This window comes from Trebonia kvetii (assembly GCF_007827045.1).
GTDB lineage: Bacteria > Actinomycetota > Actinomycetes > Streptosporangiales > Streptosporangiaceae > Trebonia > Trebonia kvetii.
The window spans coordinates 911,737-965,813 of the sequence record NZ_RPFW01000001.1 but is presented as its reverse complement, the minus strand read 5'-3'; the positions used below and the strand labels follow the sequence as shown (position 1 = coordinate 965,813).

The 54,077-nt window shown below is 70.7% G+C and carries 62 protein-coding genes and 1 pseudogene (2 of these 63 only partly in view); 32 read left to right on the top strand and 31 right to left on the bottom strand.

What is annotated here, in order from left to right; all coding sequences use genetic code 11:
- From EAS64_RS04315 to EAS64_RS47310, 4 genes and pseudogenes are all read right to left on the bottom strand, one after another.
- On the bottom strand, positions 1-278 hold the 5' end (the start) of the coding sequence (locus EAS64_RS04315) for a Rieske 2Fe-2S domain-containing protein (RefSeq protein WP_187365687.1). The gene continues 724 nt to the left of window position 1, outside the view; only the first 278 of its 1,002 coding nucleotides appear in the window; the start codon lies at positions 276-278; its stop codon lies beyond the left edge, outside the window.
- Positions 279-373: 95 nt separating this feature from the next.
- Entirely contained in the window at positions 374-529 is a 156-nt protein-coding gene (locus EAS64_RS43315) for a hypothetical protein (RefSeq protein ID WP_187365686.1), read from the bottom strand.
- Between the two features lie 80 nt (positions 530-609).
- Positions 610-1,023 carry a DUF3048 C-terminal domain-containing protein gene (locus tag EAS64_RS44500; RefSeq protein WP_281283216.1) on the bottom strand — a complete coding sequence of 138 codons (414 nt, stop codon included), beginning with the start codon at positions 1,021-1,023 and terminating at the stop codon, positions 610-612.
- Positions 1,024-1,151: 128 nt separating this feature from the next.
- Positions 1,152-1,427, bottom strand: a pseudogene (locus EAS64_RS47310) (DUF3048 N-terminal domain-containing protein); the annotation flags it as partial.
- On the opposite strand from EAS64_RS47310, the gene EAS64_RS45535 reads away from it, so the two are divergent.
- A complete protein-coding gene (locus tag EAS64_RS45535) occupies positions 1,342-1,656 on the top strand; it encodes a hypothetical protein (RefSeq protein ID WP_246115514.1) in 315 nt (104 codons plus the stop codon). The pseudogene EAS64_RS47310 and the gene EAS64_RS45535 sit on opposite strands and share 86 nt — an antisense overlap.
- 93 nt (positions 1,657-1,749) lie before the next feature.
- Here EAS64_RS45535 and EAS64_RS04305 read toward each other — a convergent pair whose 3' ends face one another.
- The 3 genes from EAS64_RS04305 to EAS64_RS44495 form a co-directional block, all read right to left on the bottom strand.
- Positions 1,750-2,352: a peptidoglycan-binding domain-containing protein gene (locus EAS64_RS04305; RefSeq protein ID WP_222848979.1), complete on the bottom strand. Its 603-nt coding sequence runs from the start codon at positions 2,350-2,352 to the stop codon at positions 1,750-1,752.
- A gap of 182 nt (positions 2,353-2,534) precedes the next feature.
- Positions 2,535-3,215 carry a polysaccharide deacetylase family protein gene (locus tag EAS64_RS04300; RefSeq protein ID WP_222848978.1) on the bottom strand — a complete coding sequence of 227 codons (681 nt, stop codon included), beginning with the start codon at positions 3,213-3,215 and terminating at the stop codon, positions 2,535-2,537.
- 7 nt (positions 3,216-3,222) lie between these two features.
- On the bottom strand, positions 3,223-3,414 hold the full coding sequence (locus tag EAS64_RS44495; protein ID WP_222848977.1) for a hypothetical protein: 192 nt from the start codon (positions 3,412-3,414) through the stop codon (positions 3,223-3,225).
- A gap of 247 nt (positions 3,415-3,661) precedes the next feature.
- On the opposite strand from EAS64_RS44495, the gene EAS64_RS04295 reads away from it, so the two are divergent.
- Positions 3,662-4,819 (top strand): S1C family serine protease, encoded by a 1,158-nt coding sequence (locus EAS64_RS04295; RefSeq protein ID WP_246115513.1) that lies wholly within the window; start codon positions 3,662-3,664, stop codon positions 4,817-4,819.
- A gap of 251 nt (positions 4,820-5,070) precedes the next feature.
- Here the strand turns inward: EAS64_RS04295 and EAS64_RS04290 are convergent, their stop codons facing one another.
- Complete coding sequence (locus EAS64_RS04290; protein WP_187365685.1) at positions 5,071-5,523, bottom strand: SRPBCC family protein; 453 nt, start codon at positions 5,521-5,523, stop codon at positions 5,071-5,073.
- A gap of 159 nt (positions 5,524-5,682) precedes the next feature.
- Positions 5,683-5,976, bottom strand: coding sequence for a hypothetical protein (locus tag EAS64_RS48055; protein ID WP_500691513.1), 294 nt, complete (start codon positions 5,974-5,976; stop codon positions 5,683-5,685).
- Positions 5,977-5,992: 16 nt separating this feature from the next.
- On the opposite strand from EAS64_RS48055, the gene EAS64_RS45525 reads away from it, so the two are divergent.
- The 4 genes from EAS64_RS45525 to EAS64_RS04270 all read left to right on the top strand — a co-directional run bounded on the left by EAS64_RS45525 (position 5,993) and on the right by EAS64_RS04270 (position 10,491).
- Entirely contained in the window at positions 5,993-6,232 is a 240-nt protein-coding gene (locus EAS64_RS45525) for a hypothetical protein (protein WP_246115590.1), read from the top strand.
- A 104-nt stretch (positions 6,233-6,336) separates the two neighbouring features.
- Positions 6,337-7,089 carry a hypothetical protein gene (locus tag EAS64_RS04280; protein WP_145851365.1) on the top strand — a complete coding sequence of 251 codons (753 nt, stop codon included), beginning with the start codon at positions 6,337-6,339 and terminating at the stop codon, positions 7,087-7,089.
- Between the two features lie 30 nt (positions 7,090-7,119).
- Positions 7,120-9,510, top strand: a complete 2,391-nt coding sequence (locus tag EAS64_RS04275) for an HAD-IC family P-type ATPase (RefSeq protein WP_145851364.1) — start codon at positions 7,120-7,122, stop codon at positions 9,508-9,510.
- A 381-nt stretch (positions 9,511-9,891) separates the two neighbouring features.
- On the top strand, positions 9,892-10,491 hold the full coding sequence (locus EAS64_RS04270) for an HdeD family acid-resistance protein (RefSeq protein ID WP_145851363.1): 600 nt from the start codon (positions 9,892-9,894) through the stop codon (positions 10,489-10,491).
- A gap of 665 nt (positions 10,492-11,156) precedes the next feature.
- On the opposite strand, the gene EAS64_RS04265 is transcribed toward EAS64_RS04270, so the two are convergent.
- A complete protein-coding gene (locus EAS64_RS04265; RefSeq protein ID WP_222848976.1) occupies positions 11,157-11,816 on the bottom strand; it encodes a TetR/AcrR family transcriptional regulator in 660 nt (219 codons plus the stop codon).
- 301 nt (positions 11,817-12,117) lie between these two features.
- On the opposite strand from EAS64_RS04265, the gene EAS64_RS04260 reads away from it, so the two are divergent.
- Genes EAS64_RS04260 through EAS64_RS04240 form a run of 5 tightly spaced genes read left to right on the top strand, consistent with a single transcriptional unit; the run spans position 12,118 to position 18,195 of the window.
- Positions 12,118-13,272 carry a VOC family protein gene (locus EAS64_RS04260; RefSeq protein ID WP_145851362.1) on the top strand — a complete coding sequence of 385 codons (1,155 nt, stop codon included), beginning with the start codon at positions 12,118-12,120 and terminating at the stop codon, positions 13,270-13,272.
- Positions 13,269-14,225 (top strand): fumarylacetoacetate hydrolase family protein, encoded by a 957-nt coding sequence (locus tag EAS64_RS04255; protein ID WP_145851361.1) that lies wholly within the window; start codon positions 13,269-13,271, stop codon positions 14,223-14,225. Before EAS64_RS04260 ends, EAS64_RS04255 begins: the two co-directional genes overlap by 4 nt.
- Entirely contained in the window at positions 14,222-16,129 is a 1,908-nt protein-coding gene (locus tag EAS64_RS04250; RefSeq protein WP_145851360.1) for an acyl-CoA synthetase, read from the top strand. The genes EAS64_RS04255 and EAS64_RS04250 overlap by 4 nt, the downstream gene beginning before the upstream one ends.
- On the top strand, positions 16,126-17,844 hold the full coding sequence (locus EAS64_RS04245) for a bifunctional 3-(3-hydroxy-phenyl)propionate/3-hydroxycinnamic acid hydroxylase (RefSeq protein WP_145851359.1): 1,719 nt from the start codon (positions 16,126-16,128) through the stop codon (positions 17,842-17,844). Before EAS64_RS04250 ends, EAS64_RS04245 begins: the two co-directional genes overlap by 4 nt.
- A 9-nt stretch (positions 17,845-17,853) precedes the next feature.
- On the top strand, positions 17,854-18,195 hold the full coding sequence (locus tag EAS64_RS04240) for a DoxX family protein (RefSeq protein ID WP_145851358.1): 342 nt from the start codon (positions 17,854-17,856) through the stop codon (positions 18,193-18,195).
- Positions 18,196-18,338: 143 nt separating this feature from the next.
- Here EAS64_RS04240 and EAS64_RS04235 read toward each other — a convergent pair whose 3' ends face one another.
- Positions 18,339-19,148, bottom strand: coding sequence for a hypothetical protein (locus EAS64_RS04235; RefSeq protein WP_145851357.1), 810 nt, complete (start codon positions 19,146-19,148; stop codon positions 18,339-18,341).
- 233 nt (positions 19,149-19,381) lie between these two features.
- On the opposite strand from EAS64_RS04235, the gene EAS64_RS04230 reads away from it, so the two are divergent.
- Complete coding sequence (locus EAS64_RS04230; RefSeq protein WP_145851356.1) at positions 19,382-19,795, top strand: hypothetical protein; 414 nt, start codon at positions 19,382-19,384, stop codon at positions 19,793-19,795.
- An 80-nt stretch (positions 19,796-19,875) separates the two neighbouring features.
- On the top strand, positions 19,876-22,587 hold the full coding sequence (gene mgtA / locus EAS64_RS04225; protein WP_222848975.1) for a magnesium-translocating P-type ATPase: 2,712 nt from the start codon (positions 19,876-19,878) through the stop codon (positions 22,585-22,587).
- 273 nt (positions 22,588-22,860) lie between these two features.
- Here the strand turns inward: mgtA and EAS64_RS04220 are convergent, their stop codons facing one another.
- Positions 22,861-24,675 carry an FAD-dependent monooxygenase gene (locus EAS64_RS04220; protein WP_145851355.1) on the bottom strand — a complete coding sequence of 605 codons (1,815 nt, stop codon included), beginning with the start codon at positions 24,673-24,675 and terminating at the stop codon, positions 22,861-22,863.
- 89 nt (positions 24,676-24,764) lie between these two features.
- Between EAS64_RS04220 and EAS64_RS04215 the strand changes: the two genes are divergently transcribed.
- On the top strand, positions 24,765-25,412 hold the full coding sequence (locus EAS64_RS04215; protein ID WP_145851354.1) for a TetR/AcrR family transcriptional regulator: 648 nt from the start codon (positions 24,765-24,767) through the stop codon (positions 25,410-25,412).
- Between the two features lie 27 nt (positions 25,413-25,439).
- Here EAS64_RS04215 and EAS64_RS04210 read toward each other — a convergent pair whose 3' ends face one another.
- Positions 25,440-26,498, bottom strand: a complete 1,059-nt coding sequence (locus tag EAS64_RS04210; protein WP_222848974.1) for an alkaline phosphatase family protein — start codon at positions 26,496-26,498, stop codon at positions 25,440-25,442.
- A gap of 318 nt (positions 26,499-26,816) precedes the next feature.
- On the bottom strand, positions 26,817-26,966 hold the full coding sequence (locus EAS64_RS43310; RefSeq protein ID WP_187365684.1) for a hypothetical protein: 150 nt from the start codon (positions 26,964-26,966) through the stop codon (positions 26,817-26,819).
- 44 nt (positions 26,967-27,010) lie between these two features.
- Here EAS64_RS43310 and EAS64_RS04205 point away from each other — a divergent pair, with 44 nt between their 5' ends.
- Positions 27,011-28,171: an AI-2E family transporter gene (locus tag EAS64_RS04205; protein WP_145851352.1), complete on the top strand. Its 1,161-nt coding sequence runs from the start codon at positions 27,011-27,013 to the stop codon at positions 28,169-28,171.
- A gap of 85 nt (positions 28,172-28,256) precedes the next feature.
- Here EAS64_RS04205 and EAS64_RS04200 read toward each other — a convergent pair whose 3' ends face one another.
- The 5 genes from EAS64_RS04200 to EAS64_RS04185 all read right to left on the bottom strand — a co-directional run bounded on the left by EAS64_RS04200 (position 28,257) and on the right by EAS64_RS04185 (position 33,316).
- The gene (locus EAS64_RS04200; RefSeq protein ID WP_145851351.1) at positions 28,257-30,659 is read right to left on the bottom strand and encodes a lysylphosphatidylglycerol synthase transmembrane domain-containing protein; all 2,403 of its coding nucleotides are present in this window, start codon (positions 30,657-30,659) and stop codon (positions 28,257-28,259) included.
- Between the two features lie 105 nt (positions 30,660-30,764).
- Entirely contained in the window at positions 30,765-31,118 is a 354-nt protein-coding gene (locus tag EAS64_RS04195; RefSeq protein WP_145851350.1) for a sll1863 family stress response protein, read from the bottom strand.
- 97 nt (positions 31,119-31,215) lie between these two features.
- Positions 31,216-32,070: a universal stress protein gene (locus EAS64_RS04190; RefSeq protein WP_145851349.1), complete on the bottom strand. Its 855-nt coding sequence runs from the start codon at positions 32,068-32,070 to the stop codon at positions 31,216-31,218.
- A gap of 131 nt (positions 32,071-32,201) precedes the next feature.
- A complete protein-coding gene (locus EAS64_RS43305; RefSeq protein ID WP_187365683.1) occupies positions 32,202-32,354 on the bottom strand; it encodes a hypothetical protein in 153 nt (50 codons plus the stop codon).
- Between the two features lie 131 nt (positions 32,355-32,485).
- The gene (locus EAS64_RS04185; protein WP_145851348.1) at positions 32,486-33,316 is read right to left on the bottom strand and encodes an alpha/beta fold hydrolase; all 831 of its coding nucleotides are present in this window, start codon (positions 33,314-33,316) and stop codon (positions 32,486-32,488) included.
- Positions 33,317-33,597: 281 nt separating this feature from the next.
- Here EAS64_RS04185 and EAS64_RS43300 point away from each other — a divergent pair, with 281 nt between their 5' ends.
- The 4 genes from EAS64_RS43300 to EAS64_RS04160 all read left to right on the top strand — a co-directional run bounded on the left by EAS64_RS43300 (position 33,598) and on the right by EAS64_RS04160 (position 36,383).
- Positions 33,598-33,852 (top strand): hypothetical protein, encoded by a 255-nt coding sequence (locus EAS64_RS43300; protein ID WP_187365682.1) that lies wholly within the window; start codon positions 33,598-33,600, stop codon positions 33,850-33,852.
- A 127-nt stretch (positions 33,853-33,979) separates the two neighbouring features.
- Positions 33,980-35,047 (top strand): class I tRNA ligase family protein, encoded by a 1,068-nt coding sequence (locus tag EAS64_RS04175; protein WP_246115580.1) that lies wholly within the window; start codon positions 33,980-33,982, stop codon positions 35,045-35,047.
- Between the two features lie 238 nt (positions 35,048-35,285).
- Complete coding sequence (locus EAS64_RS04165) at positions 35,286-35,849, top strand: type 1 glutamine amidotransferase domain-containing protein (protein WP_145851346.1); 564 nt, start codon at positions 35,286-35,288, stop codon at positions 35,847-35,849.
- A 36-nt stretch (positions 35,850-35,885) separates the two neighbouring features.
- Complete coding sequence (locus EAS64_RS04160; RefSeq protein ID WP_145851345.1) at positions 35,886-36,383, top strand: hypothetical protein; 498 nt, start codon at positions 35,886-35,888, stop codon at positions 36,381-36,383.
- A gap of 126 nt (positions 36,384-36,509) precedes the next feature.
- Here EAS64_RS04160 and EAS64_RS04155 read toward each other — a convergent pair whose 3' ends face one another.
- From EAS64_RS04155 to EAS64_RS04130, 6 genes are all read right to left on the bottom strand, one after another.
- Positions 36,510-37,238: a DUF72 domain-containing protein gene (locus tag EAS64_RS04155; RefSeq protein ID WP_145851344.1), complete on the bottom strand. Its 729-nt coding sequence runs from the start codon at positions 37,236-37,238 to the stop codon at positions 36,510-36,512.
- 24 nt (positions 37,239-37,262) lie between these two features.
- Positions 37,263-37,430 carry a hydrophobic protein gene (locus tag EAS64_RS04150; protein ID WP_145851343.1) on the bottom strand — a complete coding sequence of 56 codons (168 nt, stop codon included), beginning with the start codon at positions 37,428-37,430 and terminating at the stop codon, positions 37,263-37,265.
- 112 nt (positions 37,431-37,542) lie between these two features.
- A complete protein-coding gene (locus tag EAS64_RS04145) occupies positions 37,543-37,887 on the bottom strand; it encodes a hypothetical protein (RefSeq protein ID WP_187365681.1) in 345 nt (114 codons plus the stop codon).
- Positions 37,888-37,921: 34 nt separating this feature from the next.
- The gene (locus EAS64_RS04140) at positions 37,922-38,761 is read right to left on the bottom strand and encodes an SDR family oxidoreductase (RefSeq protein ID WP_187365680.1); all 840 of its coding nucleotides are present in this window, start codon (positions 38,759-38,761) and stop codon (positions 37,922-37,924) included.
- 71 nt (positions 38,762-38,832) lie between these two features.
- Positions 38,833-39,111, bottom strand: a complete 279-nt coding sequence (locus EAS64_RS04135; protein ID WP_145851341.1) for a hypothetical protein — start codon at positions 39,109-39,111, stop codon at positions 38,833-38,835.
- A gap of 194 nt (positions 39,112-39,305) precedes the next feature.
- Complete coding sequence (locus tag EAS64_RS04130; RefSeq protein WP_145851340.1) at positions 39,306-39,881, bottom strand: hemerythrin domain-containing protein; 576 nt, start codon at positions 39,879-39,881, stop codon at positions 39,306-39,308.
- A gap of 68 nt (positions 39,882-39,949) precedes the next feature.
- Here EAS64_RS04130 and EAS64_RS04125 point away from each other — a divergent pair, with 68 nt between their 5' ends.
- From EAS64_RS04125 to EAS64_RS04115, 3 genes are all read left to right on the top strand, one after another.
- Positions 39,950-40,147: a hypothetical protein gene (locus tag EAS64_RS04125; RefSeq protein ID WP_145851339.1), complete on the top strand. Its 198-nt coding sequence runs from the start codon at positions 39,950-39,952 to the stop codon at positions 40,145-40,147.
- A gap of 327 nt (positions 40,148-40,474) precedes the next feature.
- On the top strand, positions 40,475-40,693 hold the full coding sequence (locus tag EAS64_RS04120) for a hypothetical protein (RefSeq protein WP_187365679.1): 219 nt from the start codon (positions 40,475-40,477) through the stop codon (positions 40,691-40,693).
- On the top strand, positions 40,668-41,414 hold the full coding sequence (locus tag EAS64_RS04115; RefSeq protein ID WP_145851337.1) for a hypothetical protein: 747 nt from the start codon (positions 40,668-40,670) through the stop codon (positions 41,412-41,414). Before EAS64_RS04120 ends, EAS64_RS04115 begins: the two co-directional genes overlap by 26 nt.
- Here EAS64_RS04115 and EAS64_RS04110 read toward each other — a convergent pair.
- Positions 41,411-42,124, bottom strand: coding sequence for a cation transporting ATPase C-terminal domain-containing protein (locus EAS64_RS04110; protein WP_145851336.1), 714 nt, complete (start codon positions 42,122-42,124; stop codon positions 41,411-41,413). The genes EAS64_RS04115 and EAS64_RS04110 overlap by 4 nt on opposite strands.
- 113 nt (positions 42,125-42,237) lie before the next feature.
- Entirely contained in the window at positions 42,238-42,660 is a 423-nt protein-coding gene (locus tag EAS64_RS04105) for an Hsp20/alpha crystallin family protein (RefSeq protein ID WP_145852338.1), read from the bottom strand.
- 156 nt (positions 42,661-42,816) lie between these two features.
- Between EAS64_RS04105 and EAS64_RS04100 the strand changes: the two genes are divergently transcribed.
- Genes EAS64_RS04100 through EAS64_RS04090 form a run of 3 tightly spaced genes read left to right on the top strand, consistent with a single transcriptional unit; the run spans position 42,817 to position 43,926 of the window.
- A complete protein-coding gene (locus tag EAS64_RS04100; protein ID WP_145851335.1) occupies positions 42,817-43,284 on the top strand; it encodes a J domain-containing protein in 468 nt (155 codons plus the stop codon).
- Positions 43,278-43,598 carry a heat shock protein transcriptional repressor HspR gene (locus tag EAS64_RS04095; protein WP_246115512.1) on the top strand — a complete coding sequence of 107 codons (321 nt, stop codon included), beginning with the start codon at positions 43,278-43,280 and terminating at the stop codon, positions 43,596-43,598. Before EAS64_RS04100 ends, EAS64_RS04095 begins: the two co-directional genes overlap by 7 nt.
- Positions 43,591-43,926 carry a tyrosine-type recombinase/integrase gene (locus EAS64_RS04090; RefSeq protein ID WP_145852337.1) on the top strand — a complete coding sequence of 112 codons (336 nt, stop codon included), beginning with the start codon at positions 43,591-43,593 and terminating at the stop codon, positions 43,924-43,926. The genes EAS64_RS04095 and EAS64_RS04090 overlap by 8 nt, the downstream gene beginning before the upstream one ends.
- A gap of 128 nt (positions 43,927-44,054) precedes the next feature.
- Here the strand turns inward: EAS64_RS04090 and EAS64_RS43295 are convergent, their stop codons facing one another.
- From EAS64_RS43295 to EAS64_RS04075, 4 genes are all read right to left on the bottom strand, one after another.
- Entirely contained in the window at positions 44,055-44,219 is a 165-nt protein-coding gene (locus EAS64_RS43295; protein ID WP_187365678.1) for a hypothetical protein, read from the bottom strand.
- Between the two features lie 35 nt (positions 44,220-44,254).
- Entirely contained in the window at positions 44,255-44,557 is a 303-nt protein-coding gene (locus EAS64_RS04085; RefSeq protein WP_222848973.1) for a cupin domain-containing protein, read from the bottom strand.
- Between the two features lie 268 nt (positions 44,558-44,825).
- A complete protein-coding gene (locus EAS64_RS04080) occupies positions 44,826-46,022 on the bottom strand; it encodes a cytochrome P450 (RefSeq protein ID WP_145851334.1) in 1,197 nt (398 codons plus the stop codon).
- Positions 46,019-47,740, bottom strand: a complete 1,722-nt coding sequence (locus EAS64_RS04075; RefSeq protein WP_222848972.1) for an MFS transporter — start codon at positions 47,738-47,740, stop codon at positions 46,019-46,021. Before EAS64_RS04075 ends, EAS64_RS04080 begins: the two co-directional genes overlap by 4 nt.
- Positions 47,741-48,103: 363 nt before the next feature.
- On the opposite strand from EAS64_RS04075, the gene EAS64_RS04070 reads away from it, so the two are divergent.
- From EAS64_RS04070 to EAS64_RS04040, 7 genes are all read left to right on the top strand, one after another.
- The gene (locus EAS64_RS04070; protein ID WP_145851333.1) at positions 48,104-48,766 is read left to right on the top strand and encodes a TetR family transcriptional regulator; all 663 of its coding nucleotides are present in this window, start codon (positions 48,104-48,106) and stop codon (positions 48,764-48,766) included.
- Between the two features lie 169 nt (positions 48,767-48,935).
- Positions 48,936-50,486, top strand: coding sequence for a bifunctional 3-(3-hydroxy-phenyl)propionate/3-hydroxycinnamic acid hydroxylase MhpA (mhpA, locus tag EAS64_RS04065; RefSeq protein WP_145851332.1), 1,551 nt, complete (start codon positions 48,936-48,938; stop codon positions 50,484-50,486).
- Positions 50,483-51,571: an alpha/beta hydrolase family protein gene (locus EAS64_RS04060; protein ID WP_145851331.1), complete on the top strand. Its 1,089-nt coding sequence runs from the start codon at positions 50,483-50,485 to the stop codon at positions 51,569-51,571. The genes mhpA and EAS64_RS04060 overlap by 4 nt, the downstream gene beginning before the upstream one ends.
- A gap of 19 nt (positions 51,572-51,590) precedes the next feature.
- Complete coding sequence (locus EAS64_RS04055) at positions 51,591-52,589, top strand: ornithine cyclodeaminase family protein (protein WP_145851330.1); 999 nt, start codon at positions 51,591-51,593, stop codon at positions 52,587-52,589.
- A 12-nt stretch (positions 52,590-52,601) separates the two neighbouring features.
- On the top strand, positions 52,602-53,621 hold the full coding sequence (locus tag EAS64_RS04050; RefSeq protein WP_145851329.1) for a dihydrodipicolinate synthase family protein: 1,020 nt from the start codon (positions 52,602-52,604) through the stop codon (positions 53,619-53,621).
- A gap of 23 nt (positions 53,622-53,644) precedes the next feature.
- On the top strand, positions 53,645-54,058 hold the full coding sequence (locus EAS64_RS04045; protein ID WP_342782005.1) for an AraC-like ligand-binding domain-containing protein: 414 nt from the start codon (positions 53,645-53,647) through the stop codon (positions 54,056-54,058).
- On the top strand, positions 54,043-54,077 hold the 5' end (the start) of the coding sequence (locus EAS64_RS04040; RefSeq protein WP_145851327.1) for a helix-turn-helix domain-containing protein. Its footprint extends 571 nt past the window's final position; the window shows 35 of its 606 coding nt (coding positions 1-35); the start codon lies at positions 54,043-54,045; its stop codon lies beyond the right edge, outside the window. The genes EAS64_RS04045 and EAS64_RS04040 overlap by 16 nt, the downstream gene beginning before the upstream one ends.

The following is a 54,077-nucleotide window of genomic DNA, read 5'->3' as shown; positions in this document are numbered from 1 at the left end:
CCCGCCGCGGCCAGCCGCTGCCACAACCCGAGCAGCGTGCCAAGACCGATGGCGACCTCGGCGAGGGCAATCAGGACGCCGAGCGGGACCGCGAGATGGGTCAGCGGCGAGATCAGCGGGTGGATGGGGCTGCGCCGGGCCGCGCCAGCCAGCTGCGCCTGGATCGACCCGGGATTACTGGCCTGGAAGAACCCGGGATTTGCCAGCTTCTGCAGTCCGGCGAAGCAGAACGTGAAGCCGAGGAATGCCCGCAACGGAAGCAGAGCCCGGCCCAGCACGTCAGGGCTAAGCGAACCAGGCGCCGGCTCGGGCGGAGGCGGGGGCGGAGTCGGAGCGGGGGACCGCGAAGGCCTGTGCCGCGAACGGGACCGGCTCACTGGCCGCTCATCGCCAGCGCGGGACGGATCCGGCTGGCCACTAGGACCTCGGCCAGCGCCCCGATGGCGAGGCTGGCGGCGATCAGCCATCGGGGGATCCAGGCTCCGCCGACGTTACGGCGCAACCAGTCCCGCAGCGCGTCCAGATCCACGGTAGCTAAGGGTATGGAAAGAACCTCTAGGACATAAGAAGGGTTTCCTCAGCGGATCGTCAGAGTATGCCGGACCTGTCCTACTTGCCGGCCGCGAGGACGATCCACACCGGGCCGCGGGCGAAGGTCATCGGCTGGCCGGATGTCGTGGTGAATGTCGTGCCGCTGTCGGGGTCTGACCGGGACCAGTGGGAGTCGTAGGCGCGGCCGCCGCGCAGCACGACTGCGGTGCCTGACCCCGTGGTCTCGGCATAGGGCGGGCGGCTACCCGCCTCGAGGAATCGCGAGGTGCGTACCTTCGTGTGCTGTATCACCACGGTCGGCGCGCTGAGCTGGCCGCCTTCGGCCGCGCGGGCTGGCTTACCGTCCATGGACACCAGCCAGGACCCGTCGCGGGCCGACCAGCTGAACGTGAACGCCGCCGCGGCGTAGGAGACAGGGAATGACTGGGTGGCCCGGCCGCCTGCGGGCGCGGCGCCGAACTGGAACCCGATGTCGCGGGTCTTGCTGGCACCGGGCGCTTGCGCCAGGAGCTGCCGGGTGCGGGCGTACAGATTGTGCGGCGCGATCCGGCGCGAATCGCGGAAGTACCCGCCGGCCCCGCCAGGAGGTCGGCGATCCTGGATCTTTGTACGAATGGGAGCAGGTGTGGTGTCGCGCCGGAGTACGCGAACGCGGGCCGGCCGAACTGGGCGAGCAGTTCCAGGTCGTCCTCCCGGGCGCTGCGTACTGGGCCGATGACCGCAGGGAAGTGCGAGGAGAACACGGCGAGGATCCGGCTCAGCCCGCCCTCCACCGGCAGGATGTAGACGATGTCCGCGCTCGTGAGTCCGGTCGGCGGCCGCGCCGCGGCGATGTTGTCGATCTTGACCGCCAGCACAGGCCCGGGCGCCGTCATGGGCTCACCGGTGAAAGGGGAGAACGACTGTGGCCGCCGCGGCCGGCCCGGCGTTGCCGGCGATGAGCCCGGCGGTGAACCGCCCGTGAACACGAGCACGAGCGATACGCCCAGCGCGATCGCCATGGCGCTGGCCGTCGCCGCGATGACCGCGGTACGACGACTCCACCGCAGCGGATTCCACCGGGGTACATGCACCCAGACCACGTCCTCACTTCGCATCCCTTGACGCGGGCTGGCAGCCCGAGGGCCCGGCGCCGGACAGGGCAGTTGTGGTGCCGGCAGTCGCCCGCTGTCCGTTCCGGGTAAGGGAAGGGCTTCCTCAGCCGGAGAGCGTCTCGGTGACTAGTGCCTGCCAGGTGAGCGGGCCGGTGATGCCGTCCACCGGGAAGCCGCGGACATCGAACGCGACGCCCTGCTGGAACGCCCGCACGGCGGCTTGGGTCTTCGGCCCGTAGATGCCGTCCACGTTGAGCGTGTGGCCGTTCTTGTTGTTCCTGAAGTTGACCTGGTCCTGCACGGCGCGCACGGCCGACCCGGTGCTGCCCTTGCGCACCGTGATGATGAGGGCCCGCCAGGTCGCGGCGTCGGTCACGCCGGTGGCCTTGAGGTGATGGGCGCGCTGGGACGCGAGTACGGCGTTCCTGGTCAGCGGGCCGAATACGCCGTCGACGGCGAGCTTGGCGCCGTGGGCGTTCAGCAGGTACTGCAGCGAGCGGACGGTGACCCTGGGCCATGTACTGTTCGGTCCCTGCCGCAGCACGGGCCACGGCTGGAGTCCCTTTATCTGGACGGCGGCCGACAGCAGCGTCGCGTTCGGCGTCGCGACCGCGCCCGCGGCGGGGACCCCGGCGATCGCTCCGGCTCCGGCGGCCCCGGCCGCCAGGGCGGCGGTGAGTGCGACAGCACCCATAGTGGTCTTCATTGTCGCGCCTCCAGCTTTATCGTGCGTTCTTGGCAATCGCCATGAAATAGCCCGAATCTCCGGTTTCGGTAGGGCGTGAGGGCCTGATTTCCATGTCCGTTGGTCACCTTTACCCCGGGCGTCGGCCGTGCGGGCGTCGCGGACCCGTGCCGTCCGTGTCGCCCTTGGCTGGCTCGCCCGGCTCAGCCGGTGAGCGCGTCCAGGGTGACGAATGAGTAGCCGAGCGCGCGCAACCCGCTTATCGCCCGGGGCAAGGCGTCGGCGTCGAGCGTGGTGTGGTCGTCAGGGTTGGAGCCGACGTGCATGAGGACGATCTCGCCGGGGCGGGCCGCGGCCAGCACCCGGGAGGCCACGACTTGGGCGGTGATGTGCCCCGCGGTTCCCTCCCAGCCAAGTGTGTCGATCGTCCATCGGATTGGCACGTATCCCGCCTGGTTGGCGATGGAGATGACGCGAGCGCTGACGTCACCGAACGGGAACCGGAACAGCGGCGCCGGGTCCTTCCCGGTCACGGCCGTGATCTGCCGGGCACCGCCGAGGATCTCCTGCTGCACTGCAGCATCGGCGAGTTGGGTGAGATGGGGGTGGGTGATCGTATGGTCGCCGATCCGGAATCCCGCAGCGGCGATCGACAGGGCGGCCACGGGGAAGTCGCGGACGAAGTTGCCGGTCAGGAAGAAGGTAGCCGGGACGCCCGCACGCCGAAGGGTCGCCAGTATGGACGGGACCGCGTCCGCGTTGGCGCCCGCGTCGAAGGTCAGCGCGACCAGACGGCGGCTGGTGGGGATGACGGTCCAGTCCTTCCCGGCAAGCCAGCCGGTGACCGGGCGGGTGCCGGGTGCCGACGAGCTGCCAGTGGGCACCGCCGGGCTACTGGCAGGCGTGGCGGGGCCGCTCCGCGAGGATGGCGGGCAGGTCGCGGGCACTTCGCCGCTCGTAGCGGGCGGGTGAGGTGATGACCGGGGAGAGGGGGTCGTCGACGACGGCGCGGCAGAATACGTCACGGTCGCTGTTCTCCCGGCTGATGGCAACGCCTGGCTGCCCGGCTGCGCGCCCCCGCATGCCGCCAGGCCAGCCATCACCATGGCGGCGGCCGCGGCACGGTGGGCGATGAGCAGGCTCCTCATGTCTTCAATATGCGCGGCAGGATGCCGGCGGGCAGCGGTCCTAGGGCCCCTTCCGGGCGCCGATGGTCAGGCGCTGCAGAAGGGCGGTTCGTCCCGAAGCGCCTAGACCTTATGGCCCTGGAACGGACGGCAGGCGGCGCGATATTCAGGTTGCTATGGCGTCTGTGGACGGGAGGCCCGGGATGAGTGCCGACGTGACCGGCGGCCACCTGCCGAGGTGGAAGAAGGACCGCGCGTCAGCGCACGCCCAGCCGTGGAAACCGGCGGTCAGTCGGCGGCTGGGTGCGGCGGGAATCACCATGGCCGTCCTGGGTGCGGTGGCCTGCAGCGCCGACTCAGGCGGGCCAGTCACGTCGGCATCGCAGCCCTCTGCGGCTACCTCCGCTGCTGCGCCGTCGTCTGCGATGCCTTCGTCCGGGGCCGCGTCTTCACTGGAGCAGCAGTACGAGCAGGTCGTCAGCCGGGTCCTGCCTTCGGTGGTGCAGATCTCGACGAGCGAGGGATCCGGGTCCGGGGTGGTGTACGACGCCAGGGGCGACATCGTCACTAACGCCCACGTGGTCGGCACCGCCACGACGCTGCAGGTGGGGCTGGCCAGCGGCGGCAAGCCGCTGGCCGCCACCGTCGTGGGCGTGTTCGCGCCCGATGACCTGGCGGTGATCAGGGTCCAGGCCGGTGCCGGGTCGCTGCGCCCCGCGTCGTTCGGCCGGTCGGCCTCGGTGCGGGTGGGGGAGATTGTGCTGGCCATGGGCAACCCGCTCGGCCTGACCGGGTCAGTGACCGACGGCATTGTCTCCGCCACCGGGCGAACTGTCTCTGAGGGGCAGGGCAGCTCGGCGGTGCTGATCAGCGCCATCCAGACCAGCGCGGCGATCAACCCCGGCAACAGCGGCGGCGCGCTGGTGAACCTGGCCGGGCAGGTGATCGGCATCCCAACGCTGGCCGCCGCCGACCCGCAGCTGGGCGGCGCCGCGGCGGGGATCGGCTTCGCGATCCCCAGCGACACCGTCACCAGCATCGCCGGGCAGCTGATCGCCGCCGGCAAGGTGACCAGCTCGGGCCGGGCCTCTCTCGGCATCAGCGCGCAGACCGTCGCCGACGCCGCCGGCCAGCCCGCCGGGGTCGGTGTCGCCGCCGTCACCGCGGGGGGCGCGGCGGCCCGGGCCGGGATCACCGCCGGCGACATCATCACCGCCCTGGCCGGCCAGCCGGTCGCGTCCCTCGCCGAGTTGCAGTCGGTGCTGGCGGCGCATAAGCCCGGCGACCGGGTGCAGGCACAGGTATCCCGTGACGGCACTACGTCCGCCTTGACGGTGACCCTCGGCAGCCTCACCAGCTAGCCGGGCCGACAGTACGGAGGACCGACAGATGCCTGACCTGAAGCCCGCGAAGCCACGACTTCCGCCGCGCTGGTTCATCCGGCTCGCCTGGATCATCCACCGCCGCCTGTACGGGTGGACGGGCGGGCGGCTCGGCCTGTGGCGGCCGAAGCCCGGCGGCTGGGGTGCCCTGCGCCTCACCACGACCGGGCGGCGGACAGGCCGGGCCCGCCCCGTGATCGTCGGCTATGTCGAAGACGGCCCGAACCTCGTCACCTGGCTTGCGCTTCCCGCCCGCTTTCCATCAGCTGCTTCAGCCCTGCCCAGTTCCGGTGCTCCCAGCGGGGGCCGATGACGCGCACCACAGGGGACAGGGCCCGCATGGCTCCCCGTAGCCTCATGTCCCAGGACCAGCGCATGCGCGTGCCCCCGTCGGCCTTGCTGAAGGTGAGGGTTCCGTCGACGTCCAGGTAGGACGACCGGATCGAGGTCGCCAGCCGACGGGGCCGGTCGTAGTCCACGATCTCCACGGTCATGACGCCTGCGGCACCCAGGCCCCTGGGCTGGGCGGTGAACCGGGCGCCTCGGCCGACGGGTCCTGGTGACGTCTTCTCCGCGCGGGCGATCCGCGCGTTGTACCGTGGCTCGTTACGCTCGTCGGCGACTATGTCAAACACTTGTTCTGCCGGTGCGGCGATGATGATCTCCCCGTTGATGCGAGCCATCGGCATGCCTCCTCAGGATCCAAGGCAAACATCGCATGCCCGGGGCGGACGGACCAGGGACCTTCGTCCGCCCCGGAACGGGATCGGGGTCTGGCCCGAGCCGTTAGACCCTGAATACGCAGCATGCCGTTGCGGGATCATCAGGCTATGGATAACCGATCAGGTTCGCTGGCGGCCAGTGCGATGGGGCGGATCGCCGCGCTGATGGATGGCCGGCAGGGACTTACCCCGCTGCAGCGGCGGCTGGCCGGGGTGGGCCGGGTGCTGGCCGTGGCGGCGGTGATGCTGTCGGTCATCGTGCTGGTCATCGGCCTGGCCCGGGGCCAGGGGGCGGAGCTGATGGTCGTCACCGCGATCAGCCTGGTCGTCGCCGCCGTGCCGGAGTCCCTGCCCGCGGTGGTCACCCTGGCCCTGGCGCTTGGCGCGCCGGATGTCCGCCCGCAACGCGCTCATCAGGCGTCTTCCGGCGGTGGAGACCTTGGGGTCGGTGACCGTCCTGGCCACCGACAAGACCGGCACCCTGACCCAGGGCAACATGGTGGTCCGCCGCCTGTGGACTCCGGACGCCGGCGAAGCGGAGATCAGCGGCACCGGGTACGGCCCGGGCGGCGAGCTGACCCGCGCCGGGCGCCCGGTGGACCCCGGCCAGGCCCCGGACCTCAGGCGCCTGCTGCCAAGTGCCTGGCGGCGCCCGCCGGCGCGACGTTGACCGCCATGCTCGGCAGGGCCAGAGGTCCCTGCCACGGAGGGACCTGTCCCCCCTGTACCGCGGGGCGCCGGGCTGCCTACCGTGAGACTGGGAGAGTGATAACCATGGCTACGGGTATTCCTAGCGGGGCTATCGCAGGTGCCGGCGGCCCGCGCGAGCCTGACGGCACCCCGGGCTTGCCGCCCGCGCGGCCGGGTGGCGGTTGGACGGCAGGGCGCGTCATCACGGTGGTCATCGGCTCGGTGCTGGCCCTGGTCTCACTCGGCCTGCTCGGCGGCGGTGGCACCTTGATGTGGGCTAATCAGGCGCTACGCCAGGGCGGCTACGTGACGACGGGGACCGTTACGTACTCCACCAGCGGGTCCGCGCTGGCCAGCGAGCGGATGAGCATGGGCTGGGGCTGGCTGCTTAGCGGGCTCGTCGGGGACGTCAGGCTCCGGGTCACCGCCACCGGCCCGGGCACGCCGGTCTTCGTCGCGATTGGTCCCGCGGGCCAGGTCTCGGCCTACCTGTCCGGCACCGCGTACACCACGGTGACAGGCACCCGTACGGGCGACCTGGTCATTCAGCATGGCACTGCCAGGCCCGCCCCGCCGCGAACGGCAGGGATCTGGGTCGCTCAGGCAGCCGGGACGGGCACCCAGGCATTGCGCTGGACCGCGGAGAGCGGTGACTGGATGGCCGTGGCGATGAACCCCGACGGCTCGCCGGGGCTGGCCGTGCGCGCCGACGCGGGCGTCTCCGCTCCGATGCTGTTCCGGCTCGCGGTCGAGCTGGTCATCGGCGGGATCCTGGTCGGCGCATTGGCGGCCGCGCTGCTCGCGGTGCCCGTGCGCCTGGCATCCGGCGCACGGTGACCATGCTGGCCCGCGGTGCGGCGACCTGACATGGCTGATGCGCCCGCCCCCGCGATCCCGGCGCCAGCCGCCCCGGTGGCGGAGACGCCGTTCACCGGCCTGACCAGCGCCCAGGTTGGCGAGCTGCGCTCGCGAGGGCTGACGAACGCAGGCGGAGAGCGCACCAGCCGGTCGGTCGCCGAGATCTTGCGGGCGAACATCTTGACCCGGTTCAACTTCATCCTCGGCGTCCTGCTGGCCGTGATCCTGGTCGCGGGCGAGCCGCAGGACGCCCTGTTCGGCATCGTGCTCGTCGCCAACGCGCTGATCGGCATCGCGCAGGAGCTGCGCGCCAAGCGGACGCTCGACCGGCTCGCGGTGCTCAGCGCCCCGCTGGTCCGGGTGATCCGCGACGGCGCGCCGCTGGACATCGCTGTCGCGGATCTTGTCGCCGGCGACCTGGTCGACCTGCGCGCCGGCGATCAGCTGGTGGCGGACGGGGTGGTGCGGGCCAGCGCGAGCCTGGAGGCTGATGAGTCGCTGCTGACCGGCGAGTCCGAGCCGGTGGGCAAGCGGGCAGGCGACCGCCTGCTGTCGGGCAGCTTCGTGGTCGCCGGGTCGGGCGGCTACCAGGCCACCGGGGTGGGCGCGGATGCGTACGCCCGCAAGCTCGCCGCCCAGGCGCGGCGTTTCTCGCTGGTGCGCTCAGAGCTGACGGACGGCATCAACCGGATCCTGCGCTATGTCACCTGGGCGATAGGGCCGGTGGCGGTGCTGCTGGTGATCAGCGGCTGGCACGCACACGGGAACGTACGGCAGGTCGCAAGCGGCACGGTCGCGGCGCTGGTCGGCATGGTCCCGCAGGGCCTGGTCCTGCTGACCAGCGTCGCCTTCGGCGTCGCCGCGGTCACGCTCGCCCGGCGCCGGGTACTGGTGCAGCAGCTTCCCGCGGTCGAGGGCCTGGCCCGGGTGGACGTGGTGTGCTTGGACAAGACCGGCACCCTCACCGACGGCAGCATCGCCTTCGACAGCCTCATCCGGCTCGACGGGCAGGCCCAGGACGAAGCGGCACTCGGAGCACTGGCCGACGACGAGAACCGCAACGCGACGCTGGCCGCCGTCGGGCAGGCCTTCCCTCCGCCGGAGGGGTGGTCGCGGCAGGCAGCCGTGCCGTTCTCATCGGCGCGCAAGTGGAGCGCGGCCAGCTTCGCCGGCCAGGGCACTTGGGTGCTCGGGGCAGCGGAGATGGTGCTGCCGGGCAGCCAGCAGGAACAGCTGTCACAGGCCGCAGAGCTGGCCGCCAGCGGCCGGCGGGTCCTAGTGCTGGCACGAGCCGCGGGCCCGCTGGACGGCGAGTCGCTCCCGCAGGGGCTGCGCGCGGCGGCCTTCGTCCTGCTCGCCGAGCGCCTGCGACCCGACGCCGCCGAGACCATCGCGTACTTCGCGGCGCAGGGCGTGGCGCTGAAGGTGATCTCCGGGGACAGCCCGCTCACCGTCAGCGCGGTCGCGGTGCGTGCCGGCCTGCCCGGCGCCGACCGGCCGGTCGATGCGCGTGACCTGCCGGAGGATCCGGGCGCGCTCGGCCGCCTGCTGGAAGAGCACTCGGTCTTCGGCCGGGTGACCCCCCACCAGAAACAGGCGATGGTCACCGCCCTGCAGGCCCGCGGGCACACGGTGGCGATGACCGGCGACGGCGTCAACGACGTGCTCGCACTCAAGCTCGCCGACATCGGCATCGCCATGGGCTCGGGCGCGGCGGCGACCAGGGCGGTCGCCGAGCTGGTGCTGCTCGACAGCCGCTTCGCAACGCTGCCCGGCGTCGTCGCCGAAGGCCGCCGGGTGACGGCCAACATCGAACGCGTCGCCAACTTGTTCATCACCAAGACGGTCTGGGCGACGCTGCTGGCTGTCGCCGTGGGCGCCACGCTGCTGCCGTACCCGTTCCTGCCCCGCCACCTGACGATCATCGACACCCTGGCCATCGGCGTCCCGTCGTTCTTCCTCGCGCTCGCGCCGAACACCCGGCGCTACGTGCCCGGGTTCTCCGGCCGGGTGCTGCGCTTCGCCATCCCGGCCGGCAGCATCATCGCCGCGGCGACGTTCGCCGCCTATGCCCTGGCCCGGTCGCGCGGTCTCTCGCTGGTGCAGCAGCGCACGGCCGCGACCCTGGTCACCCTCATCCTGAGCCTGTGCGTGCTTGTCCTGCTCGCCGCTCCGCTGACCTGGCGCCGGATCGTACTGGTCGGCGCCGCGGCGGCCGGCTTCGCGCTGCTGTTCCCGGTACCCGTGGTGCGCCGGTTCTATGAACTGCAGCTGCCCCGCAGCGGACTGGCGATCACGCTGGCCGTCGCCGCCCTCGGCGCCGCCGCGCTCGCGGGCTTTTGGGTCCTGTCCCGCCGGCGTGGCCGCGGACCGCCCCCGGCGGATGGCTGGCCCGCATAGTGCCGAAGGTGCGGTTCTCCGGCTGATCCGGCGCGGCAAGAATCGTGGGCTGACCCGGGTGCGGCAGACGGCTGGTGCTGGCAGGCGAAGTATGCACTCGTTCGGAGGAAAAGATCTTTTGCCTCCGAACGGGTGCGTGGCTTCGCGGATCAACTGACCGGGGAACACCATGCTGGTCAGCCGAACCCTGAGGGAGGGCCACCTGGTCTACTTCCTGGGCTTCCGGCCGACGTGACGGTTCACCTGAGGATGACAGCAAATTGATGGCGTAATCGGTCTTGTAATCGATCATCAGTTATGATTACACTGGTGATGAAAGCTGGCCTGGCGGAGGCCGTGTACTCCGGGCACCCGGGGCAGCCGAGCGAAAGGAGCGCTGTCATGCTCAAGTCACCTAGTACGTCTCTCATCGTTCGCGGCGTCCTCGCCGTAGCCGTCGGGATCATGGCGCTGGCCTGGCCCGGGATCACGGTGCTTGCGCTGGTCTTCCTGTTCGCGGTGTACGCGTTCATCGCCAGCGGCCTGCAAGCCATGCGGGCATTCAGCAGCCGTGAAGCCGGGCCGGTCGTGGGGCACCTGCTGGTCGGGCTGGTCGACCTTGCCGCTGGTGTTCTCGCCCTTGTCTGGCCGGGGCCGACGGCACTGGTGCTGGTGCTCATCGTGGGCAGCTGGGCGGTCGCCACTGGCCTGTTCGAAATCACCGCCGCCTTCCAGGCAGGCGAGCCGGCCGGAACCCGGGCACTCTACATCCTCGCCGGCCTCGTCTCCGTGGCCTTCGGCGTTGCGGTGTTCGCCCATCCTGGCGTCGGCGCGATCACCCTCGCGCTGCTGTTCGGCCTGTTCAACCTGATCTACGGGGCATCGATGCTGGTGCAGGGCATCGAGCTGCGCCGGACCGGCAAGACCCTGCGTTCGCTGGTGAATGGGCCCGCAGCGGCCGTGGGCACGCCGGGCCGGCTGCACAGCTCATCCCGGCGTTGAACGTCCGCCGAGGACGAGAGCACAGCTGCGCGAGCCGGGATCGCCCGGCCCGCGCAGCTCGCCGTCTTCCGTGGCTGGCTCCGCTGTTCGCCGAGGCCAGGAAATGTCAGTAATGAGCCGCCAACCGGATAGTGAACCGGAGGCGGCGGTTCCAGGGCCACCGCCTCGCCGTCAACCCCGGCGTGGACCGTCGACGGGGCGTTTATCTCCAGCTGTGGCGCGCTCCACGCCCGGCCAAGGACGCGCGGGCTGTCGCCAGGGGCGTCAAGGACGATGAGGCCGAGCTGGCCGCTGTCCAGCGCCAGGCGGGTGCCGCGGGCCAGCGGGTGGTCCAGCGCGTAGGGGTTGTTCGACACGAGAACGACGGTGGGATGGGGGTGCTCGTGCCCCAGGTCGTCGACTACCTCCGGCGCAAGCTCGTCCGCGCCAGGCCTCATGACCTCAGCCGCGTTTTCCAGCAGCATGCGCACCTTGGCATCGCGATAGGCCGGGCTGCGGACGGCAACGCCGTAGATCCCGAGAGAGACGTTGTTGAGGAACATGCGCCCGTTCACCATTGCCGGTTAACGCCCAGGTCAAGTGCGAAGTCGTGTGCGTCCCTGCCGGGACGCACGCGAACGGGATCCCGTGCGCCGCGGGCGTGACCGTCGGCATCGTCGGGGCTGCTACCAGGCCTCGATGGACGGCAGCGGGGCCGCGCTGAGCCGGGCGGCTTCGTCGGCGGGAACGCCAAGCAGGCGCAGCTCCGCCTCGGCGAGCTGATCGACGGCGGTCTCGTCGACACGGTCCGGGTGCCGCTGGCATATCCGCAGCAGCCCGAGCAGGCCGCCGGCCACGGCGCTGAGCGCGATCTCGGCATCGGGAACGGTGAACCGGCCCGCGGCCCGCCCCGCCTCGATGTCGCGCAGGGCCCGCGGCGCCAGTCCGACAGGGATGTCCATGGCATCCAGGCCGGTGCCGGTGAGGAACCCGGCGATGTCAGGGTGGGTCCAGCCGAGCCGCCCGGAGATCCGCAAGCCCACGGCGAACACCTCCGCCGGGTCAGTGATGCCGGCGGTGGCCCGGTCGATCATCTGTCCCCACCGTTCAAGCACCTCCTCGGAGGCGGTCTGGAACAGCTGCTCCTTGCTGTCGAAATGGTTGTAGAACGACCCGAAGCCGATGTCGGCCGCCTCGGTGATCTCCTGGATGCTCGCGCGGTCACCGCGGCCCTCGGCGATCAGCCGCACCGCGGCGTCGATGAGCGCCTGCCGGGTCCGGGCCTTACGCCGGTCCAGTCGTGTCACCTTCGGCGCGCCAGTTGCCGATGCTGCCTCTGCGCTCACTGCTCCTCCTGCCGCTCCGTCCTGGACCCCAGCGGGCGTGTTCCGCTCGCTGGCCCGCGGACGCCCCTTCCCGGCCGGATGGCGACCAGGTGGGGCCGTTGCTTATCAGCACTGATTATCTGTATCAGTATTGACTATACCCGATACAGCTGCTGCTCGGCGCCTCCGTCGCCGGCCCTCCCTGCCACACGCTGGCACTTCCGCCTCACGCCACCACTTGACGAGGCGTCTATCGTAACTGATACTAGATAACAGTACTGATCTAAACAGACAGAAGTCGGTGAAGGCGAAGGAGCCAATCGTGACGACACGGGACAGCAGGACGGAGGCCCAGGGGTACTCGGATCAGGTCCAGGACCCGCACCGTTCCTTGCACAGTGAGACCGGCGCGCTGCCTGGAGAGCATCCAGGGCGTTCGGGGAATCCCCTGGTCAAGGTGGCCGGGCTGGCGTGGGTTGAGTTCGAGAAGCCGGACCTGGACCAGGCTGAGCGGTTCGCCACCGACTTCGGCTTCGCCGTGGCTGACCGGACGCCCGAGACGCTGCTGCTGCGCGGCCGGTGGGCGTCCAGCGCGTGCCTGGTGATCCGCCGCGGTCCGCAGCCTCGTTTCGCCGGTGCCGTGTTCCAGGCCGCGGCACGGGACGACCTGGACCGGCTGGCCCGCGGTACCGGCGGGACGGTCATGGCGCACTGGGGCGGCCACGCCGTCCGGCTGCGCGACCCGAGCGGGTTCCCGGTGCACGTGGTCTACGGCGTCCCGGAGCTGCCCGCGCTGCCTGGGCGCGCCCCGCTGCCGCTGAACTTCGGAGCCGAGCCCGTGCGCGCCAACGCCACGCAGCGGCCGGCCCGGCACCCGGCGGAGATCCAGCGGCTGGGCCACGTGGTACTGGGTACCACCCGGTTCCGCGCGGCCCTTGACTGGTACCTGGACACGCTCGGGCTGATCGTCAGTGACTTCCTGTACCTGGACGGCCACCGCGACCGCGGGCCGGCGATGGCGTTCATCCGCTGCGACCTGGGCAGCGTCCCGGCCGACCATCACACCCTGGCCATGCTGCTGCAGCCGCGCACCGAGTACGTGCACTCGGCCTACCAGCTCACTGACCTGGACGAGGTCGCCGCCAGCGGGGAGTACCTGCGCGAGCGCGGCTACCGGCACGCCTGGGGCCTTGGGCGGCACATCCAGGGCAGCCAGATCTTCGACTACTGGCGCGACCCGGACCGGCTGATGTTCGAGCACTACGCCGACGGCGACGTGTTCGATTCCTTGGCCGAACCCGGCTGGGCCCCGCTGTCGCGCAGCGGCCTGGCCCAGTGGGGACCGCGGGCAACAGCGGAGTTCACCGGCACCAGCGACCCGCGCGTCGTCGTCGCTGCGATCAAGGCGCTGCGGGACAAGGGCAACGAGATTGACATGCCGGCGCTGCGCGGCCTGATCAAGGCGATGAGTTCATGAGCGCCCGGATAGCTCGCACCGCGGACGGCTGGTGGGCGGTGACGCCGGCCGGGCTGGTCCGGCTGGAGCTGACCGCCGCCACGACCGCCGGGCTGCTCGCCGACCGGGCGGCCCTGGCCGCGGCCGTCGAGGCCGCGCAAGCCAGGCAGCGGGACGCGGTGCCCGCGGAGTCGATGGACCTGCTCAGCCCGGTGACCGCACCGGCGCGGGTAGTGGCGCAGGCGGTGAACTACCGGTCCCACGCGGTGGACTCCGGGTTTGACCCGGACACCGTGCCGCCGGCGTTCTTCCGCAAGGCCTCGCACTCCATCACCGGCCCGGCCGGGGACATAATCCGACCCGAAGGGATCGGGTTCCTGGACTACGAGGTGGAACTCGGCCTGGTCATCGGGGCGGACCTGCCGGTCGGCACCACGGTGACCGAGGCGGACCTGGCCCGGTACGTCGCCGCGCTCGTGGTGGCGAACGACGTCAGCGCCCGGCAGGTCCAGCTCACCAAGACGCAGTTCTACGAGGCCAAGTCCTACCCCACCTTCACCCCAGTGGGGCCCTGGCTGACCCTGGTGGATGCCGCCGACCTGGCCCGGCTGAGCTCACTGCGGCTGACGCTGCGGGTCAACGGCGAGACGAGGCAGGATGCCGCGGCGACGGACATGATCGTCACCCCGGCGCGGGCGCTGACCCTGCTGTCCAGGTTCCAGCCGATGGCCCCGGGCGACCTGCTGTTGACCGGCACGCCAGGCGGCACCGCGCTGAAGGCACCTGGCAAGCTCGCCGGGATGCTCGCCGGGCTGCTGCCGCCCGCCACCCGGTGGAAGCTGTTCTTCAGACGGGAGGCGGCCAATCCCCGCTACCTGCGCGACGGCGACGTCATCACCGCCACCATCGCCTCGCCCGACGGGCAGCTCGACCTCGGCACTCAGCGCACCGCCGTGATCGGGAAGACGCCATGAGCGCGCAAGGGGCACCAGTACTGCGGCAGCCGTCCTCCACCTACGAGCTGCTGCTAGACGCGGCCACCGCCTGGCCGGACGGCATCGCCTCCCAGTGGATCCCGGAGCCGGCCGATCACACCCGCTGCCTGTCCTGGACCTACGCCGAGCTGGCGGGCACGGTGACGCGGATCGCCAACGCGCTGACCACGCTGGGAGTGCGGCGCCAGGACGCCGTGACGCTCTGCGGCGTCAACACCTCGACGTTGTACGCCGCCACCCTGGCCGCGCAGGCCGCCGGGATCGCCGCCCCGGTCAACCCGGCGCTCAGCGGCGAGCGGATCGCCGAACTGATCCGCCGGACCGGATCCCGGGTCCTGATCGCGGCCGGGCCGGAGCTGGATCCGCAGCTGTGGCAGCGGCTGCTCGGCGTGGCCCGGCAGGCGGGCATGACCGCCGTACTCGCGTTGCGACCCGACGGTGTGCACGGCGACCCGCTCGCACTCGATGCGGGCGGTGACGTGACGGCCGACGGCACGCCTGTCGGTCGCGGGCTGCTCGTCGCCTACCTGGACGACCTGATCGCCGGGCAGCCAGCCGGCCACCTGGTGGCCGGCTGGCCGGCGGCGGCGGAGCTCGCGGCGTTCGTGCACACCGGCGGGACCACCGGCGCACCCAAGGTCGCCGCGCACACCCACGCCAACCAACTCGCCTGCGGCCGGGGGATCGCCCTGTGCAGCGGGCTGGCCTCGGGGGAGGGGGTGCTTGGTGGACTGCCGCTGTTCCACGTCAACGCCCTGATCGTCACCGGCATCGCCCCGGTCTTCAGCGGCGCCCGGGTGGTATGGCCAGGGCCGGCCGGTTATCGGGATAAGGCCCTGTACACCCGGTTCTGGCAGGTCATCGAGCACTACCGGATCGCGGCGATGTCCGCCGTCCCCACCGTCTACGCCACCCTGGCGCAGGTCCCGGTTGACGCCGACATCAGCTCGCTGCGGCTGCCGATCGCCGGCGCCGCCCCGCTGCCGTCGTCGGTACGCGAAGCCTTCGCCCTGCACACCGGGCGGCGGCTGCTTGAGGGCTACGGGCTCACCGAGGCGACCTGCGCCACCACCTGGACAAGGCCAGGCGAGGAACGCCCCGGGTCGGTCGGCCGCGCCCTGCCCGAGCAGCAGGTCAAGGCCGTCCGGATCGGCGAGGACGGATCGTGGGCCGACTGCGCCCCTGGCGAAACCGGCGTGCTTGCGATCAGCGGCCCCGCCGTGTTCGCCGGGTACGTCACTGACCCCCGCCTCGGCGGCCCCCGGGTGAGCACAGACGGCTTCGTCCGGGACGGCTGGCTGGACACCGGGGACCTCGGCCACGTGGACGCCGACGGCTTCGTCTTCCTCACTGGCCGGGCCAAGGACCTGATCATCCGCGGTGGCCACAACATCGACCCGAAGGCGATCGAAGACGCACTGCTAGCCCATCCCGCCGTCGCCGCGGCCGCAGCCGTCGGCCGCCCCGACCGGCACTCCGGCGAGGTCCCGGTCGCCTACGTCGTCCCTGCCGCCCCCGGGCGGCTCGACGAGGCCGACCTGCTGGCCTGGGCCGCGGACGCCATCGACGAGGCCGCCGCCCGGCCTAAGCACATTTACCAGGTCGACGCGATCCCGCTCACCGCGGTGGGCAAGCAGTTCAAGCCCGCGCTGGCCGCCGACGCCGCCGCCCGTGCCGTAACCGAGGAGCTGGCCGCGGCGGGGCTGCCGGATGCCCGCGCCACGGCGGCGCACGAGGACGGGCAGCTGGTTGTTACCGTGACCGGCGCCGATCCCGCCCGGGTCCGCGCCGCCGCCGCCGGATTCGCCCTTACTGTCCGCTGCGGGCCCTCGCCCGCCCTCAGGCCGGCGGGCAGTGACCCGCAGAAGGGAACGCGATCATGAACGACCAGCGGCCCGCGGCCCGCGAGCCCGTCATCGTCGTCGGCGCCGGCCCGGTCGGCTGTACCGCCGCGCTGCTGCTCGCCGACTCCGGAATCCCCGTCACCCTGCTCGAACGCCACGCCCAGCCGCATCCCCTCCCACGCGCGGTGCACCTGGACGACGAGGTCGCCCGGATCCTGGGCAGGATCGGCGTGAGCGAGGGATTCCTGGCCCGCTCCCGGCCCGGCAGCGGGCTGCGCCTGCTTGACGCCAGGCACCGCGTCATGGCCGAGTTCAGCCGTGACCATGAGGCAGGCGTGCACGGCTTTCCGCAGGCGAACATGTTCCACCAGCCTGACCTGGAAGAGCTGCTGCTCGCCCGGGTCGAGGCGCACCCGCTGATCGACTTCCGCCGCGGTGCGGAGGTCTGCGGGCTTGAGGGCACCGCCGGCCCGCTCACCGCGGCCCCGGTCCGGGTGCACACCCTCGTCGCCGAGCAGCCGCAGACCTTCACCGGCACGGCCGTGCTCGGCTGCGACGGCGCCAACAGCACCATCAGGGAACTGATGGGGATTCCCATGGAAGACCTGGGGTTCACCGAGCGCTGGCTCGTGGTCGACATCCGCGTCGAGGGCGGCCTGGATACCTGGGACGGCGTCGAGCAGGTCTGCGACCCCGCCAGGCCCGCCACCTTCATGCAGGTCACCGGCGACCGGTACCGCTGGGAGTTCCAGTTGCGCCGCGGCGAGACCGAAGCCTGCTTTACTCCCCCCCAGGCGCTCGGCGAGCTGCTGCGCCCCTGGACCCGCCGCGACGACCTGACCAGCCTGGAGGTCACCCGCAGCATCAGCTACACCTTCCGCGCCCGGCTGGCGGCTCGCTTGCAGGACGGGCGCGTCTTCCTGCTCGGCGACGCCGCCCATCTCACCCCGCCGTTCATCGGCCAGGGCCTGGCCGCTGGGCTGCGCGACGCCGACAACCTCGCATGGAAACTCACCTGCGTGCTCACCGGCCGGGCCGAGGCCGGCCTGCTCGCCAGCTACGACGCCGAACGCAGGCCGCACGCCAGGGCGATGGTGAAGAAGGCCGTCCGCGTCGGCTGGGCGATGACCGGCGGCCAGGACCGGGCCGCTGCCGTCCGTCGGATCGCCTTGGCCGCAGCCGTCCGCAGCAAGCACGTCCGCCAGGCAATGGCCTCCACCGCGACGCCCCGGCTGAAGGCCGGCGCCATGCATCCCGCCCCGCGCCTACTGCCATCCGGCATCCCCGCCGGCCTGCGGCCAGGCGGCCTGATCCCCAACCCCCTGCTGTCCGTTGGTGACGGCCCGCCGGTCCGGCTTGACGCCGTCCTGGCAGGACGCACCGCTGTGCTGACCGCACGGTCACCTGACCCCGCGCTGACAGGTTTCTGCCACCGCCACGGCCTGGTCCTGGTCCGGATCAGCAGCGCTCCAGGCACCCGCAGCCAGGGCAGGCCCGGAGCCCACGAGGACGGCGGGTGGATCGACGTCCGCCTCGCCAGCGACGGACAGCACAGTGGCCTGCAGGCCCTGACGGCCAGCCCCGGGCTTGCCGTCATCGTCCGCCCCGACCGCGTGATCGCCGCGGCCGGGACCCGCTACCGGCCGCCGCGCCTGCCCTGGCACGTCCCGGCCGCCGCCGCGCACGAACACGCGGCGGCTACTCACCCGGCGGCTAACACCGGCCCCGCCGGCCCGCTGCCGACAGCATCTTAGGAGTTTCCCGTGTTCGTCACCATCTCGCTGCTGCTGGCCGCGGTCTGCCTCCTGCCCGCGGCAGGCAAGTTGCTCGGCCACCCCAAGATGCGGCAGTCCGCCGAGCACTTCGGCATCCCATGGCCCGGATACAGGCTGATCGGAGTAGCTGAACTGGCCGCCGCCGCGGGCATCCTGGCCGGCCTGTGGTGGCACCCACTCGGCCTGGCCGCCGCGGCCGCCATGACCCTGCTGCTAGTCGGCGCGCTGGCCACCCACCGGCGCGCCGCGGACAGCGGGAAGGAGATGGCGCCGGCCCTGGTCGCGCTCGCTATCGCCGTCGCCTACCTGGCTATCGCTCTCACCAGCTAGCGGAAAGGCTGATGACCACTCAGCAGCCGCTCACCGCCGCGCTCATCCTCCGGTACCACTTCAGCGGGCCGCCGGGTCAAGCAAGACGGCGAGCGTCTCAGGAAAGTCGCTGGTGGTGATCTGCTCGCCGAAGCTCGGCCGCTTCACGATCGCCGAAAGGCGTATAGCCGCCACCGTTCGGGAGAGTTCAACGGCTCATCCCGAACGGGAGCGTGGCGCTGCCGTTCAGCCCTCTTAACACCTTGTAGGGTTCCAAAAGGGTGTCGCTCTTGGTGATGGTGTGGTGCGAGCTTGGCCAGGTCGAGGATGGCCTGCCCGGAACGTTCCCGTAACGCTGCACGTGCCGAGCTGAAGGCGAGCCGGTACTCCGCGGAGGCGGTAATAACGCCGTCCAGTGCGCTCACGGCGGCGGCCTCGCCCTGGGTCGCCGTGGTCCGGCTTGTCGCCAGCGTCTGCGGGTCCTGCCACACCGTCGTGCTAATCAGATGGCCCGAGTCCCATTGGGCATACAGCAGTGCGGCACGGAAACCGCAGGTATCCGCCAGTTCGGGGACCACCGTGGCCCCGTACCAGGCGACGGCATCTTCAACATGTATCAGCTTCGGCGGGTCGACATTCATCTCTGTCACCCGCACCCCCTGGCCGCCTCGCAATGGAGCCTCATGCTCGAACACTATGACGGCGTAGTGCTCGCGGGTAGCCCGACCGCCTGCCAGCCGGGCGGCTTCGCGGATGCCGGCCACGATCGCGTCCTCGGTGTCAGCGAGCGCGCCGCTCGATGCCCAGAACGACTGGAACGCCATACCATCGGCACCTGGGTCGGTCAGCAGCAGCGTCCCCAGGTTGCCTGCCCGGTACTCCAGGACCGGGCGCAGCTCAGTCGTCGCGTAGCTGATTGCGTCATTCAGCCGGTGCGGATCCCCAGTAACCCGATTCACCTCAACGTGAAGCATGGCTCTCCTTTCGCGCGGCCGCTCCCTTTCACCAGTAGCGGCCGCTCCCTTTCACCAGTCTCGCCTACACGGCGCGTCGTCCTCCGCCCGGGCTCGATCATTATTGTGATGATTAATCATCACAGGTCTCTTCGGAGTGCCGGCGGCCGGAGCCAGGGCAGGACCTTCGCCTCTGGCCGCCGGGCACCCGGACGGGGGAGCGTCGAGTCAGGCAACCAAGGGAGGGAGATGTCATGCCGGACAGCAAGCGGCAGGTGGTATACGCCGCGGCATACGGGAACGTTACGCAGGCGCTGGCAGGCCTGGACGCTATCGAGCAACTGCACAAGGACGAGGTGATCGGCTCCTATGACGCGGCCGTGATCGACAAGGAAGACGGCAAACCGCACATCGTCAAGCGGATGGACCGCCCGCGGGCCCGCATCATTCCTGAGCTCTTCGGCGCCGGGACCTTGCCGCGCAAGGAGCTCCACGAGGCTGCCGAGGCCCTCACCGCGAACAAGGCAGGACTGATCGCGGTTGGTGACCCGACCATTGAAAAGGCAGTCGACAACGCGATCTCCGATGCCGATACAGTTACCAAGCGCTTCGTCGAGGCCGACACCGACGAAATCGCCAGCGAGCTGCGGGAAGCGCTCAAAGGCTGACTGGTCAACTGCGATCCCGGACAGAGGCGGGCATGAACAGGCCGCAGCGTTAGGGGAAGCCTGGACGAGGAGGCGCGCGCGTGGCAGCCCAGGTTACGGAAAGCAGGGAAGCCGCCGCCGTTCCACCGCCGGTGACCGCGGCGGAGGCCGCCACGCTCGGGGTCTCCGATGTCTTCACGCGGCTGGGGAGCGGCCCGGAGGGCCTCGGGAAGGATGAGGCAGCGCGGCGGCTGCGAGTGGTGGGGCCGAACGCGGTGCGCTCGTACCGGGCGCGGCCGTGGCCGGTGCTGTGGAGCCAGCTGCGGTCCCCGCTGCTGCTCCTGCTGGCCGTCACCGCCGTGGCGTCGGCATTCCTCGGCCAGGCGAGCGATGCGGTCATCATCGGGGTCATCCTGGTGGCCTCGGTTGGCCTCGGGTTTTTCAATGAGTACAAGGCGGCAAGGACCGCCGAGGCGCTGCATTCCAGCATCCGCCACCGCTGCGTGGTGCTGCGGGACGGGCACCCGCGCACGGTGGATGTAACGGAGCTGGTGCCTGGTGACGTGGTGGACCTGCAACTCGGGCAAGTGGTCCCGGCTGATCTGCGGCTGCTAGCCGTGGCGGGGCTGGAGTGTGATGAGTCGGTCCTCACCGGTGAGTCGGTGCCGACGGAGAAGTCGACAGGTCCGGTCGCCGCCGGGACGCCGCTGGCCGAGCTGACCTGCTGCGCCTTGATGGGCACCGTGGTGCGGGCCGGGTCGGGCACCGGGGTAGTGACGGCGGCCGGCGGGGCGGCGGAGTTCGGCCGGATCGCCCAGGGCCTGGGCGAACATCAGCCGGAGACCGAGTTCCAGACCGGGCTGGGTAAGTTCTCGATGCTGCTGGTCCAGGTGGCCGGCGCGCTGACCGGCGCGATCTTCATTATCAACGTGGCGCTGCACAAGCCGGTCATTACCGCGCTGCTGTTCTCGCTGTCGATCGCGGTCGGGCTCACGCCGCAGCTGCTTCCGGCGGTAGTCTCGGCCAGCCTGGCCAGCGGGTCGCGGCAGCTGGCCCGGTCCAAGGTACTGGTCAAGCGGCTCGTCTGCATCGAGGACCTGGGCGATGTCGATGTGCTGTTCACCGACAAGACGGGCACGCTGACCGAGGGCAGCCTGCGGTTCATGCGCTCGGCCGGGCCGGATGGCACGGCGGATGACGAGCCGCTGCTGCTGGGGCTGCTGTGCAACGAGGCAGTGACCGAGAACGGTAGGGCGGCCGGCGGGAACCCGCTCGACGTCGCGCTATGGGACTCCCCGGCCGCCGCGGGGCAGCAGCCGGCGCTGGCCCGCTACCGCCGGCTCGGCACAGTGCCCTTCGATCACGAGCGCCGCCTGGTATCGGTCCTGGACGAGGACGACGCCGGCAACCGGATGATGATTACCAAGGGCGCCCCCGAGGAACTGCTCAAGAGGTGCACCGCCATTCCCGCCGCCGCCAGGACGGCGCTGGATGCGGAGTTCGCGTCAGGCAACCGGGTGATCGCCGTGGCCACGCGCGAGATGCCGAGCGTGTCCTCGCTCACCGCCGCCGACGAGCACGACCTCACCTTCCGCGGCATTCTGGTCTTCCTCGACCCGCCCAAACCGGAGGCCCGTGAGGCGCTGCAGCGACTGGCCCGTCTCGGGGTTACGGTCAAGGTCCTTACCGGGGACAACGCGGTGGTCGCGGCCAAGGTCTGCGCCGACCTGGGCCTGCCGGTCAGCCAGGTGGCCACCGGCGCCGACATTGACAACGCCGGGGACCAGCTCGGCGAACTGCTCGCCAGGACCACCGTCTTCGCCCGGGTCAGCCCGGAGCACAAGGCCCAGATCGTGCGGGCGCAGCGGGCCACCGGCACCGACGTTGCCTTCCTCGGCGACGGCGTCAACGACGCCATCGCGCTGCATGCCGCCGACGTGGGCATCTCGGTCGACTCGGCCGCCGATGTGGCCAAGGACGCCGCCGACGTGCTGCTGCTGGAAAAGGACCTGAACGTGCTCGCCGACGGGGTCATGGGCGGCCGGCGGATCTTCGCCAACACGATGAAGTACGTCCTGATGGGCACATCCAGCAACTTCGGGAACATGTTCAGCGCTGCCGGCGCGTCGATATTCCTCAAGTTCCTGCCCATGCTTCCCTCGCAGATCCTGCTCAACAACCTGCTGTACGACACCAGCCAGCTGGCCATCCCCACGGATAATGTCGACCCGGAACAGGTCGCCCAGCCCACCCGCTGGGATCTGGGCTTCATCCGCAAGTTCATGCTCTTCATGGGCCCGATCAGCTCCCTGTTCGACTTCACCACCTTCGGCATCATGCTGTGGGTGTTCCACGCCGGGGAGCGTCTGTTCCAGACCGGCTGGTTCGTCGAATCCCTGGCCACCCAGACCCTGGTGATCTTCGTGATCCGCACGCGGCGGGTCCCGTTCTTCCGCAGCGTCGCGAGCTCGCCAATGGCGCTCGCCGCGGTCGGCATTACCGCCGTCGGCGCGGTGCTGCCCTACACCGGCCACCTGGCCTACATCTTGGGCTTCCAGCCCCTGCCAGGCGCGTTCTTCCTCGCCCTAGCCGGGATCGTCGCGGTTTACCTGGTGCTGGTCGAGATCGGCAAGTACTGGTTCTACCGCCTCTACCGCGCCCCCGCCGCGCCCAAGCCCCGGCACCGGACGCCGGGCCACCGCGTGCGGCGCCGCGCCGCCCGCTTCACCGTCCACACCCTCCACCCAGCCCGCGGACACAACGTCAGCCCGGGCAAGCCGGTCAAGCAAGACAGCAAAGTCCCGGCCGGGTGAATACCCGTGGTTGAGACAGACGACCAGCCGCCGTTGAGGACCTCATGCCCGCTAGCGATGGTCAGCCGGTGACCTGGAGCTCGTCGCGAACGTCGATGACCCCGAGGGCCATCCAGGCGGCACCGACCACCGCGTCCGGCCGTACTCTGCCAGCTGCTGCTTAGCCTGACTCATTGCTGGGGCGTGGGAAGCAAGGAGATGCGCATCTCTGGCCTCCACCGCCAGACGCGCGCCTTCCCTCGACCGGTGGCAGGGGCGAGCACGCCGGCCGTGTCAGACAGCTGACGCGGCCGGAGTTCCGGCCGGACGGGCGAGGATCTGGCTGAACGCGGCGGCGAGCGCAGCCCGGGGCTCGCTGCCGTCGGCCGAGGACCGCCAGGCGATGAACCGGTCCGGGCGCACCAGGACCGCGCCGTCACCGGCGATCTCGCGATGGCGCAGCCATCCGCAGCGCGGGTCGTACAGGTCGCCATCGAGGTGGCCGATCCGCACCGCGTCGAGCGGGATGTCCGCCTCTGCGGCGAGCTGCCGGGCTGCTTCGCACCAGGCCTGGCCGTCCTCGCCGGCGATCAGCAGGAAGCGACCGGGCGCGACGAGGTCCTTGATCGGGCGGCGGTTGCCGTCCTCGTCATCGATCCAGGCGTGCGGCAGGGGCGAACCCGGCCGAGTGGACGGCTGATATACGCGGATGTCGTCGACCGGTGCGGGCGCGGCGCCGCCGTCAGGCACGACGGCAGCGGACTGGTAGCAGTAGCCGTACTCGACGTTGAGCTCGCTGAACTCCATGGACTGCGCCCGCATCGCGCGCAGCACGCTGGAGCGCTGCCCGGCGTCCTCGGGCCGGCCGCTCCACATCCGGCGCAGCTGCTCCATGTTCTGCTCAGCGGTGTTCTCCGGAGAGACTCCGAGCGCCAGGGCGATCTCGAAATGATTGACCGCGTTCTCCAGCGAGCGCTGGCAGTTGCGCTCATCGGCCGGCCGCCGCTCGGCTTCGTAGGTGTCCAGCAGCTCCGGTGCCGCGTGGCCGCCGAGGACTAGGGCCAGCTTCCAGCACAAGTTCTGCGCGTCGTGGATCGCGCTGGTCAGTCCAAGCCCGCCGGTGGGCGGATGGCGGTGTGCCGCATCCCCGAGCAGGAACACGCGGCCGGCGCGGAACGCGGACGCCAGCACCGCGTCGACCGACCAGCGCGTGATCTTGTGGATCTTCCACGGTGCGTCCGGAACGCCAAGGGCCCGGCGGGCATCGGCTTCGACCCGCGCGTCGGACTGGGCCTGGGGATCGCCGGCCGGGTAGTTCAGATGAATCACCCACTCTTCTGACTGGGGGCCCCACTGTTCCGGCCCCATCGGGACCATCACCACAAGGGCGCCGGCCTGCGGGGAGAAGATCCAGCGGATCAGCACGTCGGGGTCCGGCGCCCAGTGCGAGAAGTCGGCGGACACATGCAGCGTCGCGGTCTGCGTGATCACCCCGAGCCCCTCATACTTGACGCCTACCAGGCCGGCGACACGCCGCCCGCCGTCCGCCCCGAGCAGGTACTGGCAGCGCACCACATAGCGGCGGCCGGAGGCGTTGTCGCGGATCGTGGCCCGCACGTCCCTGTCGTCTTGCTCCAGGCCGATCAGCTCATGGCCGAAGCGGATCCGCCCTGGCGAGAGTTCCTCGGCGCGGGCCTTCAGCAGTGGCTCGAGGCGGATCTGGGGCAGGTTCAGCTGGCGCCACGGACTCGCCGCCCGCCAGCTGTCGTCTGCCCCGCCTGCCCCCCAGGACTCCAGGCGCGCGAGGCGGCGTCCGTAATCTGGGCCGGGACCGGCGAAGCCCGCGTAGTACGCCGTCGCCGCCATCTGCTCGGCCGGCGTGCTGCGCCGCGCGATCGCGTCGGCCACGCCCGCGTCCTCGAGTACTTCCATCGCCCGCTGGTTCAGGACATGGGCCTTGGGCAGATCAGAGGTCTGCGGGCGCGCGCTGACCAGCAGATGCCCGACCCCCTCACGCGCCAGCAGCATGGAAGCGGTCAGGCCCGCGCCGCCGCCGCCCACGATTAGCACCGGAACTTCCTCATCGATGTCCGTTGTCTTCCGCTCCATCACAGCGCCTCCCCATTTGCAGAATTGGAGTGAACACTACAATAAAGAAATTGGAGTGTCAATTACAAAACTTGAGATACGCTGGGCACATGTCAGCGCCCGCCGAAGTGAGGCCGAACCGCCGCGGCGTGAAGTCGCGTGAACGCGTGCTCGACGCCGCCGAGCGGGTCATGGCCGAGCACGGCTTCGAGGCGGCGACCCTCGCCCGCGTGGTGGAGGAAGCCGGCATCCCGATGAGCTCCGTCTACCACTACTTCGGGTCCAAGGACAGAATCCTGCTCGCCGTCATGGAGCGCGGCGCCGCTCGCTTCTTCGCCGACCTGCCCGACCTGAGCCGCCGGCCCGGGCGCCCGGCGCAGCACCTGGCCAGGGTCGCGTCCGCTGCCACGCGCACGCTCGAGCGCCACCCGAACTTCCTTCGCATGCTGATCGTCTTCGCCGCGCAACCGCCGCCCGCGGGCGACGGGGAAATACAGGCCGTCGTCCGACGGGTACGCGACCACGCGCTCGAGCTGCTGCGGGCACAGATCACGGCCGCGTTCGGCGACGATCCGCGAAGCCCGGCCACCGAGCAGCTCGCGCGCTTCGCGCTGGCCGCCATCGACGGCGCCTTCGTGGCTAGCCAGACCGACCGCGGTGTCACGCTCGAGGGGCTTCTCCAGCCGCTCGCGCCCTCGCTCGTCGCGGCGCGGCGGGCGCTGCTGGCCTGCGAAGGACAACCTCCGCACCCCCGATAGCTACCTGCTCGCCAAAGCGGGCAGCCGTTAACCGAATACGTCTGATCCGAAGGACCTGACCTGCGGCATGGCGGCGTCGCCGAGGTGCGGCAGGCCGAAGATATCCTCCACCGTGCGCAGCAGCGAGTAGTGGTTGTAGTCGACGGTGCTGACGGTGCCCGGCCTGATCAGCGGAGAAAGCAGGACCGCTCCGACACGGCCGCCGCCGGGTCCGTTCTTCCCGGGCTCCGGCACGTTCGGGTGGGCGGGGCTGAGACCGGACGTCTCGCCGCAGCAGGCGGCCGCGTCGCTGCCCTCGTCGAAGGTGATCACGATCAGGCCGCCGTCCTGGTAGGCCGGCGCGGCCATGATCTTCGGTACCCACTGCGACAGGAACCTATTGGCCTGGGCCAGCCCGCCGGGGGCGCCGGTGACGCACGGGGAGTCGTGGCCGTCGTTGCACAGGTTGGGCACGATGAAGGAGAACGCCGGGGTCGTGCTGGCCCGGGCCAGATCGCCCGGCAGCGGCCGAGTCGACAGGAGGTGCGCGGCGCAGAACGCCTGGTTCGCGGTGACCGCACGGAAGAACGCGAACCCGTCATGGCGGACGGCGTACTGGTCGGCCTTGGCGGCGCGGTTGGTGCGGTCCGCGGCCCAGGCGGCGGGGTGGCCGCACGCTGGGCCGCGGGCCGTGGCGGTCGTGTGGTCACGGACCGGGTCGTTGCCCATGTCCTGCAGGTAGGCCGCCCAGCCTAGCCCGGCGTCCGACAGCTGGTTGCCCAGCGTGGGCACTGCGGCCGGGTAGACGCAGCCCTCGCCGAGGACCTGATGGTACGGCCCTGCCGTTACGGCGGCAGGAAACGGTGTCCAGAGCGGGCAGTCGGCCTGGGTGGCCAGGTCCGGGGCCTGCCCGGAGACCTGGGCGATGTAGTTGGCCGCGCTGCTGTGGCCGATCGCGTAGTAGTTCTTCAGCAGGGCGCCCGTCCGCGGCAGGGTGCGGGCGAGGTACGGGTCGGCCGAAGGGCTGCCGAAGGTCTGCACGTACCCTAGGTTCTCCAGGTCGATGACCCACACGTGCCTGATCGTCCTGAGGACGGCAGTGGCCACGGGTCCGGATCCGCTCACTCCGGCGCCGGCCCGGGTCCCGCTACCTGAGTTCGTGCACGCGGCGAGCACTAGCGCTAGCGCAACCGCCAGTACGCACCGCCAGGTCCTCCCCATTGGTCTCCTCCTTCGCGCGCGATTCCTAGTTTCGTCCTCAGCCGATTTCACTGTGAGGCGGCCGCCGGAGATGGGGTGTACGCGGAGATGGGGTGACCGCGCCGATGCCGGGGCGCCAGGGCTGCTGCACTCCGTCGAGTCAGCTGTTGACACGATGATAATCATAATTGATGATTTAATACAAGAATGATCGATGAATCAGAATCAGAAATGGGAGTGATCATGACCAGACAGCCCGTCAGCCCGCTTCGTGCCGCCTCCTTGCCCGGCGATGTCCTCGGCTATGCCGGTCAGCGCGCGGATTTCGTCTTGGGTTTCCGCTTTCACATCGCTTCGGCCGGTGATAGCTGCCAATCCCCGGATCCAGGTGGGACCTGCCGTCCTTGGCCAGGTGGGCTATGAGCTCTGAGCAGGCGCCGCGAGGTCGGCTAGCGCGCCTATTCGACGCCGCCGACCGGCGCCACGTCCCGCTGCGGACCATCCTGGTGACGGCTGGGGTGGTCGTCGCTATCTACCTGGCCGGCAAGCTGCTGTACCTGCTGCGGGACATCGTGCTGCTGATGCTCGTGGCGGGGTTCGTCGCGATGCTGCTCAACCCGGCCGTCGCGAAAGTGCAGCGGCGGATTCCGCGCCGGGGCTTCGCTGTGACGGTCGTGACGCTCTGGGCCGCGCTGATCTTCATCGGCCTGGCCGTGGCGTTCGGCGTGCCGCTGGTCAACGGGATCACCCACCTGGCGGACCGGCTGCCAAGCTACATCGCCAGCTTGCAGCACGGCAGGGGCTGGATCGGCCACCTCGTGGCCAAGTACCACGTCCAGGGCTGGGTGCAGCGCAACACGCCCAAGCTGGTCGGCTACGCCCAGTCGCTCAGCAAGCCGGCGCTGACCCTCGGCAAGGGCGCGGTCTCGATAATCATCGAGCTGTTCACGATCTTCGTCCTGGTCCTGCTCCTGCTCCTGGAGGGCCCGAAGATGTGGGACTGGATGCTGGGCCAGATGACCCCGGGCCGCAAGGCCACGGTCACCCGGATAGCGGCCGACGTCAGCGATAAGGTCACCGGGTACATGTTCGGCAACCTGCTGACCTCGCTCATCGCCGGGATCGTGGTGTTCGTGACGCTGCTGATCCTCGGCGTGCCGTTCCCGTTGCTGTGGGGGCTCTGGGTGGCCCTGGTGGACTTCCTGCCGATGATCGGCGGGGCCCTGGCCGGCATCCCAACCGTCCTGTTCGCGTTCATCGCCCGGGGCCTCACCGCGGGCATCGTCACCGCGGTCGTCTTCGCCGTCTACACCCAGATCGAGAACCACGTCCTGAACCCGGTGGTCATGAGCAAGACGGTGCGGATCAACCCGCTACTCGTATTCATCGCCCTGCTGGTCGGCGCCTCGATCGGCAGCCTGATCGGCGGCATATTCGGCGGATTCGTCGCGGCGCTGCTGGCCATCCCGACAGCCGGCGCGCTGCAGGTGCTGGTCAAGGAGGTATGGCAGGCCACCGCCCCGGACCAGCCCAAGGACTCCCCGGCGCCTGCGGCTGAGCGCGGGGAATCGGCGGTCTAGCTAGGCGAGCCCGCTGACCGCGGCCCCGGGCCAAACCGGTGGTGCCAGCCGCCGGCCCTGCACGCCACGTTCCGGTTGGCGGGGCTCACACGGCCTGCTCACGCTCCAGATACTTCAGGGCCGCCCCGCCGAGCGGGACGGGGAGCCAGAACGTCACCAGCCGGAACAGCAGCACCGCGCTGGCCGCGGACGCGCCTGGCACGCCCGCGGCCGTGAGCCCGGCGGTCAGCGCCGCTTCTACCGCGCCGATGCCGCCGGGGGTGGGGATGATCGAGCCGATGGCGCTGCCGGTCAGGTACACCACGCCGATTTTCGCGATCGGCACCGACCGGCTGAACGCCGCCACGCAGGCGGCGAGGCAGAAGATGTAGGCCAGGTCCAGCAGCAGGGTGCCGCCGATCCCCCGGGCAAGCTTGCCCGGCTGTTGCGCGACCTCGAGCAGCCGCGGCACCACCTGGTCGAGGGTCGGCGACAGGCGGGCGCGCAGCATCCGCCGCCCGGCGGGGATGGCCAGCACCACGAGCGCGATGAGGACGAGCCCGGCCAGCACGAACCATGTCCACCGCGGCGGGTGGATCGGTTCGCTGCCCGAGCTGCCGGCGATCGCGGCGAACACGAGGATCAGCAGGGCATGCACGACGAACGCCACCACCTGGGCCACGCCCACGCTGGCTGCCGCAACCGCCGTGGAAATCTTCTGGCGCTCCAGGTACTTGATGTTCAGCGTGGCGCCGCCGACGGCGGCAGGGGTCACCAGCGTGACAAATGAGCCGGCCAGCTGGGTAAGCAGGGTGAGGCGGAAGCTCAGCCGGCCGGGGACGAACCCGATCAGTTCCTCCGCGGCGCCGACGTAGGTGGCCGCCGACAGGGCCAGCGCGGCGATGACCCAGCGCCAGTCCGCCTCGCGCAGCACGCTCTGGAGGCTGGTCCGCGCCAGCTCGCCGGCCAGCAGGTAGACGGCGGCCACGCTGCCAATCAGCGTCAGCAGGGTGCGCGGCCGGATGCGCTCCAGCTGGGCCGGGGTGACTTCGCCGCCCGGCACCGCCGCGAGCAGCCGGGTGCGCAGCGCGGGCAGCACGTCGCGGCGGCGCCGCAGCGCCTTGCGAGTCGAACGGGCCAGCGCGACCGGCTGCAGCAGCGACACCACCGCCACTAGGTCGTCCGTGCTCAGCTTCGTCGCCGCCAGGTCAGCGGCGCGGTCAGGTCCAACGACAAGGGCCAGCTCAGCGGTGAGCTGGGCCACGTCCAGGCGGATTTGCAGGTCGCTCGCTGCCACGTCGCCGTCGCCCGGGTCGAGCAACATGGCCTGGCCGTCGTCGGTGAGCAGGATGCGATCCGCGGTCAGGCGCCGGTGCGTGACCCTGTGGGCGTGCAGCCGGCTGACGGCATCCCATATCTGGCCGAGCTCGGCGTCGCTGCAGCCGGGATTCCGCTGGGCTAGCGTCGTCCCCTCGTGGTGCTCGTAGGCCAGCACGGAGGCTTCCGGACCAGCCCGGACCACGGCACGCAACCGCGGCGTGGGCGCAGCCGCATCCTCGGCAGCATAAGACAGCAAAGCCCGGCGCTCGACCGCGTGGTCCACCGACAGCGGGGCGCTGTGTGGCACCTGCCCGAGCAGCCTCACCCTCCGGTACAGCCGGTAGACGGCGCCGGCCGCCTGCTGGTCCCGGTCGTACACGACGATGTCCAGCCCCCGGCCCTCTCCCTTGCGAGTGACCGCGTAGCGGCGCGATGGGTTTCCCTGGCGCGGTTCCTCGTGGTGCATCCTGCGTATCGCCGTCACCGGCAGGTCGGCGGCTGCCAGCGCGCCTGCGATGTCCAGGGCGCCTGGCCGCTGCGACGCGGCGCCTGCGACGTACCTGACGGCCAAGCCGATCGCGCGGCCGCCGAGCACCGTGATCAGCAGGCTAAGGACGGAGGTGCGCAACGCTCCGACGTGCACGATCGCGTAGAGGGCAATCGCCGTCCAAAGGGCGTTCCGCCAGTACGGCCGGCCGGCTAGGCCGACCATGGTGGCGTAGGCGACCAGGCCCGCTAGGTACGGGTCGAGCGCCGCGGCGTGGCTCGTGCCCGGACGGGCCATGATGATCGCATAATAGAGTCGGCTGGCGGCGGCCCGCGTGAGCAGCTCGTTGGCCACCGCGGTCATGACGCCGGCTAGGACGCCGGTGGCCGCCGCCTCGGCGAGCCGCCGGAACTGGCGCCGCACGAGCAGCTGGACGGCCATGGCCACCGGTAGGACGAGCAGGGCGAACAGCGCCAGCGGAGAGACCACGACGAGCAGCGCATGCGGCAGTCGGTGGCTCGTGGCCGCGATGTGTGTCTCCGCGCCGGACATGGTGACGCTCGCCGCGACGCCGACCACCGCCAGCGCGGCGATCCCGATGCAGGACAAGACACAGCGCAGCAAGTCGACCGGCTTGCGGATACGGCGTTCGCGCCGATCCTCGACCTCGACCTCGACCTCGCCAGGCTGCGGTACCCCCACGGCACGATGGTTTCATGCTGCCGCCTGGCCGTTAAGACACACCCGCCCCACACCCCGCAACCTGCTGCGGGACGATCAGCGCCGTCAACGCCCGCACCTAGGGCGCTAGCGGCCGGACGAGGTCAGCTTGCTCTTGGATTCAAGAAGGGCACTGCGGAGATCCTCGAAGGCCTTCTCCAGCCCGGCGCGTACCGTGTCGGCCACGCTAGACGCCGTCCTGGCGCTTTCCTCGAGCTGCCGCCTGGCGTCGGCCCACCTGTCGCGGAGCTTGTGCATCTGTGCGGTCGCCTTGTCGGTGGCTTCCACCGCGCCGAGGTGCATCTGGACTTCTAGGTCCTCAACGCGCCCCTGCCAATGGTCGAGCTCGGCCTTGGCCAGCTGCTTGTGCAGATCGGCCAGCTGGTCCTGGAGCCCGTGGATTTGATCTTCAAGCTGAGTAACGCGCTCTTCTGTGTTCATGAACCCACCCTCCAGCCCGGGCAAGCGCGGGACCAGGGGCAAAGGTCCTTTGGTAACCGCGCGAAGTCTCCGCCGTCACACCCCGTGTGGGGACCTGTCAGCCTTGCGCTGGGACAGGCGGGCGGACGATGCCGACCGGGCAAGGCGCGTAGTGCAGCAGGGCGGCGGCGGCCGAGCCCAGGGTCATGCTGGGGAATCCGCCCCTGCCTCGGGCGCCCGCGATGATCATCTGGGCCTTGGCTCCGGCCTCAAGCAGCGCCGTTCGTGGTGAGCCTTGGCTGACCTGCCGCAGCACGGTGACAGCGTGATGCTGCTTCTCCCAGCCGGTTAGCAGGCTGGTGAATTCATCTTCCATATGGCGTGCGCCGCCCACGCTTGCGTGCGCGTCGGCCAGCGCGCAGACGGCGAGGACGGGAACGTGGCGCAGCGCGGCCTCCTCGGCGGCGAACTCCAGCACAGCGCGTGACGCCGCCGACCCGTCTACCGCCGCCACAACCGGGCCCGGACCGCCGTCAGCGCTGCCCGCTGGCCCGCGAACGATGACTATCCGGCCGTGCCCGTGTGCGGCCAGCTGCCAGGCGACCGATCCCAGCAGCAGCCCGGCGAGCCTGCCGTGGCCCCGGGAACCGACCACGACCATGCCGACGCTCCCGCTGTGCTCGCACAGCACCCGGGCCGGCGACCCGGCGGCCAGCAGCGGCTGCACGCCGCCGGGGCCCGCGAACGGCTCGGCGTGCACCAGGCCCCGTTGCACGATCTCCTCGCCCTGCCGCCGCGCGAGATCGAGCAGCGGGGGCTCGATGAGCAGCGCGAGTTCTTCCGGCGCCCAGGCATGGCAGACCGTCAGCGTGGTCCCGCGATCGCTGGTCTCCCGGGCGGCCCAGTGCAACGCGAGCTCACTACCTGGCGATCCGTCATACCCGACGATGATCCCCTCGGTCATCCACGTCATGGCGACCAACCCCCCGATTCCGGAAGCAGCCACTGCGGCCGACGTTTATACCTATGGTCTCTCGGTCTCAGTTCCGCGTGCAGGGCGCAACGTCCCGCAGGGCAAGCCGATCGTCCCGCCAGAACAGCTGATCAGCCTGGACGGCTGAACGCGGACTTGGCCGCGTCGGCGGCCTCGGCGTGCCCGGGGCGCGACATCATCGTCGGCGGCACGTAGCAGCCGCTAACAGCGGCGGAGTTCGACGGCCGGGTGGCCTCCAACTGCCAGGTACGTGCCAGGAGCATGGCCAGCGGCCTCGCGATCCAGGCCGAGCTGCACCATCGCCCGGTCAACAGCCTAACCTGCGGGTCAGGGACCCGTGAGGCCGCCCGCAGGAAGACGTCACGATCTCAGGCCGGAGCGGGACACGGTGGCGTCAGCTGAGGAACGGCACGAGGTGGGCGTTGACCTCTTCGGCGTGAGTCCAGCACAGGCCGTGGCCGGCGCCGTCGATGGCGACGTACTCGCTGCCAGCGATGAGCTCGTGGGTGCGCGCACCGCAGGCGTCGATGGGCAGGATGCGGTCGGCGGTGCCGTGCATGACAAGCACCGGGATCTCGATCTTGGGCAGGTCGGCGCGGAAGTCGGTGTGCCAGGTCGCCACGCATGCGATCGTGCCGGCGGCCGAGGCGCTGACTGCGGTGTTCCAGGCGTCCGTGACCACCTCCTCGCTGATCCGGCTGCCGAGGGTCTGGTCCAGGTTGAAGAAGTTCTTGTTCCACTCGGTGAAGTAGGCGAACCGGTCGGCGGTCAGCGCCCCGGCGATCTGGTCGAAGACCTCTTGCGGGACACCCTGCGGTGTCTCGTCGGTCTTGAGCAGGTAGGGCGGAATCCCAGAGATGATGGCGGCCCGCCGGACCCGGTCCGATCCGTAGCTGCCAAGGTAGCGGGCGATCTCCCCGCCGCCCATCGAGTGGCCGGCCACGTCGAAGCCGCGAAGGTCAAGCGCGGTGACGAGCTTGTCCAGGTCGGCGGCAAAGGTGTCGTAGTCATACCCGGTGACTGGCCGGCCAGACTTGCCGAAGCCTCGCCGGTCGTAGGTGATGACGCGGTGCCCGGCGGCGATCAGCGCTCGTTCCTGGCGCTCCCAGGCCCGGCCGTTCAGCGGGAACCCGTGGATGAGCACGACGGGCTGTCCCGAGCCGTGGTCCTCGTAGTAGATCTCGATGGGTGCCGAGTTCTCTTTCCCGACGGTTACGTACGGCATTGCGTTGCCCTTCCTCGTTCGTGATCGTGCGGCGAGGTCTCACGTGGGGGGACAGGCGAAGCATGCCCCCGTTCGGGATAGCGGAAAACATCATCCAGAACGAGTGCGTGGTTCCCGTCCCGCGCACGCCAGACACACGGCTTTCAGCTGGCAGGCTTTTGGCCACGGCCGACCCGAGTCCTGAGGGCACGGCCATGTTGGTGACTAGAGACAGCATGACTTCCGGTGCGTTGTCGGCCAGTGTCCGGCCGTTGCGGCCGGCGAAACCGTGAGCCGCAGGCGTGCCGACCACGTACGACAGCACATCGGGGAACAGCTCCGCGGCGACCATCTGGCCGTACCCCCGGGGGTCGTCGGAGGTCCCCGTGGCCGCCACGACCGCGGCGACCTGCTCGCCGATGGACTTGGCCACGGCGTTCACGTCCTCGGACGGGTGGCGGGTGTTGGCCGGGTTGGAGAAATCGGTGTCGGTCGGCCAGAAGATCGGCCACATCATCGGGTGCCCTGCCCGGTTGCTGAAGTGCGCCTCGTCGTGACACCCCGCTGCTGGCGGTCCTGGTTTACCGGCGGCATCGGGGCGACGACACTGGGGTTATGAACGAGACGCGGGTTGACAACGGAGTTGCCGAAGTCAGCGGCCTGGCTCTGGGTGGCCGTAGGTTGGTGTTCCTTGATCGCGCCCGGATCTACACGTGCGGGATCACGCCGTACGACGTCACGCACCTGGGGCACGCGGCCACGTTTGTCTGGGTCGATGCGCTGGCCCGAACGCTGCGCCTGTTCGGCGTGGAACCTGAGACATGCCGCAACGTCACCGATGTCGACGACGTGCTCGACGAGGCGGCGCACCGGGCCGGGGAGCCGTACGACGCGTTCGCGGCGGCCGGGCAGTATTACTTTGACCGGGACATGGCGGCGCTGAATGTGCGGGACGTTCAGCATGAGCCCAGGGCGCGCCGTTACGTCGACCAGGTCATCCGCCTAGCCGGCGGCCTGCTGGCGGGCGGCGCCGCCTATGTCCGAGACGGCAGCGTGTACTTCCGCGGGGAACCCGCCATCCGCGGGTCTGGACTGGGCCGGGACGCGGCGCTGCGCCTGTCGGTGGAGTACGGCGGTCGGCCGGACGACCCGGCCAAGGACGACCCGCTGGACGTGGCGGTCTGGCAGGCCGGCGAGCCGGGTCATCCGGCTTGGGACTCGCCGTGGGGACGCGGGCGCCCGGGGTGGCACGCCGAGTGCGCGGCCATGGCGCTGTCGGTTTTCGGCGCCGCCGTCGATGTCCATGCGGGCGGCGCTGACCTGCGTTTCCCGCATCATGCCTACCAGGCGGCGATGGTCGAGGCGTTCACCGGTGTCCGCCCCTATGCGCGCGCATGGCTGCATGCGGGCACGGTCCGGGTGGGAGGAGCGAAGATGGCCAAGTCCGCGGGAAATCTAGTGCTCGTCCGCGACCTTGTCGACGGCCATCCCGCCGCGGCCGTGCGGCTGATGATCCTGGACCGTCCGTGGGGCAAGGACTGGGACTACTCTCCCGCCCTGCTCGACCAGGCGGGAGCACGCCTGGAAGAGCTGTACCGGGCGGCCGGGCGCACCCGTCCGGCCGCAGCGGCGGTAGCTGAGACAAGCCGGCTGCTAGCGGCCGACCTTAACGTTTCCGCGGCTGTCGATGTGGCAATCGAGGAAGGTGGGGCCGCCGCGCGAAGCGTGATTGCGGTGCTGGGACTCAACTGACGCTCGCCCCGGCTGCCCCTGTCATGCTTCCTCCAGTCATGGCGTCACGCCCGCGGCCTCAAAAGAGACCTGATCGCCCACCTCGGCACCCGGGACTTCATCGCCGAGAAGGCCAACATCGTGTTCCTCGGACCGTCTGAACACCGCGGCTGCCCAGGATTAGCCTCGCCATGCGCGGGGAGAGGCAGGTCTCGGTGGCTCGGACGCGAGCCAGGATGACCGAAGACGGGGAGAGCCCATGAGCAACGAACTCGCCGGTAAGCGCATCGCGTTCCTGGTCGCGAACGCGGGGGTCGAGCAGGTGGAGCTGACCAGCCCCTGGCAGGCGGTCAAGGACGCTGGCGGGGAGCCCGTCCTGCTAGCGCCGGAGAAGGACCCGGTTAAGACGGTCAACCACGACGCCGAGCCCGGCGGTCGCTACGAGCCCGATCACGCGGTCGGCGACGTCTCGGCGGCGGACTTCGCCGGGCTGGTGCTGCCCGGCGGTGTCGGCAATCCCGACAAGCTGCGGCTGGTGCCGGAGGCGGTCGCCTTCGTCAAGGCGTTCGCCGTGGCCGGCAAGCCGATCGCGGCGATCTGCCACGGCCCCTGGACCCTGGTCGAGGCGGGCGTGGTGGCGGGCAAGACGCTGACCAGCTGGCCGAGCCTGCGCACCGACATCCGCAACGCCGGCGGCGACTGGCGCGACGAGCAGGTGGTCCTCAGCCCCGAGCAGGGCTTCGACCTGGTCACCAGCCGCAAGCCCGACGACCTCGACGCGTTCGACCAGCAGCTGGTCAAGACGTTCGCGCGCGCGGTCTGAGGCCCTGCGGATTCCGCTAAGGGAATAGGAGAAGCCATGACAACGCAGGGCCTGCTCGGGATCTACCTCAATGACCACCTGGCCGGCGCGACCACGGGCACGGGCCTGGCCAGGCGGATGGCGGCGTCGGCCGAGCCGGGAACCGAGCGTGCGGCCGTCTTGAGCCGGCTGGCGAGCGAGATCACCGCGGACCGGACCGCCCTGCTGCGGATCATGACCACGCTCGGCATCCCGGTTCGCGGCTACAAGGTCTTCGCTTCCTGGGCCGGGGAGCGGGCCGGGCGGCTGAAGCTCAACGGCCACCTGGTCACCCGGTCCCCGCTCAGCGACTTGGAGGAGACGGAGATGCTGCGCCTGGGGGTGGGCGGCAAGGCCGCAGGGTGGCGCACGCTGCGCGCGCTGGCCGCACGGGACGGCCGGCTCGACGCGGACCGCCTGGATGACCTCCTCGTACGCGCCGACCGCCAGTCCAGCGAGCTTGAGTCGCTGCGGGTGAGCACGGTGGAGCAACTGCTAGCAAGCGAAACCGGCTGACAACCGACTAGCGGCCTCCATCGGAACAGCGACCTCCCTCAGCGCGGCGCCGGCTAGCGCTTAAGACACGCCACCAAGGGAGACCGCACCGGCGGCAAGGCCTTCTGCGCCGCGGGCCGTAGGCGGTCATTCGCTGAGCAGCGCCCGGAGGGTCCGGGCGTTGCGCACCGCGTTGGCTTCGCCGTCGTTGTTGAAGTAGACGAACACGTCCTGGCCGGCCCGGTCCCACTCACGGATCCGGTCGGCCCACCAGCGCAGGTCGGTGTCGGGGTAGGAGCCCGCGTACAGGTGCCCGCGGTCTGGGCCGTGCATCCGGACGTAGACGAAGCCGGTGGTGGCGCGCAGCACGCACGGAAGGCCGGCGCCGCTCATCACGCAGTAGGCGGCGCGGTGCCCGGCGAGCAGCGCGAACACCTCCTCGCAGTGCCAGCTCGGGTGCCGGAACTCCACCGCGACGCGCATCCAGCCAGGGACCCGCGCGAGGAAGTAGTCCAGCCGGGTGTCGTCGCGGGTCTGGGCTGGCGCCAGCTGCACCAGCAGCACGGCCCGGCGGCCGTCCAGTTCGTGCCAGCCGGCCGCGATGCGCTCCAGCCAGGTCTCCGGCGCCTGCAGCTTGCGGGCGTGGGTCAGGCCGCGCGGTGCCTTGACCGAGAGCCGGAATCCGTCGGGCAGGCGGTGCCGCCAGCTGGCGAACGCCGCCGGGGCCGGCCAGCGGTAGAAGCTGCTGTTCAGCTCGGCGGTGGTGAAGGCTTGGGTGTAACGAGCGAGGCGGTGGCGCGCGGGCAGGCCGGGCGGGTAGAGCTCAGGGTGCCAGTGGTCGTAGCTCCAGCCCGACGTGCCGATCCAGGCGGCCACGACCGCGTCCGGGGGTGGCGGAGATCACCATCGGTACCAGCGGCTGCGTGAGGTGCCTTCGCCGACGCGGAGGAGGAAGCCGATCAGCCAGAGCACGAGAACCGCGAGCGCGATCCACCACAGGACGTGGATGGCGAACCCCAGGCCGCCCAAGATGATCGCTAGCAGGAGAACGAGCAGGATGATCGCCATGAGGTAATTCCTTCCGGTGACCGGGTGCGTGGGCCTTGTAGCCGCTGGCTACCCGGCGTTCGCCTTCCTATTCCGGCTCGCGGTGTTGCCCCTGTTGGGTTGGCAGGTGCCTTCACGTGTGAGGGACCCGGGCGCGGGTAGCCGGGCGTCCCTGTTCGCCGCTTTGACTGGCGCCCTGCGGGAAAGCTCGCGCAGCCCCTTGCATGATGTTGCCCGCGGCCATGATCGCCCGTGGCACGGCGACGTGGCGGCCGTTGACGACATCGGTGAAGAGCAGTTTGTAGGCGGTGAAGTTCTGCTTGCTGCCGGCGTCGTACCTGATGTGCGCGTCGCGGTACCTGGGGGTGGGCTTGTCCTTGGCGTCCGCCCATGCGCGCACGCGTTTTTCTGCTGCCGCGCCGTCCCATTCGCGGTCCCGCGGGGCGAGGGGGAAGTCGTGGAAGGTGGTGACTGCCATGTCGCGTCCTTTCCGGTCGCGGGGGCGGGCGTGGTTACAGGATGGGCTTGCCGCCGGTGACGGCGACCCGGGCGCCGGAGACGTAGCTGGCCTCGTCGGAGGCGAGCATCACGTACACCGGCGCGACCTCGGCTGGCTGTCCCGGGCGGTCCAGCGCGGACGAGGAGCCGAAGCTCTCCACGTGCTCCGCGGGCATGGTCGATGGGATGAGCGGCGTCCATACCGGGCCGGGCGCGACGCTGTTGGCGCGGATGCCGCGCGGCGCCAGCAGCTGTGCCAGTCCCGCGGTCATGTTCGCGATGCCGGCTTTGATCACGTCGTAGGGCAGCAGTGCCGGAGTCGGCGAGTCAGAGTTGACCGAAGAGGTCCCGATGATCGACGCTCCGGGCCTCATGTGCGGCAGCGCGGCCTTGGTCAGGTAGAAGAACGCGCTGAGGTTGACGGCGAGCGTCCGGTCCCACTCCTCGTCGGAGATGTCCTCGAGCTTGTCGTGGGTGCGCTGCTGCGCGGCGTTGTTGACCAGCACGTCGACCCGTCCGAACTCCGCGACGGCGGTGTTGATGACCAAGCGGCAGTGCGCCGCGTCAGCCATGTCCCCGGGGACGAGCACCGCCTTACGACCTGCCTGCTCCACCCAGCGGGCGGTCTCCTGCGCGTCGTCGTGCTCGTCGAGATAGGAAATAAGGACGTCGGCGCCTTCCCGGGCGAAGGCGATGGCCACGGCCCGGCCGATACCGCTGTCCGCGCCGGTGATCACGGCGGCCTTGCCGGCCAGCCGTCCCGACCCCTGGTAGCTCTCCTCGCCGTGGTCCGGCCGCGGGTTCATCTCGCCGGTCCGGCCCGGCGGCTCCTGCTGCTGCGCTGGCTGGTTCATGATTTCCCTCCTCCTTGGCGGCGGTCGAAGACCGCTCTCTGCCTGAGCGAGTCCGTACTGCTTTTACCGGTCTAGCGGGCTCTCAGGCCCCGCCTCGCGTCCCTGAATTCAGGGGCGGCGCCGGGGTCTTCCGCGCCCGGGTGGAGTGTGTCTCCGGCAGGGACGTCCCCGGGTGTCACCGGCTTGTCGCGCCGCGGTGCCACGCTGCGGCCGACGCCGACGTGCATGCCGCCCTGTACGCTGCCGGGGAGCCGCTCCCCGTGCGCGCGTTCCCGGTACGGCTTGCGCGCCGCCAGCGCCACGCTGCCCAGCCAGACGGCGAGCCCGGCGACGGCGACTGCAACGACCATCCAGATCGCGGTTCTCCCTGTCATGGCTCTGTCTGGCTAACTGCCAGCGAAAGCCACCATCAAACACACGCACACGCGGTGGCAATTCCGGATGAGCCGGGCCGGAGGGGCATGGAGCCTAAGCCGCCCCCGGTTGGCGCCTGCCGCCCGGCCGGGCCCGGACGCGGGCGGCAGGCGTGCTAACCGGGCTGGTGTTAGTCGGTGCCTCGGCCGGTGATCGTGTCGCGGACCTTATCCGTCGCGGCCGCCACGGGCCCGGCCGTCTTGAGTGCGCCGGGGGTGGGGGGCGTGTGCGGATGCGGCCGGGTGGGAGCGCTACTCTTGCCGTCGGCGATCTTTGCGCCGAGTTCGGCCGCCGTCTCGGCGGTGAGCGCAGCACGCAGGGCCGGCCACACCAGGGTCTCCTCGAACTCGATGTGCTGCCGGGCCGCGATGGTGAACTTGGCGAGCAGCTGCTCGAACTTCGCGTCGCTGGCGTCGAGCTTGTCCAGGTCGGCGAGAACCTGCTTGGCTTGCTGCTCTTGTCCGGTTGCCTCGTCGGCCAGGGTGTTGCCGGCCGGCAGGTGCTTGCGCACGGCGGGCCAGAAGTACATTTCCTCCAGCGCCTCGTGCTTGGACTCTTCGATGATCAGCTCTTGCGTCATCTTCTTGCGCAGCGCCAGCTGGTCCTCGCTGATCCCGGTCGCCCTGGTCGGGCCCTTTTCCAGCTCCGCCAGCATGTTCTTGACTTCCTGGTGGTCCTTGGCCAGGACGGTGAATACGTCCGCCATTTCTCCTCCTTGGTAACCGGCTGTGCAATGTCTGGCCCCTCTGCCCGTCACGCCGCGAGATAACCTCCGTGCTTGCGAGCCTTATTTTTGGCCTCCGGCCCGAGTACCTGATCCACCGGTTCAACACCCTCATCAGGGAGTTTGACCTGGCCGCGCTGCAATCGGTCCTGGCCGCGCACAAGCCCGGTGACCGCGTGCAGGCACAGCTGACCCGCGACGGCACCGAGACCACCGTCACGGTGATCCTCGGCACCCTCACCAGCTAGCCGGCCGGCAGCCCGGAGCGCCGGAACATGCCCGACCACGGCAGTGAAACCGGCAGGCCAGCGGTTCACCCTGGCTTGCCCGGATCACCCATCCTTTACCGCCGGAACGATGCCCGGCCCGGCCAGGCGGCTAGGGATGAGCGCGGGCGCCGCTGACCAGGCCGTGATGCTTGAGCTGCGGAGTCCGCTGACGGAATGGGCCGGAAGACCATGCCGGCGACGGTCCTTCGGCCCTGCAAGGGCCTGCTTGGTGGGCTCAGCATTGAGGCATGGACTTCTGAGCCGGGATCCTGCGTGCGCAGGATCAAGAAACGGAGGGGAACAGCCATGCAGCACTGGGAGTATGCCGTCGCTGACTTCACGAAGATCGAGCGCGCTGTTCCGGAACTGGACAGGCTCGGCGCCGAAGGCTGGGAAGCGGTGGGCCTGGTCTCCACGTGGGGCGCGGGATGGCGCATGGTCCATCCCGTCGTCCTGCTCAAGCGCCCGAGCCCCGAGGCTGCCCAGCAAGGTTCCCGTGATGGCACGACACGACAGGTGGCGTGACGTCGCGGAAGGCGCCTTCGGCGTGGCCGTTATGGCGGCCGCGCTGCTGACCCCGTTCAGCCGGGGCAGCCGCGCCCGGTGGGGCGCCGGCGGGCAGGCCGTGGCGCGCCGTTACCCGGGCGATGACCTGGTTCCGCTGCCGCGATGGGGCTGGACGCACGCCGTCCAGATCCAGGCGCCCGCCGCGGACGTGTGGCCGTGGGTCGCGCAGATCGGCGCGGACCGCGGCGGGTTCTACAGCTACCAGTGGCTGGAGAACCTCATCGGCTGCCAGGTCCGCAACGCCGCGGCCGTACACCCGGAATGGGCCGCCCGCGAAGGCGGCGAACTGCACCTGCACCCGAAGGCGCCGCCGCTGCGTATCGTGTCCGTCCAGCCAGGCCGCGCCCAGGTCGCCTACATGGCACCAGTACCCGCCCTGAGCAACGCCCGGCAGCCCGAGGCCCCGCCCTCGGGCGGGCCGGCCCGGGCCAGCGACCGGTGGATGACGGCGAGCTGGCTGTTCCTCGTCGAGCCGGCCGGGCCGGGTCGGTGCCGGGTCATCAGCCGCTACCGGTGCGACACCTCCGGTGACCTCCTCAGCAGGCTGCAGTTCGGGCCCGCCATCGTCGAGCCTGTCAGCTTCGCGATGGACCGCCGCATGCTGATCGGCATCAGGCAGCGCGCCGAACGAGCCGGGAGGAGCCTCTCGCATCAGCGCGGCGTGCTGCTCAGGGGTTAGCCAATCAAACTGACGGGCTGGATCGCGTGGTGGCGGGCCGCCGTCGTTCGGCTTTTGCGGATTTCCGCGGCGGCGACGATTGACAGGGCGGCGGCGGTGCAGATCAGCCATTGCGGGACGTCAAGCCTGGTGGTGCCCATCACGTTCTGGAAGATGCCCAGGACGGTGGACAGGACCAGCAGGATAAACCACGCGCTGGTCGTGATGAGGAACGTCTTGCCGGAGAAGGTGTCGAGGGAGAACGCCGAATCCATCTCGTCTTTGCACTCGATCGAGAAGAACAGGCTGAACAGCGCGAACGTGACCATGTCCATGGTCCGGGCGATGGCGAGTCCGTGAGCGTGATCCGCCCAGCTGATCACGCCGAGGGTGCCGGTCGCCGTCAGCAGGCCGGTGAAGGCGAGCCAGCAGACGAGCCCGCGGGTCAGGATCGGCCGGCCTGGCGGTAGGGGCGGCCGGTCCATGAGCCCGGCGGCGGGTTTGCTGTATCCGAGCCCGATGGCCTGGATGGACAAGGTGGTGAAGCTTACCCATAGCGTCTGCAGCGGCAGGAGCGGTTCGCCGCCCGCGATGTTGAAGATGCTGGCGGACAGGAACGTGATGATGTAGCCGAACAGGCCGCTGACCTGGTAGCGGATGTACCGGGCGAGGTTGTCGTCGGTCAGGATCATCACCGCGGCTTCCCTGGTCACCTCGGTGCCGGTGCCCATCGCGATCCCGATGTCGGCCTTGGGACTTTTGCCGGCGTCATCGGCGTTCAGCGGGCACCTCGCGGCGCTCCGCGCTGTTGGCGCGGGGCGCCGCGACGGCGGTCCCCGGGGTGCTAGGCGGTGACGGCCTGCTTGGTGTCGCTGCTGGTGATCTGAATGCTGCGGGGCTTGGCGGCCTCGCGGACCGGGATGGTCAGGGTGAGGACGCCAGCGGCGTAGTCGGCGGCGATCTTTTCGGCGTCGAGGGTCTCGCCGAGGAAGACCTGCCGGGTGTAGGTGCCGTAGGGCCGTTCGGCGATGAGGAGCTCGGCGACGTCGGGCTGGGCCGGGGCGCGCTCGGCGCGGACGGTGAGCACGTTCTGCTCGACGGTCAGGCTGATGGAGTCCGGGTTGATGCCGGGCAGGTCGAGGTGGATGTAGAAGTCGTCGCCGTGGCGGTAGGCGTCCATCGGCATTGCGGCGGGCCGGGCGGCGGTGCCGAAGACCTGCTGGGTGAACCGGTCCAGCTCGCGGAACGGGTCGGTGCGCATGAGCATGGCTGGTGCCTCCTTGCCGTGTCGGTTGTCTGTCACGCTCACGGGATCTATATAGCACGGCAGCGAGTTATCTGACAAGGCTCGACTCAGGTTTCCTCCTGGCACATAATGGAGGAAACCGCGTGCGCAGCCGTGCGGCGGAAGGGAGTGACAGTGATGGCCGCTGCCGGCCCCCGGGAGCCGGCCCGGGACCTGTACCAGCTGCTCGGGGTGGCGAGGGACGCCTCCCGGGAGGAGATCGCGCTGGCCTGGCGGCGCCGGGCCCGGGACGAGCACCCCGACGCGCGCCACGGCGACGACGGCGCGCCGGCCCGGTTCCGCGCCCTGGCCGAGGCCTGGCAGGTGCTCGGCGACCCGGGCCGCCGGGCCGCCTACGACCGGGGCCTGGACCCCGGGCGGCAGGCGGGCCGGGTGCCGGTCACGGTCCGGCACCCGCCCGCGCCTAGCGCGGCGGGCGGCGCCGCGCCGTCGGCCAGGGCCTCCGGGCCGCCGCTGGTGGCAGGGCCGACCCGGGTGGAAGGCGGCCCGCGCCCGGGGTCCCGGGCAGGAGCCCGGGATGAGGAATTGCGGCTCGCACTGCTGGCCGAGCTTCTGCTGCGCTACCGCCGGGGCCGGCCGTGGTGAGCCCGGGGTGGGCGGATGGGGACCGGGGGCTGTTCAGCATCTCGGTGGCCGCCGAGCTCGCCGGGCTGCACCCGCAGACGCTGCGGATCTACGAGCGGGAAGGGCTGATCGACCCGGCGCGCAGCGGCGGCGGCACCCGTCGCTACTCCCGGCACGACATCGACCGGCTGGCCGAGATCTGCGCGCTGACCGCCGACGGCCTCAACCTGGCCGGCATCCGCCGGGTCCTGCGGATGCAGGCCGAAACCCGGCAGCTGCAGGCAGAACTGGCCCGGCTGCGGGAACTGCTGGACGGCGGCGCCCCGGCTGCATGACCTGCGCCACAGCGCCGCCACCCTCGCCCTGGCCTCGCACACCGACCTGAAGGTCATCCAGCAGATGCTGGGACACTCAAGCATCGTCACCACCGCCGACACGTATACCAATGTCCTGCCGGAGACCGCGCACCGCGCGGCTCAGGCCACCGCCACATGGTCATCAAGGCCGCCCGCAGCGCCCCGGGGTCCAGGCTCAGCGGGACCATCATGCCCCATGTCCCGGCCGCCGTCACCGCCTCCGTCTACTGCCAAATGTGAGTTTCTGCAGCTCAAAAGGCTGCCATGCAAGGATTCTCGGGCAATCGCGCGGGTCCGCGACCACTAACTGCGGGATCTGCGCGTGCCCCAGGAATGCCCCAGATGCGGTACCTCGTCCAGCGGCGTGTCGGTAGGCGGCACTGCCTGCATGAGGTCCTTGCGCAGGCAGCTTAGCTTGGGCCTTGCCCGCCGTCGCTAGTCGTCCTCCTGCACGCCGCCGACCGCTTCCAGTTCCTCGCGGGTCATGCTGGCGAGCATCGCGACCCGGGCCGCGCGGCTGCCGTCGAGCTGACCGCCGCCGCCACCTGCTACGCCCTCGCGCTCGGGCCCCGGCGACGTGTCCGTGCTCAGCGTCGACATGGCCGCCGGCGAGGAACTGCTTGAGCATGCCGAGGTCAGGCACTGGCAACCTCCGATCGGGATCCCGGCCCCCCGCCCGGCTCGAAGACGGCCAGGGAGAGCCTCGCCGGCTGGGTGCCCGGATTGGCGTAGAAGTGCGGCACGTCGCCGCCGAACGCGACCGGGTCGCCGGCATCGAGGGTGACCAACTGGGATGCGACCTCAATCGTGACCGTGTCCTGCTGGACCTGCGCGAGCTCTTTGGTGCCCGGCGTGTGGGCCTCGCTCACATGATGGTCTCCGGGGCCTAGGGTCCAGTCCCACAGCTTGACCACGTCCGGTGGTCCGGTGCCGGCCACCAGCACCGTCCGCCCGCCGGACTCACTGCTCCACCGCGGGTGACCTTCACCTGGCTGGGGTCGGGTGCCTCGACCAGCGCCGGCAGTCCGACGCTGAGCGCGTCGCTGATCCTCAGCAGGGTCCCTATGCTGGGCTTGGCGGCGCCCTGCTCGCTGGCCGCGGGCGGGAGGCACGCCGCCTCCCGCCTGCGGCGACTCGGGCCCAGTCCTGCCGGAAAGATGCAAGCGGCGCGTGACACGGGCGACTACGAGGTGGCTGGCCCGGGTCTTACAGCACGACGTCGAGCCGGCGCGGCCGGCGGGTCATGAGCCCGGGAGCGGCTTCGCGAACGTAGCCGGGCACCAGTCGCAGGCCAGGGAACCGGTCCAGCATCGCCTCGAGCACGATCCGCGCTTCGAGCCTGGCCAGCGGCGCGCCCAGGCAGGTGTGGATGCCGTAGCCGAACGCCATGTTCGCTGCCTGCCCGGACGGGCGGTCGATGACGAACCGGCTGGCGTCGGGCCCCCAGGCATCCTCGTCCCAGTTGGCGGACTGCAGGCTGAGCACGAGCCGGTCCCCGGCGGATACCGGGCAGCCGTCGATCTCCCGCCCCTCCCTGACAGTGCGCAGCACGTAGGGCAGCGGGGAGTCGTGGCGCAGCGATTCCTCGATCACCGGGATGACCAGGGACCGGTCGGCGAGCAGCCGCTCCCACCGGGTCCGGTCCGTGAGCAGTTCGTAGAGCAGGCTGGTGATCAGGCTAGCCGTCGTGTCGGTGCCCGCCACGATGAGCTGCATCATGTGCGCCACGACCTCCGGCACGGACAGGGTCGCCTCGCCGTCGGCCGCGTGGGTAAGCCCGTCGATGACATCGGCCCCGGCTAGCGGCTGCGCCGCGCGCTCCGCGGCCAGGCCGGCCAGGTAGCCGCCGAGGGCCTCGAGTTCTGGCAGGCCCTGCGGGATCTGCGGAAGGAGGTTGTTGAGCACGTCGGCCCAGGCCTGCACCTGATCCCAGTCCTTTTCCGGCAGGCCGAGCAATGCGTACACGATGCGGGCAGGAACCGGCCGGGCCAGCGTGGTGAACGCCTCGACCGGCTGCCCCGTGGCGAGCCCGCCGAGGACGCCGGCCACGATCTCGCGGACCCGGGGCTCCAGCGCACGCAGCCTCGCGGGAGTGAACCAGTGCCGCAGCCGGGCGCGCAAGGCCGTGTGTTCCGGCGGGTCGAGCATGGTGATCATCTCAGCCGGCACCGGAGCGAGGTCGGTCCCGGCGGCCAGCAGGAAATTGCCTTTGGAGGAAAATGCCCCGTGGGCGGCCAAGGCGGCACGCACATCGGCGTGCCCGGCGAGCACGTACACCCCCGGGCGCGGTTCCGATACCGGACATTGCTCCCGGGCCGCGGCGAGCCGCGGAGCCGGGTCCGCGTGGTGGTCCGGATCCAGCGGGTCGTAGGGGGCACCAGGACGCCTTGTTTGCGACGTCATGACGCGGCCTCCTGCTCGGTCAGCGTCCGCGGATCCGTCTGCGTCTCATGTGCGCGGCCGCCCACGCCCACGACGGCGAGCAGCGCGGCCGCCAGCGCGGCCACTGCGCAGATCACGTAGCCGATGGAGTAGGCATGGCTGAGGGCGTGGAAGGCGACGTCCTTGAGCGGGTTGAACGGCACGACGTGGCCGCCAGGCACGGGCACCGTCGCCGGCACCGCGTTCGCGCCGAGCGGCCCGGACTGCACGGCGCCCACTGCGGCCTCCAGGGCGGGACGCTGGGCGGCGGGCGCGTGTGCGGCCGAGGCGGTGAACCCGGCCAGCGCGCCGCGCAGGCTGGCGCTGCCTGCCACGGTGCGGGAGATCTGCGCGGCCGCCTGGCTCAGCGCGACCGCGCCGATGACCGCCGGGCCCAGGCCGAACCCTAGATCGCGCAGCATGTTGGTGGTGCCGCTGGCCATGCCGGCCAGGTGGTTGGGCATGGCGTTGACCGCCACGGCGGTGACCGAGGAGACCGCCAGGGCGAACCCGATGCCGGCGATCACGAGCGGGGCCACGATTGCCGCCAGCGACAGGTTCGTCGCGGGCACCGCGGCCAGCCACAGGTCGCCTGCGCCGATCAGCGCGAACCCGCCGCCGAGCACCCACTTGGGGTTGTACCGCTCGAGCAGCCTGGAGGTAAGCGGCATCTGGACCAGGGTGAGGCCACCGAGGAAGACGAACGCCACGGAGGCCTTCAGCGGGGTGAACCCCTGGATGGCGGTCAGCCGGATGCTGGTCACGTAGGCGGTGCCGACGAAGGCGAACATGCCGACTACGGTGACGACGGCGTTCACGGCGAACACGCGGTGCGTGAAGAAGTCCAGCCGCAGCAGCGGCGCCGGCGACCTGCGCTCGGCCCAGATGAACAGCGCAAGGAACAAGGCGGCGACGATGAAGCCCGCGACGACCTGACCACTGCCCCAGCCGCTGGTGGGAGCCTGGATCACCGCGAACAGCAGCGCGAACAACGCGACCGCGACCGTGACCTGGCCCGGCCAGTCCAGCGACCGCCCCTCCGGCGCGGCAGAGTTCTGGGCCATGGCCAGCGATATCGCCGCGCTGGCCAGCGCAAGGATGAGCACCGCGACGAACGCCCATCGCCAGCTGGCACTGGGATCAGTGCCGAAGCCGATCCTGGTCATCAGGCCGCCAAGCACCGAGGAGATCAGGCCGCCCGTGGCCAGCGCCGCCGCCCAGACCGCGATGGCCCGGGCGCGGGCGCTGGCCGTGTGCGTGCCCGCGGCGACCATTGCCAGGCTGGTCGGGAACAGCGCGGCCGCACCAATCCCGGCGATGATCTGCCCGATCCACAGCACGAGCACCCGGGTCCCTGTCGACGACCCGGCGCCCGGCGTCAGCACGGCGACACCCTCGCCGATGGCGAGCACCAGCGCGCCGCCGACCAGCAGCCGTTTGCGGCCGAACAGGTCACCGAGCACGCCGAAGGTCAACTCCAGCAGCGCGACCGGCACGATGAAGGCATCGGAGATCCAGGTGAGCTGCGATGAGGTCGGCCCCAGGTCCTGCTGGAACAGGCCGTTGAGTACCGCTGGGACGGCGAACCCCACCTGCGCCACCAACACCGCGAGCGCCGCGGCTACCAGGGTGCCCGCACCCAGGACGTACATCCCGGCAGGTGCGTGCCCTACGCGCCGGGGAATTTCGGTTTCAGCCATGACATGCCTCCGCGCATGCAGGAATACGACAAGTGAAGGAAATGGCCAGCCGGTGCCGGCCTGCAGATGTGACGGGTTCGCCGGTGAATCTGCCCGGGCCGTTCAGCGGCCGGTCACGGTGCGTCCGGATCCAGGACGGTTAGCAGGATTGTGGGTGCGCCGCGCTGGCGCTGCCTAGCCCCTGGCCGATCGATAATCGGGATCAGGGACATCCATGCGGTGGATGCGGGCCCAGGGGTTCAGCTGCACCGCTCTTCCCGGATTGTCGGGGATTTATGTGAGCTAAGATTCACATATCCAGGCAGTCCCGTCAACCGTCAATCGTGAGCCACAAGGATGCCCGACAGCGCCTACCCTGGGGCGGTGAGCCAAGCGCCGCTCGATCTTCCCCGCGCCCGGCAGGCGCGCAGCCGGGTTACCCGGGAACTGATCTTCCAGGCGGGCACTGCCCTGCTTGAGGAGGGCGGCGCGGAGGCTCTTACCGTCGCCGCCGTCGCCGCTCGCGCCGGAGTGTCGGTCGGCAGCGTTTACCGCCGCTTCGGTGACAAGGACCGCCTGCTTGCGAGCCTGCAGGCCGACTTCACCCAGAGCTTCGGCGTGGAGATCATCCGTCGTTTCACCAGCTCGCCGCGCGCCCGCGACGCGGATCCGGCGGCGGTGATCACCGGCGCGGTGTCCGGGGTCGCCGAGACCTTCCAGGCCCATCAGCGCCTCATGCGGGTGTTCATGCTGCTCGGCACGGCGAACGAGGCCGTGCTGCGCGAGGGGACCGAGGCGAGCGTCGACGGCGGCCGGGCGTTCCGCCGCTTTCTCGACCCGGTGGTGCCCCATGTACGGCATCCGGACGTGGAGACGGCGCTGGATTTCGCCTTCCGGCTCGTCTACGCGGTGTGCGCGCACCGCGTAGTGCACGGCGAGCACCTTGAGTCCACCCGCCCGCTGCCCTGGCCGCGCCTGACCGAGGAACTGGCGGCGACGGTCCGGCTGTACCTCCTCGGGGAGCTTCCCGCCGGCACCGCCACCTAGGGGGCATGCCGCGTCGCGCGAGCACGCTGACGGGCAGTCGTCTTGGCGGTAAGCAGAATTATTTGTGAACTAAGCTTCACATTTTCTGCTGCCGGGTTGATACTGACCTGAGCTGACCGTCTCAGGTGCCGCCCGGTTCGCCGCGGCGGCTGTACGCGAGGGAGCGCCCGTGGAAGACCCGTATGACGTCGCGGTCGTCGGCTACGGCCCGACCGGGCTGGTGGCCGCGTCGATGCTCGGGCAGGCCGGGCACCGGGTGGTGGTCCTCGAACGGTGGGCCAGCCCGTACGGGCTGCCGCGGCTGACGCACATCGACGATGAGACCGCCCGGGCCGTCCAGGCCGCCGGCGATGCCGATGAGGCGCTTCGCGACTCCTGCCCCACCGAGTACCTGTGGGTCAACGGCGCAGATGAGACCCTGCTGAACATCCCCGCGGCTCCCGCCGGGACGCAGGGCTTCCCGACGCACATCTCGATCTACCAGCCGGACATCGAAGACTCCGTAGACCGCCGGGTGCGGACGCTGCCCAGCGTGACGGTGCGCCGGGGAAGCAACGTCGTGGGCCTTGACGCCGGCGTCGACGCGGTCAGCCTGACAACCGTGCCGTGGCGGCGCGAGGGCGAGCCTGCCGCACAGGTGCGCGCGCGGTACGTAATCGCCGCGGACGGCAGCAAGAGCACCGTCCGCACCCTCCTGGGCATCGGCCAGGAGGACCTGGGCTTCAACGAGCGCTGGCTCAACATCGACACCGAGTGGAAGCACCCGGCACCGGAAGCGTTCCGGACCGCGAAGCAGTACTGCGACCCGCGCCGCGGCCACATGTTCATGCTCATCGGAGAGAAACGGCAGCGCTTCGAACTCGCGCTGCTCGACGGGGAGACCGACGAGCAGTGGCTGCACCCCAAGGCCGCCTGGGACTGGCTGCGGGACACCCACGGCCTGGGCACGGAGGACGTCACGATCACCCGGCAGCTCGTGTACGCCTTCGAGGCACGCATCGCCACGAGCTGGCGGTCCGGGCGGGTGTTCCTCGCCGGCGACGCCGCGCACACCATGCCGCCCTACATGGGGCAGGGCGCGTGCAGCGGGATCCGCGACGCGATGAACCTGGCATGGAAGCTCGACCTGGTGCTCCGCGGTGCGGCCCAGGACACCCTGCTGGATACCTACGAGGCCGAGCGTCGCCCGCATGTCACCGCGGTCACCCACATGGCGATCGGCCTGGGCCAGGTCGCCAACATGCACGACCCGGTCGCGGCGGCCCTGCGTGACACCTCGTTCAAAGCCGGCAAGGCCCCGCCACCGCCCGCGATGCCGGTCCTTGAGGCCGGCGTCCTGCACCGCGATGTGGCCGGCGCGATCACGCCCCCCTCGGGAGACCTGGCCCCGCAGGGACACGTGATCGCGGGCAGCGTCAGCGGCAGGTTCGATGATGTAGCCGGCCACGGCTGGCGTCTGGTCTCCGCCGTCGACCTTGACGACGTCCTGACCGGCGCGCACCGCGGCACCCTCGCCGCCCTGGGCGGCCGGGTCATCGTGCTGGGCAGGGACGTCATCGACGATGGCGGAGTGCACTCGGCGTTCCTTGCCCGCCACGGGGCGGTGGCATACCTGGCGCGGCCCGACTTCACCGTCTACGGCGCGGCCGCCAGGGCAGGCGATGTGCCCGCGCTCGTCGCCGGGCTCGGCGCCTGGCTGGCGGCGCCGGTGAGGGCATGACCCTGCCCGCGGACGCGCCGGTCCTGGATCCCGCGGTCGCCGCCCGGCACCGGGCGATGCCGCTGACCCGGCTCACCGACTGCGGCATGAACGCCGCCGACGCCCGGGCACTGCACGCGCGCACCGCGGCCGGCGAGGACTGGGCCGACGCCGCCGCGGCGCTGGCCGGCGCCCGGCTGGCCAAGGCCCGCCGCGCGCTGGCCGCCGGGCACCGGCTGACCGCGGTCACCCAGGCTCGCTGGGCGGTCGGGGCCGCCTTGTTCGCTCATATGGCCGATAACCAGGACACCGAACGCAAGCGGGTGCTCTACCGGCGCTACACCGAGACGGTGAGCTTCGTGGCAGCCATCGACGGCATGCGGCGCATAACGGCCCGGTACGCCGGCGGGCTGCTCGCCGGGTGGCTGCGCCGGCCCGCCGGCCGGCCGCCCGCGGGCACCGTCATCGTGTGGGGCGGCCTCAGCGGCTGGGGCGCCGCCTACCTCCGCACGGCCGACGCACTCACCGCCCGCGGGCTGGCGTGCCTGCTCGCCGAGGGGCCGGGGCAGGGCGAGCCGCGGCTGGACCACGGGCTGTACATGGACGGGCGGACCGCCGACGGCTTTGCCCGCTTCGTCGACGCCGTCACCGGCGACGCCACGCTGCCGGGTCCGGTCGGCGTCATGGGCAACAGCTTCGGCGGGCTGTTCGCCGCGCTGCTGGCGGCCCAGGACTCACGGGTCGCGGCGTGCGTCGTCAACGGCGCCCCGCCGGCGCCGGCGGTACCGGAGTTCCGTACCGCGCGAGAGCAGATGGACGCCGCGTTCGGCACCAGGGACAGCGACACCCTCGCCGCGACTCTGCGCCAGTTGCACTTCGACCCGTCACGGCAGGCGATCGGCTGCCCGGTCCTCGTCTTGCACGGCGGAGCCGACCCGCTAGTCGACCGCGGGCAGGCTCAGGCCTTCGCCGGCGCCTCCGCCCGCGGCCGCCTTGAGTCGTGGCCCGACGGTGAGCACACCATCTACAACCACGCTGACGAGCGCGATGCCCTTGTCGGCGACTGGCTCGCCGAGGTGCTCAGCCTGGAAAGAGGGTGCCCATGAGGCCGAAACGGAACCGCCGATGACAGACAGCGCGCCGTTCTTCGTGTCGTCGTCGGCCGCGGCCAGTGTGTTTTCGTGGCGCGAGGCGATCCAGGCGGTCACGGCCGCCTACGCCGCACCGCCGTCGCCGGGGGCGACGCCGCCGCGCACGGTGGCGCACGACGAGGGCGCGTGGCTGCGCGTGCTGCCGGCGCTCCCCGCTGGTGGACGCTACTTCGGCGCCAAGCTGATGGCCATGGCTCCATCGGCGCCAGAGCCGGGTGCCGAGTACGTGATCGTCTTGTGGGATCGCCAGACCAGCCGCATCGCCGGGTTCGTGGACGGCCATGAGGTCACGGCGTTCCGGACCGCGGCGACCTCGGCGGCGGCACTGGACCGGCTGGCGCCGCCCGGGCCGGTGCGGCTCGCGGTGCTCGGCAGCGGGCTGGAGGCGACCATGCACGTGCGCTCGTTCGCGGCCGTACGGCCGATCGAGCACCTTGTCGTGTCGAGCCCGACGCGAGAGCGGCGCGAGGCGTTCGCCGCCGCTGCCGCGCGGGATCTGGGCTGCCGGGCGGAAGCCGTGGCGGATGCCGGCGACGCCGTCAAACAGGCATCGGTCGTGCTCGCCGCGGCGCGGTCGCGCGGAGAGCAGCCCATCTTGTACGGGAACTGGCTGGCTCAGGAAGCGACGGTCGTCTCGATCGGGTCAACTGTCCCCGCGCAGCGCGAGATCGACGTGAGCGTGGTCGAGGCGTGCGACCTGATCGTATGCGACGAGGTCGACGAAGTCGCCGAACGGACCGGCGACATGCTCGCCGCGGCCCGAGCCGGCATCGCTTTCCGTGACCGGACGTTCCCGCTGCATGAGCTGGTCAGCGGGGGCCTGGACGAGCGGCTGCCGCACGCACCGCGACGGCTGTTCAAGTCCGTCGGCAGCGGCCTGCAGGACGTCGTCGTCGCCGAGGTCATCGTGCGCGGGGCGCTGGAAGCGGGAGTTGCGATCCCCTTGCCAATCGAGTTCGACACCAAGCACTAGGAGGAGGGCGGCATGGCCGACTACGCGAAGCATGAGGGGCGTGCCTGGGCCAGGGAATACCTGACCGGGTGCTCGGCGGTGACGATTCCGACGTTCACCGCCGACCTCAAGCAGCTCAACGAGGACGCGATCCGGCACGACATCGAGCGGGCCGTCGAGCACGGGTTCAGCTACACGCTGCTAATGACCGAGACCGCGATCACGCCGGAGGAGGCCGGCCGGTTCACGGCGGTCGCCCGCGAGACGGCCGCGGGTCGGCTGCGCCTGTTCGCGCACGCCGCCTTCGGGACGCTCGACGACAACATCGAGGCGCTGCGGCTAGCCGAGCGCGAGGGCGCCGACCTAGTGCTGCTGGCCTACCCGCCGCAGTTCTGGCCAACCGCCCAGCAGGAGATCTACGACTGGACCCGCGCCGTCTGCGATTCGACCAGCCTCGGCGTGATGCTCTTCGCGCTGCCATCGTGGGGCTTCGAGCGCGTGCATCCCGCGGGCATGCCGGTCCCCTTCGTCCGGCACGTCCTTGACACGATCCCCAATATCGTCGCCATCAAGGCCGAGCAGGGGTTCCCGCTGGTGGCGGGCGTGTGCGAGATGTATCACCATTTCCGTGACGAGGTGGTAATCAGCTGCCCCATCGAGGCCGACGCGATCCCGCTGATGAGCGTGATGGACCTGCAGTTCTCCGGGACCAGCAACACGCAGTGGATGAGCGACTGGTATCCGCGCACCTTCGAGCTGGCCCGCACCGGGCATTGGGCTGAGGCGATGGACCGCTTCTGGCAGGTGCAGCCGGCCCGGCTGGCGGCCGGCGCCGCCGCGCAGGCATACATGGGCGGCACGGCGGTGCTGAACCGGACCATGTGGAAGTACCAGGACTGGCTGGCAGGCTACAACGGCGGCCCGCTGCGCGCCCCGGCGATGCGCGTCCCTGACCGCCTCATGAAATCGCTGCGCGCGGGCCTGCAAGCGGCCGGCCTCCCGGTCAGCGCCGACCCGGACAGCGAATTCATGACAGGACGCCACCCAGCCTGAAAGGCCGCGAGAGGCACAAGCCGGTGGGGCTATCGCGCGAAGCAACCCTCCGTTCTGGCTCATGTGCTTTTCATCCGAACGAAGGGTTGGTGACTGCCTACGCTGCTACAGCGACCCTCGCGTCCACCCGGGCGGCGGTCAGAGTGAACGGAGATCCCATGGAGGCGGTTCAGCAGGCACGCGCTCAGGTGTCGTACTACGACGTCAACTTCGCGCTCGAGGGCGCCAACGGTATCGAGACCCACGAGGAGCAGGTCGTGCTCTCCGCTCGGCGGGCAGGGGTCATCTCGCCGCAGATGATGCCGACCATGCACCTCAGCGACGGGTACGGCCAGCTGCATGTCCGGATCGAGCGCTCCGCACTTGAGCGGCATCTCGAGCGGGTGCAAGCGGGCCTGTCACAGGTCCGATCCGGTTTCGGATGGAGATGGACCTGACCGCCCCTGCCGTAGCCTC

Coding starts and splice junctions, on each gene's coding strand:
- EAS64_RS45535 (WP_246115514.1), top strand. CDS start 1,342: ATGTCCGCGCTCGTGAGTCCGGTCGGCGGCCGCGCCGCGGCGATGTTG.
- EAS64_RS04305 (WP_222848979.1), bottom strand. CDS start 2,352: ATGAAGACCACTATGGGTGCTGTCGCACTCACCGCCGCCCTGGCGGCC.
- EAS64_RS44495 (WP_222848977.1), bottom strand. CDS start 3,414: ATGCGGGGGCGCGCAGCCGGGCAGCCAGGCGTTGCCATCAGCCGGGAG.
- EAS64_RS04295 (WP_246115513.1), top strand. CDS start 3,662: ATGAGTGCCGACGTGACCGGCGGCCACCTGCCGAGGTGGAAGAAGGAC.
- EAS64_RS04290 (WP_187365685.1), bottom strand. CDS start 5,523: ATGGCTCGCATCAACGGGGAGATCATCATCGCCGCACCGGCAGAACAA.
- EAS64_RS48055 (WP_500691513.1), bottom strand. CDS start 5,976: ATGAGCGCGTTGCGGGCGGACATCCGGCGCGCCAAGCGCCAGGGCCAG.
- EAS64_RS04280 (WP_145851365.1), top strand. CDS start 6,337: ATGGCTACGGGTATTCCTAGCGGGGCTATCGCAGGTGCCGGCGGCCCG.
- EAS64_RS04275 (WP_145851364.1), top strand. CDS start 7,120: ATGGCTGATGCGCCCGCCCCCGCGATCCCGGCGCCAGCCGCCCCGGTG.
- EAS64_RS04270 (WP_145851363.1), top strand. CDS start 9,892: ATGCTCAAGTCACCTAGTACGTCTCTCATCGTTCGCGGCGTCCTCGCC.
- EAS64_RS04255 (WP_145851361.1), top strand. CDS start 13,269: ATGAGCGCCCGGATAGCTCGCACCGCGGACGGCTGGTGGGCGGTGACG.
- EAS64_RS04250 (WP_145851360.1), top strand. CDS start 14,222: ATGAGCGCGCAAGGGGCACCAGTACTGCGGCAGCCGTCCTCCACCTAC.
- EAS64_RS04245 (WP_145851359.1), top strand. CDS start 16,126: ATGAACGACCAGCGGCCCGCGGCCCGCGAGCCCGTCATCGTCGTCGGC.
- EAS64_RS04235 (WP_145851357.1), bottom strand. CDS start 19,148: ATGCTTCACGTTGAGGTGAATCGGGTTACTGGGGATCCGCACCGGCTG.
- EAS64_RS04230 (WP_145851356.1), top strand. CDS start 19,382: ATGCCGGACAGCAAGCGGCAGGTGGTATACGCCGCGGCATACGGGAAC.
- EAS64_RS04220 (WP_145851355.1), bottom strand. CDS start 24,675: ATGGAGCGGAAGACAACGGACATCGATGAGGAAGTTCCGGTGCTAATC.
- EAS64_RS04215 (WP_145851354.1), top strand. CDS start 24,765: ATGTCAGCGCCCGCCGAAGTGAGGCCGAACCGCCGCGGCGTGAAGTCG.
- EAS64_RS04205 (WP_145851352.1), top strand. CDS start 27,011: ATGAGCTCTGAGCAGGCGCCGCGAGGTCGGCTAGCGCGCCTATTCGAC.
- EAS64_RS04195 (WP_145851350.1), bottom strand. CDS start 31,118: ATGAACACAGAAGAGCGCGTTACTCAGCTTGAAGATCAAATCCACGGG.
- EAS64_RS04190 (WP_145851349.1), bottom strand. CDS start 32,070: ATGACGTGGATGACCGAGGGGATCATCGTCGGGTATGACGGATCGCCA.
- EAS64_RS43305 (WP_187365683.1), bottom strand. CDS start 32,354: ATGCTCCTGGCACGTACCTGGCAGTTGGAGGCCACCCGGCCGTCGAAC.
- EAS64_RS04185 (WP_145851348.1), bottom strand. CDS start 33,316: ATGCCGTACGTAACCGTCGGGAAAGAGAACTCGGCACCCATCGAGATC.
- EAS64_RS04165 (WP_145851346.1), top strand. CDS start 35,286: ATGAGCAACGAACTCGCCGGTAAGCGCATCGCGTTCCTGGTCGCGAAC.
- EAS64_RS04160 (WP_145851345.1), top strand. CDS start 35,886: ATGACAACGCAGGGCCTGCTCGGGATCTACCTCAATGACCACCTGGCC.
- EAS64_RS04150 (WP_145851343.1), bottom strand. CDS start 37,430: ATGGCGATCATCCTGCTCGTTCTCCTGCTAGCGATCATCTTGGGCGGC.
- EAS64_RS04145 (WP_187365681.1), bottom strand. CDS start 37,887: ATGGCAGTCACCACCTTCCACGACTTCCCCCTCGCCCCGCGGGACCGC.
- EAS64_RS04140 (WP_187365680.1), bottom strand. CDS start 38,761: ATGAACCAGCCAGCGCAGCAGCAGGAGCCGCCGGGCCGGACCGGCGAG.
- EAS64_RS04135 (WP_145851341.1), bottom strand. CDS start 39,111: ATGGTCGTTGCAGTCGCCGTCGCCGGGCTCGCCGTCTGGCTGGGCAGC.
- EAS64_RS04130 (WP_145851340.1), bottom strand. CDS start 39,881: ATGGCGGACGTATTCACCGTCCTGGCCAAGGACCACCAGGAAGTCAAG.
- EAS64_RS04120 (WP_187365679.1), top strand. CDS start 40,475: ATGCAGCACTGGGAGTATGCCGTCGCTGACTTCACGAAGATCGAGCGC.
- EAS64_RS04115 (WP_145851337.1), top strand. CDS start 40,668: ATGGCACGACACGACAGGTGGCGTGACGTCGCGGAAGGCGCCTTCGGC.
- EAS64_RS04110 (WP_145851336.1), bottom strand. CDS start 42,124: ATGGGCACCGGCACCGAGGTGACCAGGGAAGCCGCGGTGATGATCCTG.
- EAS64_RS04105 (WP_145852338.1), bottom strand. CDS start 42,660: ATGCTCATGCGCACCGACCCGTTCCGCGAGCTGGACCGGTTCACCCAG.
- EAS64_RS04100 (WP_145851335.1), top strand. CDS start 42,817: ATGGCCGCTGCCGGCCCCCGGGAGCCGGCCCGGGACCTGTACCAGCTG.
- EAS64_RS43295 (WP_187365678.1), bottom strand. CDS start 44,219: ATGTCGACGCTGAGCACGGACACGTCGCCGGGGCCCGAGCGCGAGGGC.
- EAS64_RS04080 (WP_145851334.1), bottom strand. CDS start 46,022: ATGACGTCGCAAACAAGGCGTCCTGGTGCCCCCTACGACCCGCTGGAT.
- EAS64_RS04075 (WP_222848972.1), bottom strand. CDS start 47,740: ATGGCTGAAACCGAAATTCCCCGGCGCGTAGGGCACGCACCTGCCGGG.
- EAS64_RS04060 (WP_145851331.1), top strand. CDS start 50,483: ATGACCCTGCCCGCGGACGCGCCGGTCCTGGATCCCGCGGTCGCCGCC.
- EAS64_RS04055 (WP_145851330.1), top strand. CDS start 51,591: ATGACAGACAGCGCGCCGTTCTTCGTGTCGTCGTCGGCCGCGGCCAGT.
- EAS64_RS04050 (WP_145851329.1), top strand. CDS start 52,602: ATGGCCGACTACGCGAAGCATGAGGGGCGTGCCTGGGCCAGGGAATAC.